At 69.4% G+C, this 42,345-nt stretch carries 45 protein-coding genes; 20 read left to right on the top strand and 25 right to left on the bottom strand.

Annotated elements, in window-relative coordinates; genetic code table 11:
* Positions 1–47 precede the first annotated feature (47 nt).
* The 3 genes from WA967_RS06435 to WA967_RS06425 all read right to left on the bottom strand — a co-directional run bounded on the left by WA967_RS06435 (position 48) and on the right by WA967_RS06425 (position 3,829).
* Complete coding sequence (locus WA967_RS06435; protein ID WP_424420212.1) at positions 48–1,367, bottom strand: hypothetical protein; 1,320 nt, start codon at positions 1,365–1,367, stop codon at positions 48–50.
* Between the two features lie 87 nt (positions 1,368–1,454).
* On the bottom strand, positions 1,455–2,471 hold the full coding sequence (locus WA967_RS06430) for a hypothetical protein (protein WP_424420210.1): 1,017 nt from the start codon (positions 2,469–2,471) through the stop codon (positions 1,455–1,457).
* A 413-nt stretch (positions 2,472–2,884) separates the two neighbouring features.
* The gene (locus WA967_RS06425) at positions 2,885–3,829 is read right to left on the bottom strand and encodes a hypothetical protein (RefSeq protein ID WP_424420208.1); all 945 of its coding nucleotides are present in this window, start codon (positions 3,827–3,829) and stop codon (positions 2,885–2,887) included.
* 382 nt (positions 3,830–4,211) lie between these two features.
* Between WA967_RS06425 and dnaB the strand changes: the two genes are divergently transcribed.
* Positions 4,212–6,908 (top strand): replicative DNA helicase, encoded by a 2,697-nt coding sequence (dnaB, locus tag WA967_RS06420; protein ID WP_424420206.1) that lies wholly within the window; start codon positions 4,212–4,214, stop codon positions 6,906–6,908.
* Between the two features lie 291 nt (positions 6,909–7,199).
* Here the strand turns inward: dnaB and WA967_RS06415 are convergent, their stop codons facing one another.
* Together WA967_RS06415 and WA967_RS06410 are read right to left on the bottom strand one after the other, a co-directional pair.
* A complete protein-coding gene (locus WA967_RS06415; protein ID WP_424420204.1) occupies positions 7,200–7,952 on the bottom strand; it encodes an SDR family oxidoreductase in 753 nt (250 codons plus the stop codon).
* A 43-nt stretch (positions 7,953–7,995) separates the two neighbouring features.
* The gene (locus WA967_RS06410) at positions 7,996–8,751 is read right to left on the bottom strand and encodes an SDR family oxidoreductase (RefSeq protein WP_424420202.1); all 756 of its coding nucleotides are present in this window, start codon (positions 8,749–8,751) and stop codon (positions 7,996–7,998) included.
* A gap of 223 nt (positions 8,752–8,974) precedes the next feature.
* Here WA967_RS06410 and WA967_RS06405 point away from each other — a divergent pair, with 223 nt between their 5' ends.
* On the top strand, positions 8,975–9,874 hold the full coding sequence (locus tag WA967_RS06405; RefSeq protein WP_424420200.1) for an RNA polymerase sigma-70 factor: 900 nt from the start codon (positions 8,975–8,977) through the stop codon (positions 9,872–9,874).
* 47 nt (positions 9,875–9,921) lie between these two features.
* Positions 9,922–10,290, top strand: coding sequence for a hypothetical protein (locus tag WA967_RS06400; protein ID WP_424420198.1), 369 nt, complete (start codon positions 9,922–9,924; stop codon positions 10,288–10,290).
* A 184-nt stretch (positions 10,291–10,474) separates the two neighbouring features.
* On the opposite strand, the gene WA967_RS06395 is transcribed toward WA967_RS06400, so the two are convergent.
* Positions 10,475–11,248 (bottom strand): alpha/beta fold hydrolase, encoded by a 774-nt coding sequence (locus tag WA967_RS06395; RefSeq protein ID WP_424420197.1) that lies wholly within the window; start codon positions 11,246–11,248, stop codon positions 10,475–10,477.
* 280 nt (positions 11,249–11,528) lie between these two features.
* Positions 11,529–12,149, bottom strand: a complete 621-nt coding sequence (locus tag WA967_RS06390) for a TetR/AcrR family transcriptional regulator (protein WP_424420195.1) — start codon at positions 12,147–12,149, stop codon at positions 11,529–11,531.
* A 70-nt stretch (positions 12,150–12,219) separates the two neighbouring features.
* Between WA967_RS06390 and WA967_RS06385 the strand changes: the two genes are divergently transcribed.
* Entirely contained in the window at positions 12,220–13,524 is a 1,305-nt protein-coding gene (locus WA967_RS06385; RefSeq protein ID WP_424420193.1) for an MFS transporter, read from the top strand.
* Here the strand turns inward: WA967_RS06385 and WA967_RS06380 are convergent.
* Entirely contained in the window at positions 13,514–13,897 is a 384-nt protein-coding gene (locus tag WA967_RS06380) for a cupredoxin domain-containing protein (RefSeq protein WP_424420192.1), read from the bottom strand. The two genes, WA967_RS06385 and WA967_RS06380, sit on opposite strands and share 11 nt — an antisense overlap.
* A 138-nt stretch (positions 13,898–14,035) precedes the next feature.
* Between WA967_RS06380 and WA967_RS06375 the strand changes: the two genes are divergently transcribed.
* Positions 14,036–14,278, top strand: coding sequence for a hypothetical protein (locus WA967_RS06375; RefSeq protein ID WP_424420190.1), 243 nt, complete (start codon positions 14,036–14,038; stop codon positions 14,276–14,278).
* Positions 14,279–14,303: 25 nt separating this feature from the next.
* On the opposite strand, the gene WA967_RS06370 is transcribed toward WA967_RS06375, so the two are convergent.
* Complete coding sequence (locus WA967_RS06370) at positions 14,304–14,990, bottom strand: DUF4328 domain-containing protein (protein ID WP_424420188.1); 687 nt, start codon at positions 14,988–14,990, stop codon at positions 14,304–14,306.
* A gap of 110 nt (positions 14,991–15,100) precedes the next feature.
* On the bottom strand, positions 15,101–15,760 hold the full coding sequence (locus tag WA967_RS06365; protein ID WP_424420186.1) for a histidine phosphatase family protein: 660 nt from the start codon (positions 15,758–15,760) through the stop codon (positions 15,101–15,103).
* Between the two features lie 101 nt (positions 15,761–15,861).
* On the opposite strand from WA967_RS06365, the gene WA967_RS06360 reads away from it, so the two are divergent.
* A complete protein-coding gene (locus WA967_RS06360; RefSeq protein WP_424420184.1) occupies positions 15,862–16,794 on the top strand; it encodes a VOC family protein in 933 nt (310 codons plus the stop codon).
* Positions 16,795–16,875: 81 nt separating this feature from the next.
* Here the strand turns inward: WA967_RS06360 and WA967_RS06355 are convergent, their stop codons facing one another.
* The gene (locus tag WA967_RS06355; RefSeq protein ID WP_424420182.1) at positions 16,876–17,370 is read right to left on the bottom strand and encodes a MarR family winged helix-turn-helix transcriptional regulator; all 495 of its coding nucleotides are present in this window, start codon (positions 17,368–17,370) and stop codon (positions 16,876–16,878) included.
* Positions 17,371–17,456: 86 nt separating this feature from the next.
* Between WA967_RS06355 and WA967_RS06350 the strand changes: the two genes are divergently transcribed.
* Positions 17,457–18,032 (top strand): NADPH-dependent F420 reductase, encoded by a 576-nt coding sequence (locus WA967_RS06350; protein ID WP_424420180.1) that lies wholly within the window; start codon positions 17,457–17,459, stop codon positions 18,030–18,032.
* Between the two features lie 67 nt (positions 18,033–18,099).
* Here the strand turns inward: WA967_RS06350 and WA967_RS06345 are convergent, their stop codons facing one another.
* Positions 18,100–19,014, bottom strand: coding sequence for a J domain-containing protein (locus WA967_RS06345; RefSeq protein WP_424420178.1), 915 nt, complete (start codon positions 19,012–19,014; stop codon positions 18,100–18,102).
* A gap of 45 nt (positions 19,015–19,059) precedes the next feature.
* On the opposite strand from WA967_RS06345, the gene WA967_RS06340 reads away from it, so the two are divergent.
* Positions 19,060–19,239 (top strand): hypothetical protein, encoded by a 180-nt coding sequence (locus tag WA967_RS06340; protein WP_424420176.1) that lies wholly within the window; start codon positions 19,060–19,062, stop codon positions 19,237–19,239.
* A 49-nt stretch (positions 19,240–19,288) separates the two neighbouring features.
* On the opposite strand, the gene WA967_RS06335 is transcribed toward WA967_RS06340, so the two are convergent.
* Positions 19,289–20,083: an alpha/beta fold hydrolase gene (locus WA967_RS06335; RefSeq protein ID WP_424420174.1), complete on the bottom strand. Its 795-nt coding sequence runs from the start codon at positions 20,081–20,083 to the stop codon at positions 19,289–19,291.
* A 150-nt stretch (positions 20,084–20,233) separates the two neighbouring features.
* On the opposite strand from WA967_RS06335, the gene WA967_RS06330 reads away from it, so the two are divergent.
* Together WA967_RS06330 and WA967_RS06325 are read left to right on the top strand one after the other, a co-directional pair.
* The gene (locus WA967_RS06330) at positions 20,234–21,733 is read left to right on the top strand and encodes an MATE family efflux transporter (RefSeq protein WP_424420172.1); all 1,500 of its coding nucleotides are present in this window, start codon (positions 20,234–20,236) and stop codon (positions 21,731–21,733) included.
* A 137-nt stretch (positions 21,734–21,870) separates the two neighbouring features.
* The gene (locus tag WA967_RS06325) at positions 21,871–22,302 is read left to right on the top strand and encodes a hypothetical protein (RefSeq protein WP_424420171.1); all 432 of its coding nucleotides are present in this window, start codon (positions 21,871–21,873) and stop codon (positions 22,300–22,302) included.
* Between the two features lie 15 nt (positions 22,303–22,317).
* Here WA967_RS06325 and WA967_RS06320 read toward each other — a convergent pair whose 3' ends face one another.
* From WA967_RS06320 to WA967_RS06295, 6 genes are all read right to left on the bottom strand, one after another.
* A complete protein-coding gene (locus WA967_RS06320; protein ID WP_424420169.1) occupies positions 22,318–23,367 on the bottom strand; it encodes an NAD(P)-dependent alcohol dehydrogenase in 1,050 nt (349 codons plus the stop codon).
* Between the two features lie 42 nt (positions 23,368–23,409).
* Entirely contained in the window at positions 23,410–25,137 is a 1,728-nt protein-coding gene (locus WA967_RS06315) for an AMP-binding protein (protein WP_424420167.1), read from the bottom strand.
* A gap of 51 nt (positions 25,138–25,188) precedes the next feature.
* Entirely contained in the window at positions 25,189–26,091 is a 903-nt protein-coding gene (locus WA967_RS06310; RefSeq protein ID WP_424420165.1) for a DMT family transporter, read from the bottom strand.
* Between the two features lie 173 nt (positions 26,092–26,264).
* Positions 26,265–27,251: a DUF1700 domain-containing protein gene (locus WA967_RS06305; RefSeq protein WP_424420163.1), complete on the bottom strand. Its 987-nt coding sequence runs from the start codon at positions 27,249–27,251 to the stop codon at positions 26,265–26,267.
* Positions 27,248–27,586, bottom strand: coding sequence for a PadR family transcriptional regulator (locus WA967_RS06300; RefSeq protein ID WP_424420161.1), 339 nt, complete (start codon positions 27,584–27,586; stop codon positions 27,248–27,250). Before WA967_RS06300 ends, WA967_RS06305 begins: the two co-directional genes overlap by 4 nt.
* A gap of 61 nt (positions 27,587–27,647) precedes the next feature.
* Positions 27,648–28,568, bottom strand: a complete 921-nt coding sequence (locus WA967_RS06295; protein ID WP_424420159.1) for a hypothetical protein — start codon at positions 28,566–28,568, stop codon at positions 27,648–27,650.
* Positions 28,569–28,827: 259 nt separating this feature from the next.
* Here WA967_RS06295 and WA967_RS06290 point away from each other — a divergent pair, with 259 nt between their 5' ends.
* Together WA967_RS06290 and WA967_RS06285 are read left to right on the top strand one after the other, a co-directional pair.
* Positions 28,828–29,472, top strand: a complete 645-nt coding sequence (locus WA967_RS06290; RefSeq protein ID WP_424420157.1) for an acyl-CoA synthetase — start codon at positions 28,828–28,830, stop codon at positions 29,470–29,472.
* A complete protein-coding gene (locus WA967_RS06285) occupies positions 29,469–29,897 on the top strand; it encodes a hypothetical protein (RefSeq protein ID WP_424420156.1) in 429 nt (142 codons plus the stop codon). Before WA967_RS06290 ends, WA967_RS06285 begins: the two co-directional genes overlap by 4 nt.
* Positions 29,898–29,900: 3 nt before the next feature.
* Here the strand turns inward: WA967_RS06285 and WA967_RS06280 are convergent, their stop codons facing one another.
* From WA967_RS06280 to WA967_RS06270, 3 genes are all read right to left on the bottom strand, one after another.
* Positions 29,901–30,980, bottom strand: a complete 1,080-nt coding sequence (locus WA967_RS06280; RefSeq protein ID WP_424420154.1) for a PQQ-dependent sugar dehydrogenase — start codon at positions 30,978–30,980, stop codon at positions 29,901–29,903.
* A 210-nt stretch (positions 30,981–31,190) separates the two neighbouring features.
* Positions 31,191–32,564: an adenylosuccinate lyase gene (purB, locus tag WA967_RS06275; protein WP_424420215.1), complete on the bottom strand. Its 1,374-nt coding sequence runs from the start codon at positions 32,562–32,564 to the stop codon at positions 31,191–31,193.
* A gap of 5 nt (positions 32,565–32,569) precedes the next feature.
* Positions 32,570–33,052: a low molecular weight protein-tyrosine-phosphatase gene (locus WA967_RS06270; RefSeq protein WP_424420214.1), complete on the bottom strand. Its 483-nt coding sequence runs from the start codon at positions 33,050–33,052 to the stop codon at positions 32,570–32,572.
* A 176-nt stretch (positions 33,053–33,228) separates the two neighbouring features.
* Between WA967_RS06270 and WA967_RS06265 the strand changes: the two genes are divergently transcribed.
* Both WA967_RS06265 and WA967_RS06260 read left to right on the top strand, forming a co-directional pair.
* A complete protein-coding gene (locus WA967_RS06265) occupies positions 33,229–33,492 on the top strand; it encodes a hypothetical protein (RefSeq protein ID WP_424420152.1) in 264 nt (87 codons plus the stop codon).
* Positions 33,492–34,832 carry a hypothetical protein gene (locus WA967_RS06260; RefSeq protein WP_424420150.1) on the top strand — a complete coding sequence of 447 codons (1,341 nt, stop codon included), beginning with the start codon at positions 33,492–33,494 and terminating at the stop codon, positions 34,830–34,832. Before WA967_RS06265 ends, WA967_RS06260 begins: the two co-directional genes overlap by 1 nt.
* A gap of 39 nt (positions 34,833–34,871) precedes the next feature.
* Here WA967_RS06260 and WA967_RS06255 read toward each other — a convergent pair whose 3' ends face one another.
* On the bottom strand, positions 34,872–35,273 hold the full coding sequence (locus WA967_RS06255; protein WP_424420148.1) for a phage holin family protein: 402 nt from the start codon (positions 35,271–35,273) through the stop codon (positions 34,872–34,874).
* Between the two features lie 74 nt (positions 35,274–35,347).
* Here WA967_RS06255 and WA967_RS06250 point away from each other — a divergent pair, with 74 nt between their 5' ends.
* The 5 genes from WA967_RS06250 to WA967_RS06230 all read left to right on the top strand — a co-directional run bounded on the left by WA967_RS06250 (position 35,348) and on the right by WA967_RS06230 (position 41,246).
* Entirely contained in the window at positions 35,348–36,421 is a 1,074-nt protein-coding gene (locus WA967_RS06250) for a histidinol-phosphate transaminase (RefSeq protein WP_424420146.1), read from the top strand.
* Complete coding sequence (locus WA967_RS06245) at positions 36,418–37,596, top strand: MalY/PatB family protein (RefSeq protein WP_424420144.1); 1,179 nt, start codon at positions 36,418–36,420, stop codon at positions 37,594–37,596. The genes WA967_RS06250 and WA967_RS06245 overlap by 4 nt, the downstream gene beginning before the upstream one ends.
* A gap of 146 nt (positions 37,597–37,742) precedes the next feature.
* Positions 37,743–38,870, top strand: a complete 1,128-nt coding sequence (locus tag WA967_RS06240; protein ID WP_424420142.1) for a thiamine pyrophosphate-dependent dehydrogenase E1 component subunit alpha — start codon at positions 37,743–37,745, stop codon at positions 38,868–38,870.
* A complete protein-coding gene (locus WA967_RS06235; protein ID WP_424420140.1) occupies positions 38,867–39,847 on the top strand; it encodes an alpha-ketoacid dehydrogenase subunit beta in 981 nt (326 codons plus the stop codon). The genes WA967_RS06240 and WA967_RS06235 overlap by 4 nt, the downstream gene beginning before the upstream one ends.
* 73 nt (positions 39,848–39,920) lie before the next feature.
* The gene (locus tag WA967_RS06230; protein ID WP_424420139.1) at positions 39,921–41,246 is read left to right on the top strand and encodes a dihydrolipoamide acetyltransferase family protein; all 1,326 of its coding nucleotides are present in this window, start codon (positions 39,921–39,923) and stop codon (positions 41,244–41,246) included.
* A 37-nt stretch (positions 41,247–41,283) separates the two neighbouring features.
* Here the strand turns inward: WA967_RS06230 and WA967_RS06225 are convergent, their stop codons facing one another.
* Complete coding sequence (locus WA967_RS06225; protein WP_424420137.1) at positions 41,284–41,496, bottom strand: hypothetical protein; 213 nt, start codon at positions 41,494–41,496, stop codon at positions 41,284–41,286.
* A gap of 202 nt (positions 41,497–41,698) precedes the next feature.
* The gene (locus tag WA967_RS06220) at positions 41,699–42,031 is read right to left on the bottom strand and encodes a hypothetical protein (RefSeq protein ID WP_424420135.1); all 333 of its coding nucleotides are present in this window, start codon (positions 42,029–42,031) and stop codon (positions 41,699–41,701) included.
* A gap of 87 nt (positions 42,032–42,118) precedes the next feature.
* Here WA967_RS06220 and WA967_RS06215 point away from each other — a divergent pair, with 87 nt between their 5' ends.
* Positions 42,119–42,256, top strand: a complete 138-nt coding sequence (locus WA967_RS06215; RefSeq protein ID WP_424420133.1) for a hypothetical protein — start codon at positions 42,119–42,121, stop codon at positions 42,254–42,256.
* The last annotated feature ends 89 nt before the right edge of the window (positions 42,257–42,345 follow it).

The raw sequence follows: 42,345 nt of genomic DNA, 5'->3' as shown, positions 1-42,345 counted from the left end.
CCCCGGCAGCGCGCGACTGAGGGATCGGGCGCTGCGCTGACTGACGCTCAGGCCACCTGAGGCCGTCGCGTCAGCCAGAACCCCCCAGCCAGCATCAGCAGGGCGATGGCTGCGAACAGCGGCGCCTCGCCGCTTCCTCCGGTCGAGGCGAGGACGCGGGTGCTCGCTGCCTGTGCCGTGCTCGTGTGGGTCACGGATGCCAGCTGCGGGGTGGGTTCGGGAGTAGTTCCGGGCGTGGTGCCCGGGTCGGTTCCGGGGTCGGTTCCGGGGTCGGTGCCGGGGTCGGTTCCGGGGTCGGTGCCCGGGTCAGTGCCCGGGTCAGTGCCCGGAATGGTGTCGGTAACGGTCGCATCGCCGACGATGCCGATGGCGTTGCCGCCGATCGTGAGAGGCGCGGAGATCGGCGCCAGCACCTGCGTGCCTCCGAGGATGCCACCCAGACCATCGGTGACGACTGCCAGCGGATCGGTGGCGGCAGGTGCGGTGGTTCCGGCGATCCCCGTGCTGGTCACGGTGGAGTCGCCGAGGATGCCGATGGCGTTGCCGGTGGCCGTGATCGGTGCGGTGATGGGTGCCACGACCTGGGTGCCGCTGGCCACGCCATCCGCGCCATCGGTGGTGGCGGGTGTCACGGGGGTGGCGGTGCCGGATGCCGTGGTTCCCGTGCTGGTCACGGTGGAGTCGCCGAGGACGCCGATGGCGTTGCCGGTGGCCGTGATCGGTGCGGTGATGGGTGCGGTGACCTGGGTGCCGCTGGCCACGCCATTCGCGCCATCGGTGGTGGCGGGTGTCGCGGCGGCCGGGGACGACCCGGGTGCGGCGGTTGATGTCGTCGTGGCGGCGGTGTCGCCGAGGACGCCCACCGAGTTGCCGACGATGCTGATCGGCGCGTGGACGGCGATCAATCCCTGGGTACCCGAGAGCAGTCCGTCGACGCCCGTGGTCTGCACGACCGGCGCCGGTGCAGGTGCTGCAGCCGGAGCCGGCGCGGTCGCCGGAGCGGATGCCACCTGCGAAGTGCCGGCCACGGCCAGCGCGACGTTCCGCACCGTCACTGGTGCGTTGACCGTGACGACGGCCTGGGTGCCGCTCGCCGCACCATTGCTGCCAGAGGTCGTCGCCGCGGCGGGTGCGGGAGCCGGGGCAGGGGCGGGCGCCGGTGCGGAATGCGCCACCGAGGTGCCGAGCAGCGAGACGGCGTTGCCGACGATGCTGATCGGCGCGTCGAGTGCGGCCACCGCCTGGGTCCCGGACGCGACGCTGTCTGTGCCGCTGGTCTCGGCCGCGTTGGCGGCCGTCGCGCCGAGGAGCGTGATGCCCCCGGCGATCAGCGTGCCCCACAAGGCGCGCTTGATGAAGGTATTCATGATGCAACTCCTGACTGATGAATGGGTCTTGGATCGCTGCGTCAGCAGCGTCGTTCGCCACCGTGCATGACGATGGCAGGACCCGTATCAGTCAGGAGATACGTCGAAGGAAGCGATGGGCGATGACGGCAGTGCGTCGTCGCCGCCGGAGAATCCGCCGGCCTGCGGCGACGCAGGCAGGACGAGTGCGTCATTGAGCGCGGCAGCGGATCCGGCACTCCCGCCACTGGAGGACCCGGAGGAGGATGCCGGCGCTGTGGCCGAGCCGAGATCAGGCAACGTGCGCGGTGTGGCCGGGTTCGTCGGCGAGACGGCGGCATCCGCTGCATTCGAGGGGGCGCTGTTCTGCGCGCCGGAGAGGAACGACATCCAGGACTGCAGGTGCCCCATGGCGTCCTGCGGCGGAATCGCGCCGAGTGGACCCTCATTCGAGAGCGCAGCCGCTCCGGCCTCGCCGAGCGGAGATCCGCCCTCCGGTGAAGTCGCGGGGGACGAGGGCGAGGAGTCTGCGGGTGCGGTCGGATCCAGCGCGCCGATGACCGGCGGGAGGATCGTCTCGGCGCCTTCAGCAACATCCGCGACAGTGCTGTCGAGGCCGCCGATGACGCTGCGGACGATGTCGGTGGCGCCGAGATCGCCGATGACGGGCAGCTGATCGATCGCGCCGAGTACCGGATCGGTGATCGCGGAGACCGGCTGCTGGTGCAGGATCTCGGTCACCGGAGCGGTGACGCTCTGTGCGGCGTCCGCGACGCGAGTGGTGACGGACTTGATCACCGGGCCCGCCACGGGAACCTTCGCTGCCGTGTCGGCAACCGCCGTGACGACAGCCGGAGCCGTCTTCGCGACGGGCTGCGCGACGGCCTTGACGGCGGGCTCGACGACCTTCTGCACCACGGGTGCGGCCTTCTGCACCACCGGCGCGACCACGTGCACGACGGGATCGGTGACGCTGGTGACCGTCGAGCTGACGAGCGAGGTGATCGAAGACAGCGGGTTGGTGGGCGGCTGATCGTCGGCGTGCGCCGCTGATCCGCCGAAGAACAGGTTCAGGGCGGCCCAGGAAAGCGCGCAAACGGCACTCCACAGAATCACCGCACGCATGCGGCTCTGGGATGCGTTCTCGTACACGCCCAGCCTCCCCCTCAGAAAGCCATGCCACGAGCGCGCCACCGCGCCCGTCAGGCCAAATGTAGGCCGATAAGGGGAAACTGTCCAGTCTGTGGTGAAAAGAAGGGCGGGTGTCTCGCATGAGGGTGCGAGACACCCGCCGGGGGAGTGGCGGCTCTGAAGGCTGCTCTTCTCCCGGTGGGCGGCGCAGCGGAGAGGGGATTCCGCATCGCCGCCGGAGACGACGGATGCCGTGCCGGGATGCTGGGGACATCACTGTGGCACGGGCTGCTGTCGTCCCACCACCGGCGGCGACGGACCTTCCCCCGAAGGCGTGCGCGGCACCGATGGAGTCTGTGGGGTGCGACGAGGTCGCGTACAGCTCGGTCGGAGTGATGGGCCCGCTGCTAGTCGGGGAACGACTCGGTGCTGTCGACGGGGCCGGCCGGCGGTACTTCATCCGGGTGCAGGGCCTGCTCGGAGCGCAGCCCCGACGGTGTCGGCGGCATCGCCGCGGCCGACGCCTCGAGGGCGAGGATCGATCCAGCCCCCGAGCTCTGCGCGGCTGTCGAGAGAGGGTGGCTGCTGGTGTGCTGCGCCGGAACCGGTGCGGGCGGCTGGACCGGAGCCTGCGCCGCAGGGGAGGGCTGCGGAGCTGCGGATGGCGGTTGCGTCACCGTGGTCGCGACGGCGAAGGTCGTTCGCGGTGTCGTGTGCGAGACCTTGTTCGCCTGAGCTGTCTTGTTCGCCTGAGCCGTCTTGGGGGCCAGCGGCTGCGTGTGCATCTGATGCTGACCGTGCCACCCGCGGTCCTCGCGGTGCGAATCACCGACGCCCGCCCTGTGATTCCTGTCGACGTGGGCGCCGGCCTTCTCGGCGAAGCGCTGCGGCGCGGCCTTGACGGCCTTGAGGGCGTTCATGCTCTTGGGTGCGGTGGTGTTCCGGGCATCCGCTCCGACGTCGCCCTTGCCCGGCTTCTGTGCGGCAGGTGCCGGGACTGGGACTGCCTGAGCGGTCTTGACGGCAATCTTGCGCGCGGGCTGCACGGCGCTGGAGGGAGCCGGAGTCGTGGCGGCAGGGGCCTGGTGCCCGCGGTTCGCCTGGTGCCCGGGGTTCGTGCCGCCGTTCCCTCGGTTCGCCTTCTGCTGGCCGTGACCCTGACCGGGGTGGCCCTGACCCGCAGCCGCCTTCGTCGACGTGGGGGCCGATGCCGCGACATGAGTGGCAGGAGCCTGGGATGCGGATGCCGGGGAGCCGCTCAGCATCATGCTCAACGCGGCCCAGAAGATCACGCCGACACCGACCAGCAGCCACATCGCCGTGCTGCGGTTCTGAACCGGCAGAGCCCGCACGCGTTTCCCTTCCCCATGTGATCACGCGGTATACCGCATGACGCGAACGTTGCGACGATACCCTGTCCTGCGCTCGATGTCCATCCCGCGGGGAACGCTTCCCGGATGCGGCCCAGGGGCGGTCCTGTCCCCAGAGTTCTGCACATGGCCGCGGCGCGCCGTCAACCTTAAATCTTTCCTTGAAGTCGAAATGATCCACAGGTGTGCACAGACGAATATTGCAGGTCATACGGTGTTTTCAACGCGAAATCGAATGCTGTCCACCGAGTTGTCCACAGGTGTTCTGCACAGACACTCCCGAGTTGTTCGCAGACTGTCCACAGAGTTATCCACAGGGTGTGTTGCGTGGGGATAACGCGGCTCCTACGGTGGGGGAGACCGGATGTCGGAGCCCCGTGATTCGCTGGTGCCAAGCGGGCGGGGAACAGCCCCGGTCGTGTGGTCGGCGAACCGTCAAGGGACGGCGCCGACGGGGGAGGAGCACGGATTGTCGATCGCCGATATCTCTGACGAGCGCCTGGGCGGGTCACGCCCCGCTGAGCGGACCCCTCCGCACGATCTGCTCGCCGAGCAGAGCGCGCTGGGCGGCATGCTGCTGTCGAAGGACGCCGTCGCGGACGTGATCGAGAGCCTCAAGGGCGCCGACTTCTACGTGCCCAAGCACGAGCTCATCTTCGAGGCGATCCTGTCGCTGTACTCGCACGGCGAGCCCACCGACGTGGTGGCGGTCACCGACGAGCTGATCAAGACCGGCGAGCTGGGACGTGCCGGCGGCGCGGACTACCTGCACACACTGACCTCCATCGTGCCGACGGCGGCCAACGCCGGCTACTACGCGAGCATCGTCTCGGAGCGCGCCATCCTGCGCCGCCTGGTCGACGCCGGCACGCGCATCGTGCAGCTCGGCTACGCGGGTGAAGGCGATGCCACCGACATCGTCAACAGCGCGCAGGCCGAGATCTACTCGGTCACCGGTTCCGAGACCGCCGAGGATTACGTGCCGCTCACGGTGGCCGTCGACGCGGCCGTCGAGGAGATCGAGGCCGCGAACGGCCGGGACGGCTCGATGACCGGCATCCCGACCGGCTTCCGCGAGCTCGACGAGCTGACCAACGGCCTGCACGGCGGGCAGATGATCGTCGTCGCCGCCAGGCCTGCCATGGGTAAAGCCCTTGCCCTGGACACACTGCTCCCGACCCCGACGGGCTGGACGACGATGGGCGAGGTGAAGGTCGGCGACGAGCTGTTCGACGCCGAGGGACGTCCCACTCGGGTCGTGGCCGCCACAGAGGTGATGCTGGATCGGCCGTGCTACGAGATTGAATTCTCCGACGGGTCGAGGATCGTCGCCGATGCACAGCACCAGTGGGCCACGGAGACCAGGGCGACGCGCAGGTCTCCGGCCGGTGGCACCGTCACGGTCACCACCGAGCAGATGCTCGAGACACTCACCGTCGGCGCCGATGAACGGGCCAATCACTCGATCCGCAATGCCGCGCCGCTGCGTGCGGCGGATGCGGAGCTGCCGATCCCGCCGTACGCGCTCGGAGCCTGGCTCGGTGACGGTCACAGTGCGGGGGCACGGATGACCAGTGAGACGGATGAGATCCCCGGACTCATCGCCAGTGATGGCCTCCGCGTCGAGTCACGCGGAAACATGCTGTACGCGATCAAGGTGCCCGCCCGGGCTCTGCTGGTCAGGCACTGCGAGGTGTGCGGCGCGGAGTTCGTCGCGCGGCATCCGCATGTCCGCACCTGTGGGCGCACCTGCGGTCCGAAGAACAAAGGTGCCCATCCCGAGCGCATGACGTGCCCCGATTGCGGGCGCGCATACTCCGGAGAGGCGCAGCGCTGCGACGCCTGCCATCGGGATCACGGGTCGTTCACCGCGCTGCTTCGCAACCTCGGTGTGCTCGGCGACAAGCATGTGCCGGCGCTGTATCTGCGTGCCTCAGCGCAGCAGCGGCGAGAGCTGCTCGCGGGCCTGATGGACACCGATGGCACCGTCGTGCGGGGTGTCGGCTCCTGCCAGTTCGCGGTGACGAACAAGCGGCTGGCGGACAGCGTGTACGAGCTCGTCGTCAGCCTCGGCTACAAGTGCGGGCGCACGACCAAGCGTGTGCACGGCCGCTCGGAGGCGACGTCGACCTGCCACATCCTGAACTTCTCCACCACCGAGGACGTGTTCCGCTTGGAGCGCAAGCGCGTGCTTCATGAGCAGGAGCGCCCGGTCAGCTCGGCACGGATCGGCCGCCGGTATGTGAAGGCCATCCGGCCGATCGCCAGTGTTCCCGTGCGCTGCGTGCAGGTCGACAACCCCGATCACCTGTACCTGGCCGGTGAGTCGATGATCCCGACGCACAACTCCACGCTCGCCCTGGACTTCGCCCGCTCAGCATCCATCGGTCACAACGAGCCATCGATCTTCTTCTCGCTCGAGATGGGCAAGAGCGAGATCGCGATGCGGCTGCTCAGCGCCGAGGGCGCCATCCCGCTGCAGAACATGCGCAAGGGCACGCTCGACCCGCGCGACTGGACCACCGTCGCGGCCACGCGCGGGCGCATCAACGACGCGCCGCTGTACATCGACGACAGCCCGAACATGACCCTGGTCGAGATCCGCGCGAAGTGCCGTCGGCTCAAGCAGCGGGCGGGCCTGAAGATGGTGATCATCGACTACCTGCAGCTGATGACCAGCGGCAAGCGCGTCGAGTCTCGCCAGCAGGAGGTCTCGGAGTTCTCGCGTGCGTTGAAGCTGTTGGCCAAGGAGCTGCAGGTGCCCGTGGTGGCGCTGAGCCAGCTGAACCGCGGTCCCGAGCAGCGGCAGGACAAGAAGCCGGCCATCAGCGACCTGCGCGAGTCCGGATCGATCGAGCAGGACGCCGACATGGTGATCCTGCTGCACCGTGATTCCGTCTACGACAAGGACGTGCGCCCTGGCGAGGCCGACCTCATCGTCGCCAAGCACCGCAATGGCCCGACCGCCACCATCAACGTCGCCTTCCAGGGCCATTACTCGCGCTTCGCCGACATGGCACCGGGCGACTTCAACGGCGGTGGAGGCGGCGGCTTCAACTGAGCCCCCGGGGGAGCGCTACGGCGAAGCCGTGCCCTTCGCTGTCACCCTGGCCGTGCTGCTGGCCGCGCCGCCGGTGTTCCAGACAGGGCTGGCCGCGGGCGCGCCCTGGGGCGGTTCGCGTGGGCGGCCAGCATCGAGTGCGGCCGCGCTGCCGCGCGGGCTTCGCGTCGGAAGCGCGATAGCAGTCAGCGTCTCAGTCCCGGTTGGTCACGTAGTCCTGCTCCGGGCGGAACGCGAGACGCCGATGCGGGGTGCACCGCGAAAGCAGGCCCCGCACCGACGTCACCCGGGTCACGCGCTGCGGTGATCCTCGCTCCGCAGCCACTGCTCGAAATCGATCCGTGCCACAGTGGCATCCGCTCCGCCGCGCAGCGAACCCGAGGCCAGTCCGCGGCCGTACGCGCCGGGCAGCCGTGCCTCGATGACCCGCCGGCGGATTCCGTCGAACGCCAGCTGCGTGCGGGCGAGATCGACGAGATCCTCATCGCGCGGCCCGATGAGGTCGGTGCTGCGGCCGCGAGGCCCCGTCTCCGCCGCCCGCACGAGATGCGCGCCCACCTCCCGTGCGGCGACCGGTCGGATGTGTGCCCGCGGGATGAGCGCGAGGGGTCCTGGTGTGCCCGCCAGGAGTTGGCCGACGAACTCGTGGAACTGCGCCGCGCGCACGATCGTGAACGGGACGTCGCCCGCCCTGACTGCACGCTCCTGCGCCAGCTTGCCGGCGTAGTACGACGCGTCGATGTGGTCGATCCCCACGATCGAGAGGGCGATGTGGTGGCCGACGCCCGCTCGCTTCTCTGCCGCGAGCATGCGGCGGGTGCCTGTCTCGAAGAAGGTCCGAGCCCGCTTCGCGGAGAGCGAAGTCAGGTTCGTCACGTCGATCACGGCATCCGCGCCGACTAGGGCCGCATCCAGTCCCTCTCCGGTCTGCACGTCCGCGCCCGACCGGCGGGAGAGCACGACGACGTCGTGTCCGGCGTCGCGCGCGGCGTTCACGGTATGCCTGCCCACCGTGCCGGTGCCACCGGCGACCACGATCCTCATCAGGCTCCTTCCGACGTCGTGAACTCCCGGCTCACGCGTGCCCTCACTTGCGCGGAGGGTTGAGCGGCAGCCACTCCTCGAGCGTGGTCTCGAAGATCTGCGCGCCCCTGACGGGGATGAGGGTGTGCTCTTCGATGTGCGCGCCATAATACGTCGCATCGTCGTCGCGGACCACCGTGCGCGGGTCCTTGCGGAACGCGAGCGCGCGGCGGGCGAACTCGTCCATGCCGAAGGTCTCGGGGCCGGCGATCTCGATGTCGCCCTGCGGCGCACCCGCCGCCGCACGTGCGACGGCCGTGGCGACGTCCTCGGCCGCGATCGGCTGGATGAGAGCACCCGGCAGGCGCACGATGTCGCCCTCGGTGGAGATGTCGGCGATGCTGCCGACGAACTCGAAGAACTGCGTGGCGTGCACGAGGGAATACGGCCGCCCCGACTCACGGATCAGCTTCTCCTGTGCCACCTTCGCGGCGAAGTAGTCGATGTTCTGCGGACGGTTCGTGCCGACGATGGTCAGCGCGACGTGGTGGGTCACTCCTGCGGCGGTCTCCGCCCCGAGCAGGTTGCGGGTGGAGGTGGTGAAGAACTCCAGCACAGCGGTTGCCTCGAACGACGGCGAGTTCGACACGTCGACGACGGTGTCCGCGCCGGTCAGCACCTCGGCCAGCCCTTCGCCGGTCAGCGTGTTCACGCCGGTCTGGGGTGAGGCGGCGATCGCCTCGTGCCCGTGCTCGTTCAGCTTCGCGACGACCTTGGAGCCGATCAGGCCCGTGCCTCCGATGACGACGATCTTTGCCATTTCCAGCCTTTCTTTCCGTGACGCCGATGGCGGCGTCTACAGCGATGACCGTGCAGAGACCGCGGTTGTGACGAACGTGTAGAGCCGTCCGGGCGCGACGATCCGCGACACCCGTCGGAGACGCCGTCACACATCGGTGTCCTACCTGGTCTGTACTGTGTGGGCACCTGCGGCGACCCTGACGAGGGTTGCGGATCGCGCAGGGCGGGACGAAGGTGGATGCGTGGCCGCGGCGGACGAAAAGGCAGTCGAGGAACTGGAGGACGCGGTGGAGTTCTTCGCGAGCCAGCGGAGGCGGCTGTTCGGCCTCGCCTATCGGATGCTGGGAACGGTCGCCGACGCGGAGGACATCGTTCAGGAGACCTGGATCCGCTGGCAGGGAACCGACCGCTCCGGCGTGCAGGAACCGGCGGCGTTCCTCACCACGATCGCGACGAGGCTCTCGATCAACGTCCTGCAGTCGGCGCGCGCGAAGCGCGAGACGTACATCGGACCGTGGCTGCCCGAGCCCGTCAGCACTGACGACGACCCCGCGCTCGGCGCGGAGCGTGCCGAAGCGCTGCAGTTGGCGATCCTGCTCACCCTGGAGAAGCTGACGCCCACCGAGCGGGCCGCCTATATCCTGCGGGAGGCGTTCGACTACCCGTACCCGCGCATCGCCGAGGTCATCTCGTCGAGTGTGGTCAGCGCGCGCCAGCTGGTCAGCCGCGCCCGCGCGCACCTGGAGTCCGGCCGCCACACACCCGCGCGACGCTCTCAGCAGCGCCGTCTGCTCGAAGCCTTCTTGGTGGCCGCCCGCAGCGGAGACGCCCGAGAGCTGGAGCGGCTGTTCGCGGAGGACGTCGTCAGCTACACCGACGGGAACGGTGTCAGGCTCGCGGCGCGCAGACCCGTCGCCGGTCGGGCCCGGGTCGCGAAGTTCATCGCCGCGTTCTCACACCATTTCTGGAACGGGAAGTCGATCGGCTGGGTCGAGGTGAACGGCCAGCACGCCGCCGCTCTGACGGAGAACGGCGCGATCACCACCATGGTGACGCTCACAGCCACCGATGAGGGCATCGCGCAGCTGCTCTGGGTGATGAGCCCGCAGAAGCTCGGACACGTGACACCAGTCGTCGCATGACGGGCCGGCATCTTCCGGCGTGGCTGCGCCGGAGGGGTTGTGACGTCGTGCACCGAGACATCCTGCAGGCGCTGGGCGGCACGCTGGCCGCCGGCGACCCGAACGGCATGCGGGCGCTGCTGCATCACGAGGTGGAGATGGTCGTCGACACCGGCGGGGACGACGCGGTCGCGTTCCTCCCGCATGCGCCGACGAGCGGCTCGCGAAGCGGTGCCGACGCCGTGGTCTCCGGGTTGTGCGATCTGACCCCGGCCGCGGTCGGTGTCGAGACGGCCATGGTCAACGACCTGCCCGGCCTGCTGTTCGTGCGTGACGGCCTGGTCGTGGGGGTGCTCACGGCGCAGTTGCGTGACGGGCTGGTGCGCGGGATCTGGGTGGTGTGCAACCCTGCCAAGCTGGGGCACTGGAACCGGTGACGTCGTCACATCTCGAGAAACGGTCCGGCGGGGATCGCGGTGCGCACGTCGGTGACGAAGCCCGCGACGGTGAAGCCCTCAACCGGGGGATCCCCGGTTTCCGACGAGATCCTCGCGGAGGCCCGGCGAATCCTCGATCCGCAGCCCGGCGATCACGAACGCCGGTGAGCGACCGGGCCGTGGCTCAGATGCGCTGCGCCACCACGCGGGCGGTCGCCGCCGGGTCGGGCCGATGCATGATCGACTCGGGCACGATGATCAGCTCGGCGCCGGGGATCCCCTCCGCCAGACGATGGGATGCGCCGATGAGGAACGGGAAGGTCTGCTCGCCGCACAGCACGGTGACGGGGGTGCGGATCTTCAGCCGACTCGCGTCCGGCCTTCGAAGCCGCAGCGTCAGCCTCGCGTCGTAGACGGCCGACTGGGCCAGCGGAGCCAGCGCCGCCAGCTGTCCGCCGGCGCGCGCGTCTTCCACCATCTCGGCCGGCAGGCCGATCGCATCCCGCTGGAACGAGCCGATCGCCTCCTCGCGCTCACCGGCATCGACCAGCTCCTGCAGCCTGTCCGCCAGCTCCTCGCCGAACCCGTCGCCGTCGAAGTCGATCGGCGGTTCCGACAGGAACAGTGCGCCGGTCGCGACGCCGCGGCTCGCCGCGTACAGCGCGAGCACTGCTCCCGAGGAGTGCCCCAGCACGGCATCCGCGCCGCCCGCCGCGTGGATGACGGCCGCGAGATCGTCGGCCTCGTCCTCGGGCGTCGACCCCGTGCGATCGCCGCTGTCCGCCCGGCCACGCCGATCCCACGTGACCGCGCGGAATCCGGCATCCGCGAGGGCACCCGCCAGCGGCGCCGCATCGGCCGAGGTCGACAGCGCCCCGTTCACGATCACGACGGTGCGGCCGTGGCCTGCGGTGTGGAAGGAGATGCGGGTGCCGTCCGCCGACTCCATGACGCTCATCCCGACATCCAACCACCGCGAACGGCCTGTCACAACGGTGCCGTGATTCCGTCTACGACAAGGACGTGCGCACTGGCGAGGGCCGACCTCATCGTCGCCAAGCACTGCAATGGCCCGACCGCCACCATCAACGTCGCCTTCCAGGGCCGTTACTCGCGCTCAGCGGACGGGGCACCCGGCGACTTCAACGGCGCCGGACGACATCAACAGCGGCGACTTCGACGGAGGCGTTGGCGCCGAGTGAGCGATCGCGGCGTTGCGGAGACCTGCACGCCCGCGCCTAACGGTCCTGCCCGGAGGCGGCGAGTCGCTTCTCGATGGGTGCCCATCCCGCCTCGAGCACGATGAAGCCGGCGTCGAGGGCGGCCAGAGGCTGTTCGCTCTCCGCCACCATCAACTGAAGCTGCAACACGAAGCGGGAGTACATGCGGATCTCGGGGGTCGGCTCGGCGAGGTGCAACTCCTCCGCGATGACTTCGGCGAGAGCGTCTCCGTGTCGCAGCCACATCTTCGCCGCATAGTCTCGCAGGGCAGGCGTCTCGTTGAGGAAGTGGATGAACTTCCGACTCACATCCTCGCCATGCTCCTCGGCGTTCTCGGCGATCACCGCCGCGTAGAAGTCTCGGATCGCCCCGCTGATCGTGGTGCCGTGAGCGCGGTCACGGACGGCGGACACCAGTCGCTCCCGCTGCTCGTCGTCCTCGTCGAAGACCAGCGCCTCCTTCTGCGGGAAATGCGCGAACACGGTGGTCGGGGAGACGTCGGCCGCGTCGGCGATCTCGCGGATGCTGACGTTGTCGAACCCGCGCTGGAAGAACATGGTCGTCGCGACGTCGGAGATGTTCTTCCGCGTTGCCGCCTTCTTCCGCTCGCGACGCCCCATCGGCTCGGCTCCTGTCATAGGGGCAGTCTAATGCCGATTCGCTACAAAGGTGGTTTGACTATAAGACTGGTGTGAGTACAGTTATGGAATGACTTCACCCAATTCGACTGCGAGCCAGGACCGGCGCGCGTGGATCATGCTCATCGTCCTGACGATGCTGACCGTCATCGGGATGACCGTCGTTCTGCCCGTGCTGCCCTTCGTCGTGCTGCAGTACCTGTCGAATGAGAACGATCTGGCAGTCTGGGTCGGCATCCTCGAGGCGATCAACGGACTGTGCGCATTCCTCATCGCACCGTCCCTCGGCCGACTCTCCGACCGATTCGGACGGCGCCCCGTCGTGATCGTCGCAGCCTTCGGCGCCGCCCTCTCGATGATCCTGTTCGGCATCGGCGGCGCGCTGTGGATCCTCGTCGTGGCTCGCGCCGTGCAGGGCCTGACGGCCGGCGACCTGCCTGCGCTGTTCGCCTATCTTGCCGACATCACCCCGCCCGAGCAGCGCGCTAAGCGATTCGGACTGCTCGGCGCACTCTCCGGGATCGGCATGATGATCGGTCCGGCCCTCGGCGGCATGCTCGCGGCGGTGAGCCTGCAGCTGCCGATCTTCCTCACCGCCGCCGTCGAACTCGTGGTCGCGATCCTCAGCATCTTCCTGCTCCCGGAGAGCCTGAAGCCGCAGAACCGCATCGGGCACATCTCGGTGCGGGATCTGCAACCGTTCGCCGTCTTCGCTCACGCTTTCCGCCGCCGCGAGCTGCGGGGCCTGATGATCGGCTTCGGCCTGCTGGCGCTGCCGTTCGGCTTCTTCGTCAACAACTTCAGCGTGCTGGGATACGACTCGATCGGCTGGGGTCCGACCGAGATCGGCCTGCTGACCGCCCTGGTGGGCGTTGTCGACATCATCGTCCAGGGCGTACTCCTCGGAGTCCTGCTGCCACGACTGGGTGAGCGGGGCGTGATCATCAGCGGCATCGTGGCGCAGATGATCGGGTTGGCGGGTCTTGCACTGGTGGCATCGCTGACCGCCCAGCCCTGGCTTTTCGTCGTCGGCGGTCTGCTGCTGGCGGCGGGGCAGGGTGCCTCGCAGGCGGCGATGGACGGGGCGATGTCGAACGCGGTCGGCGACGACGAGCAGGGCTGGCTGGGAGGCGCCACTCAGTCGCTGAACGCGGCGATGAACACCGCCGCGCCGCTGATCGCCGCGGCTCTGTACGCCGGGCTCAGCCATGCGACGCCATACTGGCTGGGGGTGGCGATCATGCTCGTCGCCGCGGTCGTCGTGGGGCGCGCGCACATCGCGGACGCCGCCAAACCCGCGCACGCCGAGGAAGCCGGGGAGCTCGTCGGCGCTGCATCGGTCCCCGCGGAGGGGCCAGGCTCGGCTACGGTTTGAGGGCGTTGACCTTCATCACCATGCCCATCGCACGGTGGTTGCTCACCGAGCACCAGCCGTCCATGCTCTCACCGATCACGCCGACCTCGATCTTCTGGCTCTGCCCGGGGTTCAGCTGGTCGGTGCCCGTGTTGTTGGCGAGCACCAGGTCGTGCACCACCATGCCGGTGTTCTTGAAGTCGATGACCAGCTTGTTGCCGACCGGTACGTCGATGGAGTCGGGGACGAACCGCATCCCCTCCACGGTCACCGTGACCTCGGTGGTCTCACCCGTGGGGGTGACGCCGGGGGCCGACGAGCAGCCGGTGAGAACCAGCAGGGCGGCTGCGGTGACTCCCGCGAGCTTCATGAACGAACGGCGAACTGATGACACGGTGCGCTCCCGAGAGGCGAAGAACAGGACAGTACTCCCATCATCGTCCCTCCCGCACCTACGGGATTCATGACAACTGTCAGGGGCATCCGCCGACGCTGACGCTGACGCGCATGATCGTCACCAAGGAGGTGCGAGATGAGTACGCAGAGGGATTCACGGGAGCAGAACCGGGTCAGCACGATCGGACTGGTCGCTTCGTTGGTGGTCGGCATCCTATGGGTCGTCTTCGGGATGACCGGGGCCCCGCACTGGATGCTCGTGGTCAACGTGGTGCTCAGTATTCTGGTCGGCGGATGGTGGGCCTTCGGGCACCGTTTCCTCGGCGGGGGGGGGCAGGCAGCGCAACCGCAACCGGGGCTGAGCCTCGGCGAGGGCTGAGGCCGGCGGGGTGCGATGCAGCCGGTCAGCGGTGCGCGGGGTCGAGCGCTTCGGTGATGCGTCCCACCACGACCCAGGCGAGCGCGGCGGCACCGATCCACAGTGCGTTGCCGAATATCGACACGGAGAGAGCAGATGCCACCCCCTCCATGTCGGAAGCGCCCTGAAACAGCCACCGCGCGATTCCGGCGATCGCGCTCGGCGCGATCCACAGCGCCCACCACAGGCCGAGCACCCCATCGCTGAGTCTCGCACGGGCCGCTCGCGCGAGGTCCTTGATGTTCTGGAACGGGAACCACCATGCGACGATCGGGATGAACCATGAGCCGACGTGCCATCCGGGCGAGCGTCGGAGCGCGGTGGGCGTCACGGATGAGGCGGCGCGATGCTGCCAGATCAGCCAGCAGATCGCCGCCGCGATGGCCACGACGGCGCCGATGACTCCGATCGCCGTCGAGCTCGTGTCGTAGGCGCGCAGGCCCTGCAGCAACGATTCATCACCGAACATCGCTCGGAGCATCATGTCGTCCGAGGCCACGGACCTGACGCTGGCGATGCCGTATGAATCGATGACGATCGAGACGAGCGCGATCAGTGCGGAGGCGAGCATCAGCCATCGCGTGGCGGCGCCCATGCCGCGCAGCGGCTGCACCGGCACAGATGACGAGAGGGCGTCGCCGAAGGGATGAGGTGCAGGGGTGTCATGGCTCATGCGTGCTGTCCCGTCGGTCGCGTGCGGCTGTCCGAGGTGAGGCTAGCAATCGCGGCACCGGCGATGGCGCAGCATCCGTGATCTGTGGATAACTCCCGATCCCGACGCGCTCAGGACTCCGATGGCGCCAGCGGCAGTGCCGGCCCGTGGTTCCACGCGAGGATCGACGGCTGCTCGCGTGAGAAGCCCAGCACGGATGCCGACCCGGCATCCAGGGAGATGGATGCCGCGAATCGCGGCGCCTGGCGCAGGAACACCGCCGTGAGAATGCGCAGGTAGTGGCCGTGCGCGACCAGCGCCACATCGCCGTCGACCATGGCCGGCAGCACGCGCGTGAGCACCCGGGATGCCCGTGCCGCGACCTCCTCGACGGTCTCGCCAGGCGTCTGGCCGCGGATGACGCCGTGCGTGAACGCGTTCCAGTTGTAGCCGAGCTCGGCGCGGATGTCCTTGGTGGTGCGACCCTCGTATCCGCCGTAGTCCCATTCCACCAGCAGCGGGTCGATGCCGGCATCCAGACCCGCCAGCTCGGCCGTGCGCCGGGCACGCTGCAGGGGCGAGCTCAGCACCAGGCGGAAGTCGTAGCCGCGCACCAGCTCGCCGGCCGCGCTGGCCAGCTCCTCGCCATGTGCGGTGAGCGGGATGTCGGTCAGCCCGGTGTGCCGACCCGACTTCGACCACTCGGTCTCGCCGTGACGCAGCAGCACGAGCTTGCCCTGCGGGTTGTCGGGCGCGGGCCGATCGGGCAGCGGGTCGGTTGCAGCGTTCACCCCGTCACCGTACCGCGCCGCGTGCGTGGAAGCAGGGCAGGAATGGATCCCCGAATGTATTGGTTGTACATTCAACTAAGTCTGAGATCCGGGAGGAAGCGATGACGACAACCGAGACCACCGCCACGCCGGCGCCCGACCGCGTGCTCAGCGCGAGCACGGGCATGGACGCCGTTACCCTGCGCGTGGGCGACCTCGAGAAGATGACCTCGTACTACGCGAACGCGCTGGCCCTGGAGTCGATCGAGGAGCGGACCCGGGGCCGTGAGGTGCACCGCGTGCTCGGCCGCGGGCGCACCCCGATGGTGCGACTGATCGGCACACCGGACCTCCCCGCCGTCGACCCCCGCCAGGCCGGCCTCTTCCACACCGCATTCCTTTTCGACGACGCCAAGGCGCTCGCCGCCACCGTGCTGCACGCGGCGCAGGATCAGCGTGGACGGTTCACCGGATCGAGCGACCACCTCGTCAGCGAGGCGTTCTACTTCACCGACCCCGAGGGCAACGGCATCGAGCTGTACGTCGACCGCGACCGCTCGCAGTGGCAGTACGATCACGGCTCCCTGCAGATGTCCACGCTCTACCTCGACCCGAACGCCTACCTGCAGCGCAACCTCGACGAGGACACCGTGCAGAACGTCGCGCGCACCGCCGGCAAGGTCGGCCACGTGCACCTGCAGGTCGGTGACATCCCCACCGCCCGTGCGTTCTACGTCGACGCGCTCGGCTTCGAGACCACGGTCGACACCTACCCGGGTGCGCTGTTCGCCGCTGCCGGCGGCTACCACCATCACGTCGCCATGAACACCTGGAACAGCGCCGGCGCAGGGCCGCGCGCCGCGAGCCTGGGCCTCGGCGACGTCGCCATCACCGTGCCGTCGCGCGACGATCTCGACGCGCTCGCCGCACGCCTCACCCACCGCAAGCTGCAGTTCTCCGACGACGGCCGCGCGATCTCGCTCGACGACCCGTGGGGCACGCACGTGACCGTCGCGCTGCCCGGCGGCGGCGTCGAGGAGGTGCTGGCCCGATGACCCCGCACGCGATCGCATCCTGGGAGGCGCTGGCCGCGTGAGGCGCGCCACGCGCGCCCACGCCACGTCGCGCCAGCTCGCTCAGACCATCCGGCTGGCCAGCATCCGCTGCTCGGGGTCGAGGCGGGCGAGCAGAGCGGCGGTGATGTCGTGCAGCTGGCGCCGCTGCTCGGCATCCAGTGCGTCGAAGACGAACGACCGCACCGTGCGCACGTGCTCGGGTGTGGCGCGGATCACCTTGCGGTGGCCGTCGGCGGTCAGCTGCACCGTGGTGGCCCTGGCGTCATCGGGGGTGGGGATGCGCCGCACGAACCCGCGCTTCTCGAGCCGGCTGATCGCGTGCGACAGCCGCGACAGCGTGGCGTTCACGCCGGTGGCCAGCGCGGTCATGCGCATGCGCCGCCCTTCGGCGAGGGCCAGCATCGACAGCGTCGCGTAGTCGAAGTGCGTGAGCTCCTCGTCGCGCAGCAGCTGCGCGTCGATCTGATGCGGCAGCAGCTCGAGCACCGCCGTCAGCGGCGCCCAGGTGCGGCGTTCCTCGTCGGTGAATCCGCGTGGGACCTGTGCTGCGCTCATTCTCTGATCGTACGGGGAATAGTTGATGGGTCAACCAGGTTGTGCCCGATAAGAAGTTGAACAATCAACAAAAACAGGAGTGCAACATGACCACCATCACGATCTTCGGCGACGGCAACATGGGCCAGGCCATCGGCGGCGTGCTCGCCCGCGGCGGTGCCTCGATCCAGTACCTCGGCAGTGCCGACGCGCAGGCCCGCATCGAGGGCGACATCGTGGTGCTCGCCGTCCCGTACCCGGCGCTGAAGCAGATCGCGGAAGGCTTCGCCGACCAGCTCGCAGGCAAGACCGTCGTGGACATCACCAACCCGCTCGACTTCTCGACCTTCGACTCGCTCGTCGTGCCGGCCGACGGCTCGGCCGCCGCCGAGCTGCAGGCGCTGCTGCCCGAGTCGCGCGTGCTGAAGGCCTTCAACACCACGTTCGCCGCGACACTCGTCGCCGGCACCGTGGGCGGCCTGAAGACGACCGTGCTGATCGCCGGTGACGACACCGAGGCGAAGCAGTCGCTGGCCGCGGCCGTGCAGGCGGGCGGCCTGGACGCCCTCGACGCCGGCGCGCTCTCCCGTGCCCGCGAGCTCGAGGCGCTGGGCTTCCTGCAGCTGACGCTCGCCGTCTCCGAGAAGGTCGGCTGGAACGCCGGGTTCGCGGTCGCTCGCTGATCGGCATCCGATTCCTCGAACGGCCCCGCACTCCGGTGCGGGGCCGTTCTGCGTTCCAGGGGGAGCGTCAGGGCACGAGCACGCGCGCGGTCTGCGTCAACCGCGTCCGCACGTCGAACGCCTCGGTCACGCCCAGGGGCCTCGCGCCCGGGATGCCACTGCGCAGCACCGTGCGCAATGCGCTGCGCCGCACCACCGCCGCCAGCACGCCCCGCACCGACCCGAGCACGGTGACCGGCTCGTCGAGGTCGTCGTCGGGCAGGATCAGGATCGCGCCGGCGAAGCGGACACGCGAGACGCGGGACATCCTGCGGATGCGGCCGAGCAGATCCGCCACGGGGGTGCTGCCGCCCACCGCCCGGCCGATGACCTCGCCCTGCCGGAACCGCACCGTGTCGCCGAAGTCGTCCGACGCCAGCCCGTACAGGCCCGACGGCCCCAGCACCGCGTGGTCGAGCTTCTGCGCGGCATCCGCCCCCACCACCATGTCGTTCCAGGCGGTGAACCCGATGCCGAGCTCCGCGATGGCGGCGGCGGTGCTCTCCTCGGCGAGGGCCGCCGCCAGCATCCGCCTGGCCTCCCACGGCGCGTGCCGCACGACAGCGGGGTCGTACGCCTCGCGGGCGGTGACCGTACGACCGAGGTGGTCGGTGAGCATCTTCAGGTAGTTCAACCGGCGCCAGCCGCCGGCCTGCCCGTACACCTTCGTGCGGGGTCGGGTGCCCGACGCGGGAGCGGATGCCCGCGGCGCGCCCCACGAGACGTCTTCGCGCCCGCGGTCGTACGCCTCTCGAGCGGATGCCGTGCCGACGTGCTCCCACGCGTGCTGCACGCGGATGAACAGGCTCGCATCCCCGCCGGTGTCGGGATGCGTCTCGCGCAGCCGCAGACGGTACGCGCGTCGCAGGTCATCATCCGAAGCGCTCGCCGCGACGCCCAGCACCTCATAGGCGGATGCTGCCAGCGGCCCCTCGAACGTCACCCTCACACGTTAGACGGTCGCGTCGCCGCCCCGTAGGCTGAACGGATGACCAAGAGCACGATCTGGAGCATCCTGGGCGGCATCGCCGCGATCATCATCGCGTGGTGGATCGTCAGCGCGCTTTTCTCGCTGCTGTGGTTCGTCGTCAAGCTCGCCGTGGTGGCCGTCGTGGCCGTGGCGGTGTACGCCGGCATCCGCTCTCTCACCCGCCGGACGGGCGACTGACGCGACGCTTCGACAGCTCAGCGACCCGTCTTCGGAGCCCGCGCTCTGATCAGGCGCGCAGGAACTCCAGCGCCGCCTGACGGAAGTCCTTCGACCCCGGCGCGTTGAAGTGGTGCCGGCCGGGGATCTCGAAGAACGTGCCCTGCGGGGCGTACGACGCCACCGTGCGCGAGCCCTCCACCACCGGATCCTCCGAGCCCGTGGCGAACAGCACCGGCTGCTGCGGGGCATGGTCGGCCGAGATGGCGGGCGAGTCACGCTGCCCCTCGGCCAGCGCGACCAGTGCCCGCAGGTCGTTGCCCGACACGCGCTCGGCCAGGTCGACGTAGGCCTTCGTGCCCGGGTCGGTGACGGGCACTCCGTCGTCCGCGTAGCGGTACACCTGCTCGTCGGCGAACTCGTCCAGCGGGATGCCGTCGGGCACGCCGCCCAGTACGGCCCGCGGGACGCGGTCGCCGAGGTCCTGCAGCAGCTGCCAGCCCACCCGGGCGCCCAGCGAGTACCCGACGTAGAACGCCTCGTCGACGAGGAACGTCTCCATGACGGCCTCGACGTCGTGCGCCAGGCTCTTCACCGCGTACCCGGCGCCGTCGTGCGGCTTCTGGCTGGCGCCGTGGCCGCGCAGATCGATGCCGAGGATGCGGTAGCCCTCCTTCTCCAGCATCCGGGTCCACCCGGTGTGCACCCAGGTGTCGGCCGTGCTCGAGGCGAATCCGTGCACGAGCACGACGGTCGGCGCATCCAACTCACCCCACGAGTAGGCCGCGAGGGCCACGCCCTCGCCGACCTCGACGAACTGCGGAGCGGGCTGGCGGGTCAGCGAGGAGAGGATGTCGTCGGTCACACCTCCATCATGGCCCTGTGCCCGCAAGCCTGGCCGGTGGGATCCGCCGTTCCTATTCTCGAATCGATTCGATAGAGTGGGTTGCGCCGGCACCGTGACCGATCACGGGGCCGGTCGTCGTCTTCCCCGCCCCGCATCCCTGGGAACTGCATGGCCACCACCCTCATCACCGGACGCCCGTGGCGCGTCATCCTGGCCTTCTCCGTGCCGCTGCTGATCGGCAACGTCGTGCAGCAGTTGTACCAGTTCGTCGACGCCGTCGTCGTCGGCCGGCATCTGGGCGTGAACTCGCTGGCCGCTGTCGGCGCCTCGGGCAGCCTGATCTTCCTCGTGATCGGATTCGCCTGGGGCCTGGGCAGCGGCTTCGCCATCCCCACCGCACAGGCGTTCGGCGCCTCGGACGCCGGGGGCGTGCGGCGCTCGGTGGCCACCGGAACCGTGCTCACCGCTGCCACGAGCCTGATCCTCACGGTGCTCGGACCGCTGATGGCCGAGCCGCTGCTGCGGCTGCTGCAGACACCGCCGGAGCTGCTGGCCGAGTCGACCGCGTTCACGCAGGCCACTTTCATCGGCGGCAGCACGATCATGTTCTTCAATTACCTGGCTGCCATCATCCGCGCCATCGGCGACTCCACCACCCCGCTGGTGTTCCTCACCATCTCGTGCGCGATGAACGTGGGCCTGGTCATCCTGATGGTCGGCACCCTGGAGTGGGGGGTGGCGGGCGCAGCGTGGGCGACCGTGGTGGCACAGGCCGTCTCGGTGCTGCTGTGCCTGCTGTTCGTCTGGCGGCGCCTGCCGGTGCTGCACGTCCGGCGCGCAGACTGGCGCGTGACCCGTGCGGCCATGGCCGAGCACCTGCGTCTGGGACTGCCGATGGGCTTCCAGGCTTCGATCATCGCGATCGGCGCGCTCATCGTGCAGGTCGCGCTGAACACGCTGGGACCCGAGGCCGTGGCCGCCTACACTGCGGCGGCGCGCATCGACAGCCTGTCCAGTGCGCTGCTGGCCTCGCTGGGCCTGGCGGCCTCGATGTACGCCGCGCAGAACCTCGGCGCGCGTCGCCCTGACCGGGTCCGCCGCGGCACGATCCAGGCGCTGTGGATGTCGGTGATCGCCTCGCTGGCGCTGGGCGCGTTCATGATCACCCTCGGCGCACCGGTGGTGCGCGTCTTCATCGGCGACGGCGCCCCGGATGTCGTGCGCGACGCGCATCTGATGCTCATCATCAACGGCTCCACCTACACGATCCTCGGCGTGCTGTTCGTCCTGCGCGGGGTGCTGCAGGGGATCGGTCGCGTGCTGGTGCCGACGATCACCGGCGTGATCGAGCTGGTCATGCGCGCGGCGGCGGCCGTGATCATGGGCGCACTGCTGGGCTTCGGCGGCGTGGCGATGGGCAACCCGATGGCGTGGATCGGCGCGGTCACGCTGCTGATCCCGGCGTACGTGTCGGCGCACCGCGCGCTGGCGAAGATGCCCGTCGCGCCGCTGGAGACGACGCTGACGACGCCGATCCCCGTGATCGGACTCGCTGAGGGATCGATGGTGGCGGATGCCGTGTTCACGGCGCCCGTTCCCGTGGTGCGCCCGAGGCTGGGGCGGCTGCACCTTCCGCGCCGTTCGCGCAGTGCCCGGCGCACGCGCTGAGGGCCGCCGGCGTCATCCTGGAGGATGATGCCGAATCGTTCTCCTGGGGGAGAGACTTCCCTGGTCGACACGGGTAACCTGGTCGTCAGAAGCACGCAGAGTCGTGCTCATGACGGGGGGTCGTCACAATGCCCACTTTGGCCTTGACACGAGCACTGGCATCGATCTTCGTGCCGATCGGGATCACCGGAGCAGCCATCGCGCTCGTCTGCGCGCTCATCGCCGCGTTCGCGCTCGCGCGCGGCTCGGCGGGGCTCGCAGGCGGCGCGATCGGCATCTGGATCGTCGGCGCGCTGCTGAGCGCGGCCGCATCCTTCGCCAACGCGTGGGCTCCGCTGGTCACCTCGTTGGCCGCACTCGGTGCTGCTCTGCTGGTCGGCGGCCTGATGCGTGCTGCAGTCCGCGGCCTTCGGACGATGTCCGAACGCGCACCGCAGCAGGCGGCCTCGGCAGAGGCGGCTGTCGCGGAGGCCAAGGCCCCGGCGCATCCCGCAGCCAAGCCCGCCCGTCCGACCACGACCGTGCTGCCGCCGGCATCCGTCACCGACAGCATCCGCATCGCGGCCTGACGGCGCTCGCCGCGCTCAGGCGGTGAGCGTGGCGATGTCGATGACGAACCGGTAGCGGACGTCCGACGCGAGCACGCGGGCCCATGCCTCGTTGACCTGGTCCGCCGACGTGATCTCGACCTCGGGCGCGATGCCGTGCTCGGCGCAGAAGTCGAGCATCTCCTGCGTCTCGGCGATGCCGCCGATGCTCGACCCGGCGAACGACCGGCGGCCGCCGATCAGCGTGCCTGCTCGCACGGGCATCGGCTCGGACGGAGCCCCCACGTTCACGAGCGTGCCGTCCAGTGCCAGCAGGTTCAGGTAGGCGTCGACGTCGATCGTGGCGGACACCGAGTTGATGATCAGGTCGAACGAGCGGCGCAGTGCGCGCAGCGCCTGCGGGTCCTCGGTCGCGACGTAGTGGTCGGCGCCGAGGCCGAGCGCGTCGTCCTTCTTGGCGAGCGAGCGCGAGAGCACCGTGACCTCGGCGCCCAGCGCATGCGCGATCTTCACCGCCATGTGACCGAGGCCGCCGAGTCCGATGACGGCGACCCGCGTGCCGGGACCGGCATTCCAATGCCGCAGCGGCGAGTAGGTGGTGATGCCCGCGCACAGCAGTGGAGCGGCCTTCTCGAACGGGATGGCCTCCGGCACGCGCAGCACGAAGCCCTCGGTGACGACGATGGAGGTGGAGTACCCGCCCTGCGTGATGCTCCCGTCGACGTCCTCGGCGGCGTAGGTGCCGATGGCGCCGTTCAGGCAGTACTGCTGCTCTCCGGCCAGGCAGTTCGCGCACTCGCCGCAGGAGTTGACCAGGCATCCGACGCCGACCCGGTCGCCGACCGCGAACCTCGTCACGTCGGAACCGACCTCCGCGACCGTGCCGACGATCTCGTGCCCGACGGTGAGCGGGAACGGCTGCGGACCCCAGTCGCCCTGCACCGTGTGGATGTCGGAGTGGCAGATGCCCGCCCAGCGGATGTCGATGCGGACGTCGGACGGGCCGACATCCCGGCGTTCGATGGTGCCGGTGAACAGCGGACCGGTGGCAGAGGGCGCGACGATGGCGGGGATCACAGCAGACATGATTCGAGCGTAGACGGCGCGCAGCCCGTGCGGGCCGATCGCTCAGCGGTGATCGCGGTCGAAATGCTGGCCCGCGGAGTCCGCCGCCGCCGCCCGTTCCGCTTCGCGGGCCCGCAGTTCCACGCGCCGGATCTTTCCCGAGATGGTCTTGGGCAGCTCCGGCACGAACTCGATGACCCGCACCCACAGGTGCGAGGAGAGCCGCTCGCGTGCGAACGCGAAGATCTTCGCTGCGGCCGCGTGCTCGGCATCCGCTCCCGCGCCGGCATCCGGATGCAGGATGACGTACGCCTTCGGCACGTTCAGGCGCGTGGGATCGGGACTGGGGACGACCGCCGCCTCCACGACGAGATCGTGCTCCAGCAGCGCGGACTCCAGCTCGAACGGCGAGATCTTGTAGTCGGACGCCTTGAACACGTCATCCGCTCGCCCGACGTAGGTGAGGTAGCCCTCGTCGTCGCGAGCGGCGATGTCGCCGGTGTGGTGGAAGCCGCCGGCACGCGACTCGGCGGTCTTCTCGGGGTCCTCGAAGTACCCCGACATCAGACCCAGTGGCGAGTCGGACAGATCCAGCGCGATCTCGCCCTCGTGCTCGGTCACCTCGCCGGTGATGGGATCCAGCAGCACCACCGGGTAGCCCGGCAGTGCGCGGCCCATCGAGCCGTCCTTGACGACCTGCCCGGGGGAGTTGCCCACGCACGCGGTCATCTCGGTCTGCCCGTACCCGTCGCGGATCGTGGAACCCCACGCCTCGCGCACCCGGTTGATCACCTCGGGGTTCAAGGGTTCGCCGGCGCCCACCAGTTCGCGCGGCGGGTTGGCCAGCCGCGACAGGTCGGCCTGGATCAGCATCCGCCACACGGTCGGCGGCGCGCAGAACGTCGAGACGCGGTGCGTGTCCATCACCTGCATGAGGGTGTTCGCGTCGAAGCGGTCGTAGTTGTAGACGAACACCGTGGCCTCGGCCAGGAACGGCGAGTAGAAGCTCGACCAGGCGTGCTTGGCCCAACCCGGCGAGGAGATGTTCAGGTGCACGTCGTCGGGGCGCACGCCCAGCCACCACATGGTCGACAGATGTCCTACCGGGTACGACACGTGTGTGTGCTGCACGAGCTTGGGACGGCTGGTGGTGCCGCTGGTGAAGTACAGCAGGGCGGTGTCGGATGCCGGCGTCTCGCCGTCCGGCTCGAAGACGGCATCCGCCTGATACGAGTCGGCGAAGTCGTGCCAGTCATCGGTGACGTCACCCACGGCGATGCGCAGCAGCGCGGCGCCCGATTCAAGCGGGGCATCCGTGACCCGATCCGCCAGCCGACCCAGCGCGATGACCGCGCGGGCGCGACCGTGCTCGATGCGGTAGGACAGATCGGATGCCGACAGCAGCGTCGACGTGGGGATGGAGATCGCGCCGAGCTTGGTGATCGCCAGCATGATCTCCCACAGCTCGATCGTGTTGTTCATCATCACGATCACATGGTCGCCGCGGCGGATGCCGAGATCGCGCAGCCAGCTCGCGACCTGGTCGGAGCGTGCCGACAGCTCGCCATAGGACCAGTTGCGCACCGAAAGGTCGGCCGAGACGATCTGCACGGCGGGCCGGTCGGGATTCTCGCCGGCCACCACGTCGAACCACTCCAGTGCGAAGTTGAAGGTGTCCAGCCGCGGCCAGGCGAAGCCGGCGCGCGCGCCGTCGTAGTCATCGCCGTGTGCGAACAGGAAGTCGCGCAGCTCGCGGACGGCGGTGGTTGAGGCTGTGGCGGAACGTGTCATCTCGGGCTCCCTTGCTCGACACTCCATCATGCGCCTGCGGGCGCCCCGGCATCACCCCCGATCGGGGGTGTCCGGGTTCGGGCGCCGGACGATGCGCAGCTCGCTGGCGAGGATGCTCAGCACCACCAGCATCCCGCCCACCAGCGCCGCCGCGGGCAGGCGCTCGCCCGCGATGCGGCCGATGATGGCGGCCCACACGGGCTCGCCGGAGTAGATGATGGTCGCACGGGTCGGCGAGACCGACTTCTGCGCCCAGTTCATGGTGAGCTGGATGATGCAGCTGGCCGCGCCCAGCCCGATACCGGCGGCGACCCAGATCCAGCTGAATGCCGGGACGCCCTCGCCGGTGAACGGCATGGTGGCGAACGACAGCAGGCCCGCCGTCAGCAGCTGCACGATCGTGATGCGGCCCAGGTCGAAGCGGCCCGCGAAGACGCTGATCAGGATGATCTCGCCCACGATGGGCACGGTGCTGATCAGGGTCGCGGTCTCACCGAGGCCAAGTGACAGGCTGAACGCCTCCGGGCCCGCGATGAGGATGAGGCCGGCGAACGCGAGCGCTGCGCCCACGAACGCCATCGCCGGCGGGCGCTTGCGGAACAAGATCCATTGCGCGAACGGCACCATCGGCACGTACAGCGCGGTGAGGAACGCCGAGGTGCTGGAGTCGATGGTCTGCAGCCCCAGCGTCTGCAGCCCGTAGCCGCCGTATATCATCAGCCCGATGGAGCCTCCAGCGCCCAGGTCGGCCCAGGTGATCCCGCGCAGGGCACGACGGAAGATCAGGATGCTGATCAGCCCGGCCACAGTGAACCGCAGCCCCACGAAGAACCAGGGGCCGGAGTGCTGCATGGCGATGTGCACGACGAGGAACGTCGAGCCCCACACCGCGGTGATCGCGATGAGGGCGAGTTCCTGTGGGCGCATTCGCAGCCAGCGGAGATTCGAGGGCACAGCTGATTCTCCCGGATTCCCGGGTGCGCGGGTTCGCCTGATCAGGTTCGGCACGTACAGATGTCGGTCGATTCCCCGTTTGCAGGTCGATTCCGCGGCGTGTCGACCTGCATCCGTGCCGATCGACCTGCATCCGTACCCGGATGGGATGCCGGTCGAGCGGATGTTGAGGATCAGGCCCTTCGGGACGCCGTGACTGCGTGCGCGAGGCCGATCGTGAGCCACCAGCCGCCGAGCCAGATGAACATCAGGGACAGCAGGCTTCCCGAGATGAGACCTGTGAGAAGGGCCGCGAGTCCGATCGCGGCGAGTGCCCAGCCCGCCCACCGGTAGCCGATGACGATGAGAGCCGCGACGGCGAACACCGCGACGACGATCACCCAGCCGAGGCTGTCGAGTCCGACGCTGGGGCCGGAGCCCTCCGTGTAGTCCGCATATCGGCGACGAGCACCGAACAGCGCGCTGCCGCCGAATGCTCCGAATGTCGGGAGGATCGGCAGCATCGGGAGCACAGTCAGCACACAGCCGGCGACGCGCCATCCGAGGCCGAATCCGGTGCCGCGCAGCCGCACGCGCACGATCACGGCTGCCCACAGCAACACGACCACCGGCACGAAGAGCCTGCCGATGGTGAATCCGCTGACGATGGTCATCGCAGTCAGCAGAGCGGCGCAGACTGTTGTCGTCGCCGTTCGCGCCGCTCGGGAGACCACCAGCGGCACAGTTGCCACGATCGGCGCAACCAACGCGATCGCCACGATCCAGAAGCCCATCGCATCGATCAGGGTTCGCGTCGTTGTCGAGTAGGTGTTCGTCCCGTCGGACGATACGGTCTCCGTTGTCGTGCTGTATGCCGGAGTCGTGAACGCCACGAAGAGCCCGATCGCCGCGCCCACGATCACCGCCGCGATCTGCATCACCCGCCACGCGCGCTCGGCGCGGGCATCCGACATCTCCGGCGAGACACCGAACTCCTCCACCGCCCGCTCGGCGATCTGCTCCGGCGTTCCCAGCCCTCGGATGATCTCCTCGACGGAGCGGCCGGTCTCCTCGGCATCCGCGAAGTGTCCCCGAAGATCCTCGAGCACGTCGGTGCGGTGCGCGGGATCGATGCCGCGAAGCATCCGCTCCACCGAACGCAGGTAGTCGTCCCTGGTCATGATGCCCCCTCGATGATGGTGTCGACTTCGGCCCCGATGGCCCGCCAGACCGCGTCGAAGGTGCTCAGCTGCTCCCGGCCCGCCGGCGTGATCGTGTAGTACTTGCGCGGGCGCCCGCCGCCGACGGCCTCGGTGCGGGTGTCGACGACCCCGCCGTCGCGCATGCGAGCCAGCAGCGGGTACAGGCTTCCCTCTCCGGCGATCAGGCCGCGGTCCTGCAGCTCGGACGCCAGTTCCAGTCCGTACCGCTCGCTCGCCGCCAGCAGTCCCAGCACGCAGAACTCCAGCACGCCCTTGCGCAGGTTCGTCGCGATGCGCTCGGCGTTGTCGGCCATGCCAGCACACTAGTCTTGCGATGCAAGTATTACAAAACAAGGTTTGGAGCGGATGCTGAGCTCAGTCCGGCGTCGGGCGCTCGCCGCGGCCCCAGCTGATCGAGAGCGCCCCGGGGCCGAAGCTCCGGCGCACCGCGTGCAGGGAACGGGCACCGTGCAGCATCCGTGGCGTGACGACCCGGTCTGCTGAGGTCTCTTCGATCTCATCGCACCAGTCCGGCAGCCAGGCCGGGTCGAATCGTGTCCACAGCAGCAGCTCTCGGGCCTGGAACGCGACTCCGTAGCCCGAGCCGTCACTCACCTCGATCTCTGGCGGATAGGTCACGGCCCACTCGATCAGCATGGTCTCGGGGCTGGTGATCGGCCGCTCCAGCTCGAACAGGAAGCCGTGCACCTCGTTGCTGGGGTGCGTGAAGCGCTTCGAGATGCGTCCGCCGCCCAGCGCTTCGAACTCGGGCGGGGGAGTGGGCTCTCCGGTCGTGATCTCGACGTACGGCACGGCGGTGACCACGCCGGAGGTGGCCTGCACCAGCACCCGGGCCGTCCGCCGCCGCACGTGTCCCTCGGGCCCGACGTCGGTGACGGCATGGATCGTCAGCTCGCGAGTCGGATCGGGGTAGGCGGCGCCCATCGCCAGGAAAGTCTCGCGCACGCGCTGCTCGGTGGGATCCTCGTCGAACGGGAACGCGACGGGCCCGAGCGGACCGGTGCGCTGCGTCGGGCCGAGCAGCTGCAGCAGTGCGCCGTCGTCCAGGCCCAGCAGCTGCTCCAGGTCGGCGACCGCCGCCAGCGAGTGGGCGCCCTCGGGCCGTCGTGCCCCGGAGCGCCAGTAGCTGAGTGTCGCACGCGACACTGGATTGCCATGTGCGGCGAGCCGCTCCTGCAGCCGTGCCAGCGTCATCCTGCGGTCGCGGATGGCCCCGCTCAGGGCCTCGGCGAACGGCGTCGCCGCCGGCCTCTGCGAGATCGCCTCGTCCGTCACAGCCGCCCTCTCGGTATGTGAACGCGCTCTCCCTAGAGTGGCACACAGGTCCGTCGGATGTCTTCGCTGGGGAGCAGGCATCGCGCGGGCCTCCGAGAACGCACGGGTGGCGCCCGCCCGAAGTCTCGGGTGCAGTCCGAAATCCGTCCTCCACGGATGTCGGGAGCGCGGCGCCATCTGGGGACGTCGCGCTCCCGGCGACGGCCTGGTTCATAGGCGCTCGTCGTAGACTGGGACGGCCACCGATCCGAGGACTGCCATGCCCGCTGAACGCACTTTCACTGCACGTCACGTGCAGTTGACGCGCGCCGCTCTGGCGGCCGTCGCGGCGCTGATGATCACGTTCTCGCCCGACCACTCGGCATCCGTCGGCCTGCCGGTGTTCGGCGGCTTCGTGATCGCCACCGCGCTCGTGCTCGTGCTGGCCGCGATCATCGCCTACCCGGCCGGCCAGCGCTGGCCCGCCGTGATCATCGCCGGCATCTCGTTCGTGCTCGGCATGACCGCCGGCATCCCCTCGATTCGCTCCGACGCGCTGTTCTTCGGACTCGTGATCGCCTGGGCCGCCTCGACCGGACTGGTCGAGCTGATCCACGGCATCCGCGCGAAGGGGACGGAGGGCGCGCGAGACGCGACGCTCATCGGCGCTCTGGGGCTGTTGCTGGCTCTGCTTCTGGCGCTGGTGCCCGCCGGGTTCGTGCAGGAGTCCGTGACGCCCGAGGGCGGTACGAGCACACTCACGAGCATCGTCATCGGCGTCGGACTGTTCGGCGCCTACGCCGCGATCATCGCCGTCTTCCTCGGAATCGCCGGCCTCACGCCCGGCGCGAGGAAGGCCGTGCAGACGGATGCTGAGAAGGATGCCGGCACAGATCGCCTGGCCGACCACGGAGGATACGCATGACCGAGCAGAAGCCCACACGGCGCGACATCCTGAAGCCGCTGCACCTGGTGGGCATCGCCCTGGGGTGCGGCGTGTTCGCGATGCTGGTCACGATCTTCTCCACGGGCGGATTCACCGCACGTGTGAACAGCTCCATCGCCCGCGGCACCTACAAGGACCTGCCCCCGTTCACGCTCGGACTGGTCATCGGCGGCATCTGCTTCATCGTGACGCTGCTGATCATGGCGCTGCTGATGCTGGCGGTCAACCCGAGCACCGTCACCAAGACCATCGACCGGCCGATCCTGCTGGACCCGAAGCCGACCCGCGCGCAGCGCCGGGCTGCGAAGGAGGCCGAGGCCGCTGCTGCGGAGGCCGCCGAGGGCGGCACGCAGCCGGATGCCGCAGACGCTGCCTCCGCGAAGCCCGACGCACCCGAGGCCTGAGCCTCACCCCTCCCGGACCTCCGGCTGCACGAGCCGGTCGTCGCCCTCCCTCGGATCGCCGCGCCCGTCGGTGTTGCTGGTGAGCAGCCATACCTTCCCGTTCGGGCCGGCCAGCACGTCCCGCACACGGCCGTAGTCGTCGGTGAACGCCGCCACCCACGGCTCCTCGTCCGGATGCGACGGATCGAACAGCCAGACGCGCTGCCCGCGGAGTCCCGCGATGTAGATCGTGCCGTCGATCACCGCGATGCCGCTGGGACTGGCATCCGCCGGCCTCCACACGGCGACCGGATCGATGGCATCCACCGCCTTCGCGATGCCCTCGTGATCCGGCCAGCCGTAGTCTCCGCCCGCGGTGATGCGGTTCAGCTCGTCCCAGGTGTCCTGCCCGAACTCGCTGGCCCACAGGATGCCGTCCCCGTCCCACGCGACGCCCTGCACATTGCGGTGGCCCAGCGAGTACACGATGGTGCCGAACGGGTTGCCAGGCGCCGGGTCGCCGGTCGGCGTCACGCGCAGGATCTTGCCGCCCAGGTAGCCGGGGTCACGGGCGCGCTCGCGCTGCCCGGCATCGCCGGTGGTGATGTACAGCATCCCGTCGGGGCCGAACGCGATCCGCCCGCCGTTGTGGTTGGCCGCGTGCGGGATGCCGGTGACGAGATCCTCCACGGCGCTCGTGTCCAGGCGCAGGCCGCCGGGTTCGCCGCGCAGCGGCATCCGCACCACCCGGTTGTCGTCGTCGGTCGCGTGATACGCGTACAGCCAGCGGATGCCGTCGATCTCGCGCACCGCGATGCCGTTCAGCCCCGCCTCGCCGCCGGAGACCACGCCGGGCACGGTGCCTGCAGTGCGCAGCTCTCCGGATGCCGTGCGCTCGAGCACGTTGCCGTCATCGCGTTGCGAGATGAGCGCGCTGTCGCCGACGAGGGCGACCGACCAGGGGGCGTCGAGACCGGACGCCAGGGTGACGGCCTTCTGCTGCAGACTCGGGGTCGGCGAAGACGGGGGCTGTGGTGCGCAGGCGGTGAGGGAGAGCGCGGCCAGCATTCCTGCTGCCGCCGTCGTTCGCCGGATCGCACCCATGCTCCAGAGTCTCAGCATCCGCCTTCACGGGCAACGGGCAGCGAGTGCGGGGACCGCCCGCATCCTGGGGAATAGTATGCGGCCGCCTCCGCTTGGGACAGTCATGGGTTCCTCTGTGGGCCCCTCCGCGGTCGGTCTTCGCTCCGAGCAGCTTGATGGCGGGATGCGTTTCTGATCCGGGCCGATCCGTGTCGGCGGCGGTCAGTTTCCTCAGCGCGCGAGCTTCTCCGCGATGCCGATGTAGGTCGCCGGCGTCAGCGCGAGCAGGCGCTGCTTTGCGGCATCCCCGATCTCCAGCTTCTGCACGAACTCCGCCAGCTCCGCGGCCCCCACGCGGTGGCCCCGGGTGAGGTCCTTCAACAGGGCGTACGGGTCGGTGATGGTCGAGCGGCCGGCCACGACCTCCGCGCGGATCACGGTCTGGATCGCCTCGGCCAGCACCTCCCAGTTGTGGTCGAGGTCGTCCAGCAGCGCGTCGCGCGAGAGCGAGATGGCGTCCAGCCCGCGGCGCAGGTTGTCCAGCGCCAGCAGCGAGTGCCCGAAGGCCACGCCGATGTTGCGCTGCGTGGTGGAGTCGGTCAGGTCGCGCTGCATGCGAGAGGTGACCAGCGTCTGCGACAGCGAGTTCAGCAGGCTGCCCGAGATCTCGAAGTTGGCCTCGGCGTTCTCGAACCGGATCGGGTTGATCTTGTGCGGCATCGTCGACGAACCGGTCGCGCCCGCCACCGGGATCTGCGCGAAATAGCCCAGCGAGATGTACGTCCAGATGTCGGTGGCGAGGTTGTGCAGGATGCCGCCGGCGTGCCTCACGCGGTCGTACAGCTCCACCTGCCAGTCGTGTGACTCGATCTGCGTGGTGAGGGGGTTGAAGTCGATGCCCAGGCCCTCGATGTACTCGCGGCTCACGGTGGGCCAGTCCACAGAGGGGTCGGCCGCCAGGTGCGCGGACCAGGTGCCGGTCGCGCCGGAGAACTTCGCCAGGTACTCGGATGCCGCGATGCGGCCGCGCACGCGCTCCAGGCGCCACGCGAAGACGGCGAGCTCCTTGCCCATGGTCGACGGCGTCGCCGGCTGCCCGTGCGTGCGGGAGAGCATCGCGGCATCCGCATGCTCGTCGGCGAGAGCCCGGAGCTTGGTGATCACGGCATCCAGCGCCGGAAGCCAGACGCCTTCCACCGCGCGCTTGACGGTCAGCGCGTACGAGGCGGAGTTGATGTCCTCGCTCGTGCACGCGAAGTGCGTCAGCTCGGCGATGCGGTCCAGGCCCAGAGCTGCCAGGCGGTCGCGCACCAGGTACTCGACGGCCTTCACGTCGTGACGGGTGACGGCCTCCTTGGCGGCCAGCCAGTCGATCTCCTCCTGCCCGAAGTCGCGGTACAGCCCGCGCAGACGGTCCTTGTCGGCATCCGAGAGGGGAGCGGTGCCGAACACCGAGCGGTCGGTGAGGGCGATCAGCCACTCCACCTCCACCTCGACGCGGGCGCGGTTGAGTCCTGCCTCGGAGAGGAAGTCCGCAAGCCCGGTGACGGCGGCGCGGTAGCGGCCGTCGAGGGGGCTGAGCGGCTGAGAGGGGAGCGAAGGCAGAGAAGTCAGAGGAGTTCCTCCTGCTCGGGGCCCCGCGTCGCGCGGGGCGTCGAATGGGATGCCCGCACAGCCGGTTCGAGTTGGCTGAAGAGCCCGCGGGTGGCGGTCTCAATCATAGCCAGCACCGAATCGAACATTGCGGGTCCCGCGTAGTACGGGTCGGGTACGTCCATGGTGGAGGCGGTCGGATCGTAGGCGCGCAGCAGCGTGACCTTGCCCTTGTCATCGGTGCTGCGGGCCCACGCCTTCAGGATGCGCTCATGCGTGCGATCGAGGGCGACGATCAAGTCGTTGTCGGCGAAGGATGCCGCGCTGAACTGCCGCGCGCGGTGCGCGGAGCCGTCGTAGCCGCGGCGGCTGAGGGCTTCGAGAGTGCGCTGGTCGGCGCGCTCGCCGAGGTGCCAGTCGCCCGTGCCCGCGCTGCGGGAGAGCACGCGATCACCCAGTCCGCGCTGCGTCGCGAGCGCGCGGAACACGACTTCGGCCATCGGCGAGCGGCAGATGTTGCCCGTGCAGACGAAGACGACGCGGAAGGGATCCGGTGAGGTCACAGCACCATTGTGCCTTCATCGACTTCTCTCCCCAATCGTCAATATCGAGAAGTTGTGCACAGCGGGTGGGATCCCGGACAGAGCGGATGCCCGCCATCCCGCACCCTGGAGGCATGTACACGATCACAGCGGCCCAGGCTCCGGGCGGCGCGGGCGAGGATCTCTGGGCGGCGGTGGAGGCGATGCGGCTGCTGGACGAGGCGTCCGACCTGGTGGAGACGGCGGGTGTGGGTGTCTCACGACTTATCGAGGACGCACGCTGGGAGAACGCGGGGGTGCGCGCGCTGCGGTGGGCGCTCTCGGATCTGCGCGCGCAGTTGGAGAGCGAGCGCGGAGAGCTGCAGTTCCAGCGCCAGCAGGTGGGCAGGGACCTGTGATGAGCGGCGAGCTGAACATCACGTCGGGCGGCGCGATCCATGTCGACTCGGGGGCGTTCCGCGCGGTCGGGCACCGGCTGGCCGCGCTGGCGGAGCAGGTGAAGGATGGCGCACGCGTCGCGCGGCGTGCGCAGCACAGGCTCGCGCAGACCTCTGACCGGCACCCGGCCATGGGACAGATCGGGAACTGCGTGCATCGGCTGGAGAGCCAGGGAGAGAAGGCGGCGAAGACCGCGCAGGGCACACTCGTCATGGCCGATGTGTTCGAGTTGGTCGAGCTGCGCACCCAGCAGAAACTGATGGGGGTGGGCGATGCGCGTGAAGCACTGGCGATACAGGATCGCATCCATGAACTGCTCGCCTCGAACCCGAATGTCGGGCCGGCGGCGGACTCCCTGATCACGCGCTGGCAGAACCACCGATTCGACGGCCTGACGGATCAGCCGTGGGACGACGCGTACACGCTCGCTCGATGGGCAGGCGCGGTGCTGGCCCCGACACTCGCCGGCTGGGCCGCCCTGTGGCTGGGCTCCGAGCCGGTGGGATCGACGATGGGCACCCTGCGCGATCTGGCGGTGGATGTCGATCTGGGCACCCTGCCGAGCGGCACCCGGCTCACGGACGATTCACCGGCCGTGACCCTGAGAACGGTCGAGTCGCGTGACGCCAAGCCGGTCTCGGGAGTCCGTGACTCGATCGCGCGCGTGCCGTACGGGCGCTCAGCCCAGGTGGCGGTGGAGAAGTACACGATGAAGAACGGGTCGGTGCGCTATGTCGCGTACGTCGACGGCACCCGGGAGATGATGCCCGGCACGGACGAGCCGTTCGATGCGGTCTCCGACGTGGAGCTGTACCTGGACCGGAAGAAGTCCGCATCGTATGAGGCGACGCTCCAGGCGCTGGAAGCGGCAGGGGCTGAGCCCGGTGACACCGTCGACATGGTGGGGTACTCGCAGGGGGCGATGATCGTCTCCCATCTGGCTATGGACAGTCCGTATCACGTGGGGACCGTGATCGTCGCGGGCGATCCGGTCGACCCTGCGCTCGCCGCCGATCAGACGATCGTCCGACTGGAGAACGGGGCCGACCCGGTGAACGCGCTGGCGACCGGCGGCACTGCGGGAGGCTCGGGTTCGCCGGACAGCTTCACGGTCCAGCGCGAGATCCCCGACCGGAGCAGCCCGATCGATCCGCACACGTACGGGAACTACCTGAACACGGGCGCGCAGCTGGACCACTCGTCGGATCCACGCGCACAGGCGCTGCGGGACACCTTCTTCCACGAGCTCGGTCAGGCGGCGCGGGTCGAGCGGATGGAGTTCAGTGCGAAGCGCGGCTGACCGGCATCCGCTCTGCGTCGGCGACCTGCCCGCTCCGCGTCAGCGGCGCTGCTTCTTCTTCTGCGGGCGCAGGATGGCGCCGAAGACGGCGTTGATGATCGAGATGAGGATGGCCGCCACCACGCCCCACCAGAACGACCCGACGCTCAGACCCCAGCCGAAGCCGCTGGTGATCCAGGCGGTCAGCCACAGCAGGAACCCGTTCACGATGAAGGAGATGAGCCCGAACGTGAGGATGTACAGCGGGAACGCGACGACCTTGATGATTGTGCCGATGATGGTGTTCACGAGGGCGAAGATCGCCGCCACCGCGAGCAGGGTCAGTACCAGCTGCAGGGTCTCGCCGGGCGCGAACGCGCGGATGCTCACCTCGAGCGCGGGGATCAGCGTGACAACCCACAGGGCGAAGGCGTTGATGACGACGCGGATGATGAATCGCATCTGTCGATCGTGCCACGGGACGCTCCTCATGACGGCCGCCCCCGCGGTGGTTCGCACCTCTTTAGACTGATCCCGTGACCGAGCCCATCCTGCCCCGCATCCGCCCTGAGATCGCCGCCCTGCCGCCGTACCGCCAGGGCAAGCAGGCGGGCGCCGACGCGTTCAAGCTCTCCAGCAACGAGAACCCGTTCGAGCCGCTGCCGTCGGTGCTCGAGGCGCTCACGCGCACCACGCCGATCAACCGCTATCCCGACGCGTCTGCGGGTGCGCTGCGCGCCCGCCTGGGCGAGAAGTACGGCGTCGACGCGGACGCCGTGCACGTGGCATCCGGTTCCGTGTCGATCCTGTACCAGCTGGTGCTGGCCACGGCATCCGTCGGCGACGAGGTCATCTACGCCTGGCGCTCGTTCGAGGCGTACCCCGGCCTTCCGCTGGTCGCCGGCGCCACCGGGGTGCAGGTTCCGCTCGGCCCGGGCACCCGTCACGACCTCGACGCGATGGCGGATGCCGTCACCGACCGCACCCGCGTGATCATCGTCTGCACGCCCAACAACCCCACCGGCCCGATCGTCACCAGCGCCGAGTTCGCCGCGTTCGTCGAGCGCGTGCCGCAGGACGTGCTGATCATCCTCGACGAGGCGTACGCCGAGTTCGTCACGGCCCCCGAAGCCGTCGACGGCCTCGCCGAGCGCGTATTCGAGAAGCACCCCAACGTGGTCGTGCTGCGCACCTTCTCCAAGGCGTTCGGCCTGGCAGGGCTCCGCGTCGGCTACGCCATCGGCCACCCGCGCGTGCTCGACGCCGCCCGGACCACCGCGATCCCGCTGTCGGTCACCAGCGCCGCCGAGCGCGCCGCCATCGCGAGCCTGGATGCCGAGGACGAGCTGATGGCCCGCGTCGCCGTCATCGTCGAGCGCCGCACCCGCCTGGTCGCGGGCCTGCGCGCGCAGGGTTGGGACGTGCCCGACTCGCAGTCCAACTTCGTCTGGCTCCCCGCCGGTGAGCGCACCGACGAGGTGGCCGCCGCCTTCGTCGCCGCGGATCTCATCGTCCGGCCGTTCTCGGGTGACGGCATCCGCATCTCCGTCGGCGAGGAGGAGTCCCTCGATCGAGTGCTCGCCGTGGCGGGGGAGCAGGTGCGCGCATGAGCTACGATTTCGAGACCGTCGTCGACCGCACCGGTACCGGCGCCGCCAAGTGGCAGCACATGCTCGATGCCAAGCCGGATGTTCCCGCCGGGATCTCGCCGTTCTCCGTCGCAGACATCGACCTGAAGCTCGCCCCCGAGATCGTCGAGGGCCTGCGCGAGCACCTCGAGGACGTGGTGCTGGGCTACACGGTCGCCACGGACGACTACTGGGAGGCCGTGACCGGCTGGTTCCAGGACCGGCACGGCTGGGCCGTCACCCGCGAGCAGATCACGCTGGCGCCCGGCGTGGTGCCGGCGTTCAACACCGCCGTGCGGGCCGTGACCGCGCCCGGCGACGGCGTCATCGTGCAGACCCCGGCGTACTACCCGTTCTTCGGCGCCATCGAGGGGAATGAGCGCGTGGTCGTGCGCAACCCGCTGGTGCTGCGCGAGGGGCGCTGGCGCATCGACCTCGACGACCTCGCCGAGAAGGCCGCCGATCCCCGCACCACCGCGCTGCTGTTCTGCAGCCCGCACAACCCCACCGGCCGGGTGTGGGAGCGCGACGAGCTCAACGCCGTGTGGCGCATCGCCCGCGACAACGACCTGACTGTGATCAGCGACGAGATCCACTTCGACCTGCTGATGCCGGGCGTGCAGCACACCGTGTTCTCCACGCTGAACGACGACGCGGCCGCCCGCACCATCGTGTGCACCGCGCCCAGCAAGACGTTCAACCTGGCGGGCATGGCCACCAGCAACATCGTCATCCCGAACGAGCAGCTGCGCGAGAATTTCCGGCTCGAGCAGGGCCGCACCGGTTTCTTCACACTCAACGCGCTGGGCTTCCAGGCCTGCCGCCTCGCCTATTCGAAGGCCGGCGCGTGGTTGGACGGCCTCATCGAGCTCGTGCACGGCAACCACGAGCTGGTGCGGTCGTTCTTCGCCGAGCGGATGCCGCAGGTCGTCGTCTTCGACCTGGAGGGCACCTACCTGCAGTGGCTGGACTTCCGCGCGCTCGGCCTGTCGCACGAGGAGCTCAAGCGCATCAACGAGCAGGAGGCCCTGGTCTACTTCGACGAGGGCGCCATGTTCGGCACCGAGGGCGAGGGCTTCGAGCGCATGAACCTCGCCGCCCCGCGGCAGACCGTGCTGGACGCCCTCGAGCGGCTCGCACGGGCGTACGCGCCCTGAGACCAGGCTCGCCGGTGTCGGCGTCCGCTCGCCACGATCGGATGCCGCCCTGCCGACCCGCGTGAGCATTCGTCCTGATCCCGGGCACTTATTAGGGACCCCGAACTATGCGTGACGGGGCATGCCGACGTGGGTAGCGTGGAGCCGTGACCTCGACCGACACACCCCTCGTTCGCGTCCTGGAAGCGGATGGAACATTCGCTCCGTCGCCGGCATCCGAGCGGTATCTGCCGCTCATCGATGCGCTGACCGACGCCGAGCTCGAGCAGTTCTACCGCGACATGGTGGCCATCCGAGCCATCGACACCCAGGCCACCAACCTGCAGCGCCAGGGCCAGCTGGCCCTGTGGCCGCCGAGCCGCGGGCAGGAGGCCGCCCAGGTCGGCTCCGCGCACGCCGCCCGCAGGCAGGACACGATCTTCCCCTCCTACCGGGAGCACGCCGTCACCCGCATCCGCGGGGTCGACCCGGTGGACATCATCAAGCTCATGCGCGGCGTCTCGCACGGCGGCTGGGACCCGACCGACCCGAAGAACGGCAACACCCGGCTGTACACCCTGGTGCTGGCTTCGCAGACCCTGCACGCTGCCGGCTTCGGCATGGGCCTGACGCTCGACGGCCGCACGGGCACCGGCGACCCGGAGCGCGACGAGGCCGTCGTGGTCTACTACGGCGACGGCGCCTCCAGCCAGGGCGACGTGCACGAGGCGATGGTCTTCGCCGCCAGCTACTCCGCCCCCGTGCTGTTCTTCCTGCAGAACAACCACTGGGCCATCTCGGTGCCCGTCGAGACCCAGTCGAAGGTGCCGCTGGTCGGCCGTGGCGCCGGTTATGGCATCCCGTCGGTGCGGGTGGACGGCAACGACGTGCTGGCCAGCTACGCCGTCTCGCGAATGCTGCTGGACGAGGCGCGCGCCGGCGGCGGCCCGCGCGCCATCGAGGCCGTCACCTACCGGATGGGCGCGCACACCACCAGCGACGACCCCACCAAGTACCGCGGCTCCGACGAGGAGCAGTCCTGGGCGCAGCGCGACCCGATCGCCCGCATGCGCGCGTACCTGCTCTCGCGCGGCGCGAGTGAAGAGTTCTTCAGCGGCGTGGCTGCCGAGGCGGCGGATGCTGCTGAGGATCTGCGCGCCCGCACCGTCGAACTGCCCGCACCCGGACCGGGCGTCATCTTCGACCACGTCTACAGCGAGCCGCACCCGCTGATGGCCGAGCAGAAGGCCTGGCTGGCGGAGTACGAGGCGTCGTTCGAGGGAGGTGCCGCATGAGCATCGAGACCATGCCGTTCTCCAAGGCGCTGAACGCCGGCCTGCGCAAGGCCATGGAGGACGACCCCCGCGTGCTGCTGATGGGCGAGGACATCGGCCGCCTCGGTGGCGTGTTCCGCGTGACCGAGGGGCTGCAGCGCGATTTCGGCGCCCATCGCGTGCTGGACACCCCGCTGGCCGAGTCCGGAATCGTCGGCTCCGCGATCGGCTTGGCCATGGCCGGGTTCCGCCCGGTGTGCGAGATCCAGTTCGACGGCTTCGTGTGGCCGGCGTTCGACCAGATCACCTCGCAGCTGGCCAAGGTCACCAACCGGCATGAAGGCCGTCTGTCGATGCCGGTCGTCATCCGCATCCCGTACGGCGGGCACATCGGCGCCGTCGAGCACCACCAGGAGAGCCCGGAGGCGTACTTCACGCACACCCCCGGCCTGCGCGTGGTGTCGCCGTCCACCCCGAACGACGCGTACTGGATGATCCAGGAGGCGTGTCTCTCGAACGATCCGGTGATCTTCATGGAGCCCAAGAGCCGCTACTGGCCCAAGGGGGAGGTGGAGCTTGACGCATCCGCTCTTCCGCTGCACGCCTCCCGGGTCGTCCGCCGTGGCACCGACGTGACCCTCGTCGGGCACGGCGCGATGGTGACCACCCTGCTGCAGGCCGCCGCGCTCGCCGAGTCGGAGGGCACCGGCTGCGAGGTGATCGACGTGCGATCGCTGTCGCCGGTGGACTACGGCCCCATCCTCGACTCGGTGCGCTCGACCGGCCGCATGGTCTACGCGCAGGAGGCCCAGGGCTTCACCAGCTTGGGCAGCGAGATCGCCGCGACCGTCATGGAGCGCGCGTTCTACGCCCTCGAGGCGCCCGTGCTGCGCGTCTCCGGGTTCGACACGCCCTTCCCGCCCGCCAAGCTGGAGGGCGTGTACCTGCCGGATGCCGACCGCATCCTCGAAGCCGTCGACCGTTCGCTGGCCTACTGACCGCTTCTTTCGCCTACTGATCGCATCCTTGGGTCCCTGAGCCTGTCGAAGGGCCCCGCGTATGGAGGAAACCATGACCACCCAGACCTTCACCCTTCCCGACGTCGGCGAGGGCCTCACCGAGGCTGAGATCGTCGCGTGGAAGGTCGCGCCCGGCGACACCGTCGCGATCAACGACGTGATCTGCGAGATCGAGACGGCCAAGTCCCTCGTCGAGCTGCCGTCTCCGCACGCGGGAGTCGTCGACGAGATCCTCGCCGCCGAGGGTGCGACGGTCGAGGTCGGCGCGCCCATCGTCACCTTCGTGTCGGATGCCGCGGATGCCGCGCCTGCGGCCCTGTCGGCCCCCGCAGCAGAGGAGGGCGGCGGATCGGTGCTCGTCGGCTACGGCACCGGCGGCGGTGCGACGTCTCGCCGCAAGCGTCCCGCCGAGCGCCAGGTGCGCTCCTCGGTCGGCGTGATCGCCAAGCCGCCGATCCGCAAGCTCGCCCGCGACCTGGGCGTGGAGCTCACCGAGGTGACGCCCACCGGCGCCGACGGCGAGGTGACCCGGGACGATGTCGTCAAGCATGCCGAGCAGGCGAGCGTGTTCCGCAACATCGAGACCCCGGAGTGGGGCGACGTGCGTGAGGAGACCGTGCCGGCACCGGCATCCGCTCCGATCGGGCTCGCGCGGGGCATGCAGCCGACTCCGGATGCCCGCACCGAATCGATCCCCGTCAAGGGCGTGCGCAAGGCGACGTCATCGGCGATGGTGCAGAGCGCATACTCCGCCCCGCACGTGACGGTGTGGAAGGAGGTCGATGCCAGCCGCACGATGGAGCTCGTCAAGCGGCTGAAGGCCTCGCCCGACTACGCCGACATCCGCGTCTCGCCGCTGCTGATCATGGCCCGCGCCGTGATCTGGGCAGCCCGCCGCACCCCGATGGTCAACGCAGCCTGGGTCGACACCGACTCGGGCGCGGAGATCGTCGTGCGGCACTATGTGAACCTCGGCATCGCCGCGGCCACGCCGCGCGGCCTGCTGGTGCCCAACATCAAGGATGCCCACGATCTCAGCATGAAGGACCTCGCCCGCGCGCTGAACCGGCTCACGCTCACGGCCCGCGAGGGGAAGACCAGCCCCGCCGACCAGCAGGGCGGCACCATCACGATCACCAACATCGGCGTGTTCGGGATGGATGCCGGCACCCCGATCATCAACCCCGGCGAGGCCGGGATCGTGGCCATGGGCACCATCGCGCAGAAGCCGTGGGTGGTCGACGGCGAGGTGCGCCCCCGCTGGGTGACCACCGTCGCCGGATCCTTCGACCACCGCGTGATCGACGGCGACCAGATGAGCCGATTCGTCGCCGACGTCGCCTCCGTGCTCGAGGAGCCCGCGCTGCTCGTGGAGTGAGCGGACGGCCCCTCGTCGTGTCAGGTGGCGCGCGAGATCAGGCGCCGTCGTGGGACGCGTTCGACATGTCCAGCAGACGACGCTCATCCTGACCGAGCCAGGTGGCAGCATTCGGAACGCGGCGCTCGATCCGCGCCTCGTTTCGAGCCTGTCTGAGCGCGTGCACGATCGCGAACCGGACGGTCGCGTACAGGATGCACGCGCCGACCAGGACGTACAGGATCGGAATCAAGATGACGAGAAATTGCACGGCATACCCCGGCTTCCATCTACTCGGCGTGTGAGGCCGAGCCTATCTGCCGCCCCGTGCCCAGGTCGCGCTGGGCGCCGCATGATCCCTGATCCTGCCGCCCAGGTCGCAGGATGTGCGGCTGAAACGCGCGACGCGCGACATCGATTGCGCCCTGGACGAACTGCGGATGCTGCGACGACGCGCCGCGATCGAGCGCGGTTCAGCCGGCGTCGTACTCGGCTGCGACGTCGAGGATCCATTTCACACCGAACCCGTCGGTCAGCATTCCGAATCCCGGGCTCCACGCCGAGGCCGCCAACGGCTCGACGATCGACGCGCCGATGGAGAGCTGGTCCCAGTATCCCCGCACCTCGTCCAGGGATGCGCCGCGCACCGAGACGAAGAAAGGCTGGTCGGTGATGGTCATACCGTTCTCGCGTCGCGTCGACCCGGCGGCCGACTCGAGCTGCCCGAAGACGGCGCGGTCCGCGCCTGGAAGGTCCTTCGGCATCCCGAAGTCGCCATAGCTCTGTGGCTGGGGATCGGCATCCATCTCGGGTGGAACGTCGCGATCGGCGCACTCTTCGGCACCGTGGTGTCGGGTTCGGATGCCCGAGACTCTCTGTTCACGACGATCACCGTGGGGCCGGACTGGCTCACTGGCGGAGGCTTCGGCCCCGAGGTGAGCATCGTCGCGATCACCGTCTGCTCGGTCGCGACCGCGCTGTTCCTCGTCGCCACGCATCGCCGCGGTCGCCTCTCACGACCAGGCGCGTGACGAAGCGACGCCGGGGCGCCGGCGTGGCCCGAGCCGCCCCCGAGTTGAGAATGGTTCTCATTAGCGATTAGCATGGGGCCATGCGAAAG

The sequence above is a fragment of the Microbacterium sp. genome, from assembly GCF_049650565.1.
Lineage (GTDB): Bacteria > Actinomycetota > Actinomycetes > Actinomycetales > Microbacteriaceae > Microbacterium.
The sequence above is the reverse complement of the archived record's forward strand: the minus strand, read 5'-3'. Positions and strand labels throughout refer to the sequence as shown.

What these genes read in the sequence shown, in the direction of transcription:
- WA967_RS06435 (WP_424420212.1), bottom strand. Translation starts at nt 1,367, where the DNA reads ATGAATACCTTCATCAAGCGCGCCTTGTGGGGCACGCTGATCGCCGGG.
- WA967_RS06430 (WP_424420210.1), bottom strand. Translation starts at nt 2,471, where the DNA reads ATGCGTGCGGTGATTCTGTGGAGTGCCGTTTGCGCGCTTTCCTGGGCC.
- dnaB (WP_424420206.1), top strand. Translation starts at nt 4,212, where the DNA reads ATGTCGGAGCCCCGTGATTCGCTGGTGCCAAGCGGGCGGGGAACAGCC.
- WA967_RS06415 (WP_424420204.1), bottom strand. Translation starts at nt 7,952, where the DNA reads ATGAGGATCGTGGTCGCCGGTGGCACCGGCACGGTGGGCAGGCATACC.
- WA967_RS06410 (WP_424420202.1), bottom strand. Translation starts at nt 8,751, where the DNA reads ATGGCAAAGATCGTCGTCATCGGAGGCACGGGCCTGATCGGCTCCAAG.
- WA967_RS06395 (WP_424420197.1), bottom strand. Translation starts at nt 11,248, where the DNA reads ATGAGCGTCATGGAGTCGGCGGACGGCACCCGCATCTCCTTCCACACC.
- WA967_RS06390 (WP_424420195.1), bottom strand. Translation starts at nt 12,149, where the DNA reads ATGACAGGAGCCGAGCCGATGGGGCGTCGCGAGCGGAAGAAGGCGGCA.
- WA967_RS06385 (WP_424420193.1), top strand. Translation starts at nt 12,220, where the DNA reads ATGACTTCACCCAATTCGACTGCGAGCCAGGACCGGCGCGCGTGGATC.
- WA967_RS06375 (WP_424420190.1), top strand. Translation starts at nt 14,036, where the DNA reads ATGAGTACGCAGAGGGATTCACGGGAGCAGAACCGGGTCAGCACGATC.
- WA967_RS06370 (WP_424420188.1), bottom strand. Translation starts at nt 14,990, where the DNA reads ATGAGCCATGACACCCCTGCACCTCATCCCTTCGGCGACGCCCTCTCG.
- WA967_RS06360 (WP_424420184.1), top strand. Translation starts at nt 15,862, where the DNA reads ATGACGACAACCGAGACCACCGCCACGCCGGCGCCCGACCGCGTGCTC.
- WA967_RS06355 (WP_424420182.1), bottom strand. Translation starts at nt 17,370, where the DNA reads ATGAGCGCAGCACAGGTCCCACGCGGATTCACCGACGAGGAACGCCGC.
- WA967_RS06350 (WP_424420180.1), top strand. Translation starts at nt 17,457, where the DNA reads ATGACCACCATCACGATCTTCGGCGACGGCAACATGGGCCAGGCCATC.
- WA967_RS06340 (WP_424420176.1), top strand. Translation starts at nt 19,060, where the DNA reads ATGACCAAGAGCACGATCTGGAGCATCCTGGGCGGCATCGCCGCGATC.
- WA967_RS06330 (WP_424420172.1), top strand. Translation starts at nt 20,234, where the DNA reads ATGGCCACCACCCTCATCACCGGACGCCCGTGGCGCGTCATCCTGGCC.
- WA967_RS06320 (WP_424420169.1), bottom strand. Translation starts at nt 23,367, where the DNA reads ATGTCTGCTGTGATCCCCGCCATCGTCGCGCCCTCTGCCACCGGTCCG.
- WA967_RS06315 (WP_424420167.1), bottom strand. Translation starts at nt 25,137, where the DNA reads ATGACACGTTCCGCCACAGCCTCAACCACCGCCGTCCGCGAGCTGCGC.
- WA967_RS06305 (WP_424420163.1), bottom strand. Translation starts at nt 27,251, where the DNA reads ATGACCAGGGACGACTACCTGCGTTCGGTGGAGCGGATGCTTCGCGGC.
- WA967_RS06300 (WP_424420161.1), bottom strand. Translation starts at nt 27,586, where the DNA reads ATGGCCGACAACGCCGAGCGCATCGCGACGAACCTGCGCAAGGGCGTG.
- WA967_RS06290 (WP_424420157.1), top strand. Translation starts at nt 28,828, where the DNA reads ATGCCCGCTGAACGCACTTTCACTGCACGTCACGTGCAGTTGACGCGC.
- WA967_RS06285 (WP_424420156.1), top strand. Translation starts at nt 29,469, where the DNA reads ATGACCGAGCAGAAGCCCACACGGCGCGACATCCTGAAGCCGCTGCAC.
- WA967_RS06280 (WP_424420154.1), bottom strand. Translation starts at nt 30,980, where the DNA reads ATGGGTGCGATCCGGCGAACGACGGCGGCAGCAGGAATGCTGGCCGCG.
- WA967_RS06270 (WP_424420214.1), bottom strand. Translation starts at nt 33,052, where the DNA reads ATGGCCGAAGTCGTGTTCCGCGCGCTCGCGACGCAGCGCGGACTGGGT.
- WA967_RS06265 (WP_424420152.1), top strand. Translation starts at nt 33,229, where the DNA reads ATGTACACGATCACAGCGGCCCAGGCTCCGGGCGGCGCGGGCGAGGAT.
- WA967_RS06260 (WP_424420150.1), top strand. Translation starts at nt 33,492, where the DNA reads ATGAGCGGCGAGCTGAACATCACGTCGGGCGGCGCGATCCATGTCGAC.
- WA967_RS06255 (WP_424420148.1), bottom strand. Translation starts at nt 35,273, where the DNA reads ATGCGATTCATCATCCGCGTCGTCATCAACGCCTTCGCCCTGTGGGTT.
- WA967_RS06245 (WP_424420144.1), top strand. Translation starts at nt 36,418, where the DNA reads ATGAGCTACGATTTCGAGACCGTCGTCGACCGCACCGGTACCGGCGCC.
- WA967_RS06235 (WP_424420140.1), top strand. Translation starts at nt 38,867, where the DNA reads ATGAGCATCGAGACCATGCCGTTCTCCAAGGCGCTGAACGCCGGCCTG.
- WA967_RS06230 (WP_424420139.1), top strand. Translation starts at nt 39,921, where the DNA reads ATGACCACCCAGACCTTCACCCTTCCCGACGTCGGCGAGGGCCTCACC.
- WA967_RS06220 (WP_424420135.1), bottom strand. Translation starts at nt 42,031, where the DNA reads ATGGATGCCGATCCCCAGCCACAGAGCTATGGCGACTTCGGGATGCCG.